The sequence below is a fragment of the Rhizobium sp. FKY42 genome (genome assembly GCF_005222835.1).
GTDB lineage: Bacteria > Pseudomonadota > Alphaproteobacteria > Rhizobiales > Rhizobiaceae > Neorhizobium.
On the sequence record NZ_STGA01000011.1, the window covers coordinates 1 to 57,671 of the forward strand.

A 57,671-nucleotide genomic window follows, 5' to 3' on the forward strand; every position below is an offset into this window, starting at 1 on the left:
GGTCTCTCCACTACGATGTAGAACTCGTCCAGTCCTCCACCGTAGGTGGAGGTTTACTTTGATTGCAATGCATGTCGCGCTCAACCGAATTCGGTTGAGCGGAACGAACATGCATCAATTTAAAGTCTTACAGCGTCGTTCGCGCGTTCAATCGAACGCGCCGCGCTGTAGGCAACAGCACTTCAATGATCCGCCATTCCATATTCGTCAGGTCGCCGCGAGCCAAAACCTAGAAGTGAGCGCAAACCAACCGGCTTCAAATTAAGTCAAGGGAAAACCGCTCCGTAACTCAACAATTAATTGCATCTGGAAGAAAAATACTTTCCCTTCGAGATGTAGTGCGGCGGAGCGTACATCTCATGGAAAACCCAATTCCTTGGGGTAAAATCAACGAAGGATCTAGTCACCATCTAGCAAATCATTGCGCAGATGTTGCAGCTTGTTTCGAAGCCATTGCGAAACAGCCAGTCATACACGAGCGCCTCGAAAGATCGGCGGGGCGACCTCTCAACGAGATCGATTTTTCTCGTCTGGCGACGATAGTCTTTCTGCATGATTGCGGCAAGCTTCATCCCGGCTTTCAGGCAAAAGGGACTATAGACGGGATTATCTGGCCACGACTTGCCCTGCATGGACATGTTCAGGAGGGGGCTGCGATCTTTTCCGGTGTTCAAAATGGTGCCTTGGCCGAAGCGCTACACTTCGCTGAGTTGCGATCATGGGGCGTCAGTCAGGGTCTTTTGTTTGCGGCAATCGCGCATCACGGTCGCCCGTTTTCCTTAGAGCCGAAAGCCAAAAATGATTGGGAACAGGTATTGCGGCCTGCCTACGCCCCCCTTGCCGCGGCGCATCAACTGGGCGGCTTGATGCGCGCATGGTTCCCGCTTGCCTTTTCGGAAGGGGGCGCCGCGCTTCCAGTTCGGCCGGACTTCCAGCATCTGTTTTGCGGGCTGGTGTCGTTGGCGGATTGGCTGGGGTCTACTCAATCCCTCTTTCCATTCGTGGCGGAATGCGATCCCAGCTACATGGAGCGTGCCAAACAACAGGCCGTCCGTGCGGTGACCGGTATCGGGCTGGATGTCCGGCACTGGCGAGACGCAATTCAAGGCAAGGCAAGTTTCGGCGTGCTTTCCGACGGGAAACCTTCGCGCCGAGCCCAACAGGTAACCGGCGAGTGGTCACTGGATGATCCGCTCATCATTCTGGAAGCGGAAACAGGCTCCGGCAAAACAGAAGCCGCGCTTTGGCGGTTTGCGCAACTCTTCGAAGCCGGAAAGGTGGATAGTCTCTATTTCGCGCTGCCGACACGCGCCGCGGCGCGCCAGATCCATCAGCGGGTGAATGATGTTTTGAAGCGTTTGATGGGCGAAGATGCGCCAGAGGCGGTGCAGGCAGTGCCCGGCTATCTTCGCTCGGGCGAAATATCGGGCAGAAAACTTCCAGCCTTCGAGGTCCTGTGGGACGACGACCCCGATGAAGCAAGACGCATTGCTCGATGGGCGGCAGAAGGCGGGCGCCGCTATCTGGCGGCAACTGTTGCCGTGGGCACGGTGGATCAGGCCATGCTGGCGGCACTTCAGGTGAAACATGCCCACCTACGCGCAGCCGCTCTTTCCCGTTCGTTGCTTGTCATCGACGAAATCCATTCGTCCGATCGCTATATGAGCAATATCCAGACCCATCTGCTGAAGATGCATCTGGAGCGCGGCGGTCATGCCATGCTGATGTCGGCCACGCTTGGCGCCGAGGCCCGAGTGGCATGGCTGGAAACCGATCGAACAAGCAGGAAACTACCAACGTTTCAGGATGCGATTGCCGCCCCCTATCCCGCAGTTTGGGGCCGCCACGATGGCGTGCGCGATGCCAGGCAGGCAGGGCAGCCCGGCAAAGAGGTTGCGATGACGCTGATGGACGGATGGGCGGCGGAAATCGCCGCAAGCCGCGCCATAGAGGCGGCCCGTCAGGGGGCAAAGGTTCTGGTTATCCGCAATACGGTGCGGGCGGCGCAGGATACATTCGAAGCGGTGCGCACAATGGGGGACGAAGCTCTGCTCATGCAGGTGGCGGGTGGGCCGGCGCTGCACCATTCACGCTTTGCCGCCGAAGACAGGACGCTTCTCGACACGCATGTGGAACGCCTGCTGAGCCCTGACGAAAGTGTTCGCGACAGAGAGGGAGCGATCATCGTCGGTTCGCAGACGCTCGAACAGTCTCTGGATATTGATGCCGATCTGCTGATCACCGATCTCTGCCCGGTGGATGTGCTTCTTCAGCGCATTGGCCGGCTGCACCGTCACAGGCTGGTCCGTCCGGCAGGTTTCGAGGTGCCGCAATGTCTGGTGCTGTCGCCACAGGATGGGTTGGACCGGCTGGCAAAGCCCGCCTTCGAAAACGGTCTCGGACAGTTCCGCGATGGCGGCGGTGTTTATCGCAACCTGCATGCCTGTGAACTGACGCGAAGGCTGGTGCTCGACCACCCCTCCTGGAAGATTCCGGAGATGAACCGCTTTCTCGTGGAAAGCGCCACGCATCCGGAACGCATTGAAGCGCTGAGTGCAGAACTCGGCCCATCGTGGCAGACCTATTGGAACGGCGTCTACGGCAAGGATGTCGCCGATGCCCAATCGGCCAAGCATCTGCGGCTGCCATTCGAATGCGATTTCACGAACCTCATGCCCTTTGCGGATGTGGAGGAAAAGATTCGCACCCGGCTGGGCGCAGAAGGCGCGCGCGTGGAATTTGCCACGCCCGTCACCAGCCCGTTCGGGCAGCAGATCACGGGCATCAACCTGCCCTCGCACTGGCAGGGCGTGTTTTCCGAAGAGCCGGTCGAGCCACGACTGGATGTTGGGTCAATCACATTCAGGATCAACGACGCGACCTTCCGCTACGGGCGGATAGGTCTGAGGCGGGAGGATTAAATTTGCTCACAACGAATCTTCTTCAGGAGCCCCTCATCACCGTCTCACCTTCTGCCAACCTCACGCTTCCCGGTGTTCTCGCCGCGCTGGCGCGAGACGAACTCGAGAGCTTTACAGCCCTTCGTCCCCATCAAGGGCCAGCCTGGCATATGTTTCTGGTGCAACTGGCTGCACTTGCGCTTCACAAGGCGGGGCGCGAGGATATTCCTGAGCAGGAGGACGAATGGCTGACGCTGTTGCGGGGCCTGACACCGGCTTACCCGGACGATGAACCCTGGTGCCTGAGTGTCGATGACTGGTCGAAGCCCGCCTTTCTGCAACCCCCCGTGCCTGAAGGTGTGAAGCTTGGAAATGATGTCGCGACCGCCGATGGGCTGGATCTTCTGATCACCTCACGCAATCATGATTTGAAGCAGATGATTGCACGCGAGGGATCGGCAGAGGACTGGCTGTTTGCGCTCGTTTCGCTGCAAACAGGCGAAGGTTACGGTGGTGCTGGCAATCAGGGCATTGTCCGCATGAATGGCGGCTCCTCGTCCCGCGCCATGCTGACCTTGGCGCCTCTGGCGACGGCCAAGGCAATAGACGTGCAGCCCGGTGCGTGGTTTCGCCGGGATCTGCGGGTTCTTCTGGAAACGCGCAAAGATGTGCTGGGTGCTACCGGCCTGCCCTATGCGGATGACGCGATTGGCCTGACCTGGCTGGAACCCTGGGCAGAGGGCGATCAACTGCAACTGAAGGATCTCGATATCTGGTTTATCGAGGTATGCCGCCGGGTGCGGTTGTCAAACCGTGGCGGGCGCATCACGGCAGTCAAAGGCACATCGCGTGAAACCCGCATTGCGGCCAAATCGGCCAAAGGCAGTTTGGAAGATCCTTGGGCGCCCATCCACAAGGCGGAAAACAAGAGCCTGACGATTGGAGACGAGGGCGAGTTCGACTATCGAACACTGACCAAACTGCTGTTTTCCGGGGAATGGGTGCTTCCGCTTCTTGCTGCTCGCGCCTCCTTTGAGGGGCCGGATACGCCGCTTGCCATTGTTGCCCAGGCCTTGGCACGTGGCAATTCTAAGACTGGTGGCTTTCGCTCCCGCATTATTCCCCTCGAAAGCCGGCAAATCATACGCGGGTGGGGGGCTCCCCAGTCACAGGAAATCCTGCGATTGTTGGCACAAGAGCAAACAAAGGCCATCGACCGCTTCGGCAAGGCCTTGACCTATTCGCTGGTGCTTGCCGCTGCATCCGGGGAAAGCGAACGCATCAACCGCGACAGCTATCAGCTGACAACATCAGCCCGCGCCGCGCTCGACCGCTTTGCCGATACGATTTTCTTCGAACATCTTTGGCGGCGCTTTGAGGTCGAAACATTGGACGAGGCTGCCAGAAAGGCGGAAGCGCTTGCCTTCGCCTCCTGCCTTTGGGAGCGCACGCAAGCCATTTTTGAGCAGTTCCTGCCGGATATGCCCTGCCATTCCCTCTATCGCTTCAGAGCCGAGGTCAGGGCACGGCGGGCGCTTCGATCAAAAGATTTGCGGGAAAATTACCCCGAATTGTTCACGGCTCAAAATGCGAGAGAGGTGACGGAAGATGCTTGAACCCGTCCAGACACAAGATGACGATCTGAAATCCACCATCGCCGCTCTCGTCGGCAAGATGATGAAATTCGATCCCGGCGAGCTGGCCCGTTTGCGCCGCATGGATGTGGATGGCCCCGGCGAGCTGGAATTTTGGCGTCTCGCGCACGATACCGGTTTACGGGGCGATACCTCCGGTATGCAACTGGTGAAAATCCTCGCACTGCTGGCACCGCGTGGCGACGTTGGCTCACGCGCTCCGTTTCACCGGCTCGGCGAACCGCTCGGCAAGGTGTTGGCCGAAGCTGGTTTCTCCGAAAAGCGGCTGGCAAGCTTCATGGCCCTGCCCTTTGCCCGGCGCGCAGAGGCGCTGGAAGGCATTGCACGCTTCATCACGCGCAAAATGAAACTGGGCGTGAACTGTGTCGATATCGCCCAGCTTCTCTTCGTGAACGATGTCTGGCCGCTGCGCCAGCTCGCAAGACATTATTACACCGCATCTGACCGCATTGCCGCCGCTGAGGCCAAGGGAGAAGACAAATGACCAAGCCCCGTTTTCTACAAATTCATACACTCCATACCTATACGGCAGCCCTGCTGAACCGTGACGATACCGGTCAGGCCAAGCGCCTCGTCTATGGTGGCACCACGCGCACCCGCATTTCCTCCCAAAGCCTGAAACGCCACTGGCGCAAGGCAGAAAACGACCCGCACGCGCTGAAACAGCTTGTTGGCTACGTGGATTCCTTCCGCTCCCGCGAACTGGTAACGGAAAAGGTCATAAAGCCGCTGCGGGGCCGCTTTGCCGATGAGGTGGTGAATGCGCTGGAACCGGCTTTCCAGCAGCTTGTCTATGGCAAAAGTGCCGACAAGGGGAAGAAGAGCCGCCAGACATTGCTGCTCGGTGAGCCGGAAATTACCTGGCTTGCCGCGCGCGCGGAAGAGATTGCTGCATCGTCCGCAGATGCCAAAGCCGCAGAAAAGGCCGTCGCGGATTGGGCGAAGGACAAGAACTTCAAGACGATGACCGAGGGTGCAAGCCTGCCGGGCGGACTGACCGCCGCTCTCTTCGGCCGCATGGTGACATCTGATCCCGCCGCAAACATAGACGCACCAGTGCATGTGGCCCATGCCTTCACAATTCATCCGGCAGAAAGCGAGGACGATTATTTCACCGCTGTGGACGATCTGAAGCGGGATGATGACGATAGCGGCGCCGATACGATCCAGGAAACCGAACTCACCTCCGGGCTCTACTATGGTTATGTGGTGATCGATCTGCCGGGACTGATCAAAAACTGCGGTGAAGATCGCGAACTGGCTGCCCGCGTCGTTCACAATCTTCTCTATCTGATTGCGGAAGTCTCTCCGGGCGCCAAGCTTGGCTCCACAGCACCTTATGGCCGCGCCGAACTAATGCTGGTGGAAGCGGGAGATCGCCAGCCGCGTTCGCTGTCGACTGCCTTTCGTAAGGCCGTTGGTCACAGCTTTACCGATGGCCGCGATGCATTGGCGCGGCAACTGGCCGCCTTCGACGAAGCCTATGCCACGGGTGAAGCGCGCCGCCATCTGAGCGTTGAGGGGCAGTTACCCGGCATTGACAAGACGCCGCTTTCGGATCTGGCAGCCTGGGCCGCCGAACAGGTGAAGGATGCGGTCGATGCCAATGACTGACAAGCAGTGGCTGATCCTCGATCTTGAGGCACCGCTGCTTGCCTTTGGCGGTGTCGTGATCGACCAGATCGGCGTTACGCGAGACTTTCCGGCAGCCTCCATGCTGACCGGGCTGTTTGCCAATGCGCTGGGGTGGAAACGCACCGAGACGGAAAAGCATCAGGCGCTGCAGGATCGGCTGGTCTTTGCCGCCCGCATTGATCGCGAGCTTCCCGGCGGCACCTTAACCGATATGCAGAACGCACAGCTGGAAAAAAACGATCGTGGCTGGACCAGCTGGGGCATTGTGGAAGGGCGCGATGGCGCAAGCTATGGCGCACCGCACCGCCGCAAGCGGGATTACCATATGGATGCACGCATGGTGATTGCCGTTCGGCTCGAACCTCTCAATGGCGAACCTGATCTGGAAAGGCTGGCGAAAGCTCTGCATTTCCCGGCGCGACCACTCTTTATCGGTCGCAAGCCTTGCCTTCCATCCCGGCCGATCCTTCCCGCCCGACGCGAGCATTGGTTCGTTGACGCTCCGACAGCTTATGCCGCGCTAACCCGCCTGCCTGCTGCCGACAGACAGAGCCCAAAAAGCAGGCTGCGCGCCTTTTGGCCGCCGGGAGAGGGCCCTGAAGAGGGCGAAGACGTAACCCGCATCTACGATCTGCCGGACTTGAGGAACTGGAAAAGCGGCCTGCACGGTGGTCATCGCAGGGTGATAGAGGGCTTCGTAATGCCAGAAGAGGTCGCCCCATGAGCGTGCTACACCTTGTGAGCCTTCCCATTGACCTGCGCGAATTTCGCCGGTTGGCCGTCTTTCGAGGCTTTAGAGCCGATGAAGGCCGCGCCTTGCACCACCTGCTTAGTGAAGCGTTCGGCAAGGGCCTGTTGCAACCCTTCCGGCTTATGCCTGCGCCCAAGGAAACCCACGGCGGACACGGGGCTACGCTCTATGCCTATACGGGAACGCCGGAAGAGGTGTTGCGGGAAAATCTGGAACTCGCAGCCCCGGAACTGTTGAGCGCCTTGGGAACCGCGCATCTGGCACTGCGGGAAATGCCCAAGGTCTGGCGTGAAGGCAGACGTCTGGCCTTTGATGTGCGGGTGCGTCCGGTTCGGCGACTTCTGAAACCCCTGGAGGAGTGGAGCCGCGAGGAAAACCGACGGCACCTGAAGGGCGAGGATCTGCGTGGCCCTATGAAGAAAGGCAGCGAAGTGGATGCCTACCTGATTGCGCGACTGCGGCAATTTCCCGAAGGTCTGCCGGAAGATGCGCAGACGGGCGAATTCTCTCGCGAGAGCGTCTATCTCGATTGGCTGGCCGAGCGCTTTGAAGGTGCTGCAGGACTTGACCGGCAAGCAACGAGAATGACGCGCTTTGCGCGCGACCGGGTTCAGCGCAGAGCCGGCAACGGGAAGGAAGCGATCTCAGAAGGGCCGGACGCGACCTTCCACGGCGAACTGACGGTGAAGGATGGGCAGGCTTTTCAAAAGCTTCTTATCTCGGGTGTCGGGCGTCACACCGCCTTTGGCTTTGGAATGCTGCTGCTGCGTCCCGGAGGCACACAAAATGCTGATCGGTAGATTAGGGCTGGAGAAGGCTCGCATTCCCCATTCGGATAGACACGGTCTCGTTTGGCTGGATCGTGGAAGGCTTGAGGTGGAAGACGGCTGCCTGCGCTTCGTGACGGCGGGAGGCGGTGAGCTTGCCGCTGGAGATTATCAGATACCGCATCAGGCGCTTTCTATCGTTCTGCTGGGTCCGGGTTCCAGTGTTACGCATGATGCACTTCGCCTGTTGGCACGCCATGGGTGCGCGCTGGCGGCGATTGGCGAGGGTGCGGTGCGCTTCTACACCGCCCCTCCCTTGATGCCGGATACATCTGCTCTTGCCCGCGAACAGGTGCGCCGCTGGGCAGACCCGAAGAAGCGCATGGAGGTGGCACGCGCGATGTACGCCATTCGCTTCGATGAGATTGTCCGCACGCGCGATATCGAAGTGCTGCGCGGGCAGGAAGGGGCGCGGATCAAACGCAGCTATCAACTGGCGGCGCAGCGTCACGGCGTTCCTTGGAAAGGGCGCAACTACGATCGCAACAACCCCAATGCCGGTGATGCGCCCAATCAGGCCATCAACCATGCCGCAAGTGCCATGCGGGCCGCCGCAGCGGTTGCCGTGGCCAGCGTCGGCGCCATTCCGCAACTGGGTTTCGTGCATGAGGATTCCGGCCAATCCTTCGTGCTCGATATCGCCGATCTCTACCGACACGATGTGACGCTGGACATCGCATTTGGAGCGGCCAAGGAGGCGCTGAAATCAGGAGAACCGGTGGAACGCTTGACCCGACAACGCGCGGCAAAGCTTTTCCGCCAGCGAGACGTTATTCCCACAATGATAGACCGGATCAAGCTTCTTGTCGGACCCGAAGCAGACCAGACCGGCGCCCCGAACGAGGACGACGACTAATGCCGATGGTGGTGATTATGACGCGTGATGTGGAAGCCCGCTATCGAGGCTTTCTTGGATCGATAATGCTGGAGCTATCGGCCGGCGTTTATGCGCACCCCCGCATGAGCGCCGGCGTTCGAAACCGCATATGGGATGTCATGATGGATTGGCATGGCCAGCTGCGGCAGGGCAGTATCGTCATGACCTGGGCCGATAGCGCCGCCCATGGTGGCCTTGGATTGTCCACCCTTGGCGAGCCACCCAAGCAGATTGTAGCGCATGATGCGATGCTGCTGGTGAGGCGTCCTCTTGCAAACGTCAACCCCTGATCGTTGACTGCTCTTTGACATTGTCCAGATAATCAGGCACTTAGAGGCAAGAGGTTCCTCCGCACTCGCGGAGATAGACCCCGGCTTGCTGGCTGGCAGCGCCTATGGCGCAAGGTTCCTCCGCACTCGCGGAGATAGACCCCACGCCTGAAGGCGGCGTCATAAGGTTGTCAAGGTTCCTCCGCACTCGCGGAGATAGACCCTGGGACGAAGCCGAGGCTCGCGAACAAGGCAAGGTTCCTCCGCACTCGCGGAGATAGACCCGCCTTGAACACCATGCGCAGCATCTCGCGATCGGTTCCTCCGCACTCGCGGAGATAGACCCTCGACCGGATCGACAGGGCTTTCGCCTTCGAAGGTTCCTCCGCACTCGCGGAGATAGACCCGATGGGAAGCTCATGCGTCCGGCTTCGACCGGAATACCCAAACCATGTCTGGTCTTACGACCTCGTCGAGGATCGTACATACAACGGCAGGAAAATCCGCATGCTCGATGTGATCGACGTGCTTTCTGACCTGTTTATCCTGCGCGGCATCCCCACCCATATTCGTTCCGACAACGGCCCGGAATGCATCGCCAAGGCGTTGCGTGAATGGATCGCGACGGTGGGAGCCAAGACCGCCTACATCATGCCGGCCAGCCCGCAAGTTCGGTCCCAGCTGATTGGCGTGCTTGGACGAACAGTCTATCTCGCTCTTTACTCCCTTGCCTCGACGCTTGTGCTCATCTGGCTTTTCGCCTTGGACCTGAAAATAGACTATGTCGAGCTATGGCCGCCTGCCGCGTGGCAGGCGGCAGTCAATTTTGTGCTTTCTACCATCGGTCTGTTTCTGGTGATTGCGGGCCTTCTCAGCCCCAACCGCTATTCAGTCACCTTGCGAAAGCCGACGGGCGGTCACGCGCTGCTGTTCGGCGTCGATCCACTCGTCATGCTGACCATTCACTAAGGCCTCAGCACGGATGATGAGGGGAGTTGCTGCAGCGCCTTATCAGCTTCAATCCGCAGCGGCATGCCGGTTCGTCCGCCAAAGACAGTGCATTTAAGCGCTGCGGTGACCGAACCCAGACGAACCGCGTCGGCAGTACCAAGCCCTTCAGCAACTGCGAGCGCATAGGCACCATGAAAAGCGTCGCCTGCCGCCAAGGTATCCACAGCCCTGACCTGGAGAGCAGGTTGATGGTGAAGCTGCGTCCCCTCCATCCAAAAGGCACCGGCTGGACCGAAGGTTACGCAGACCATTGCCTGCGGAAAACGCTCCGCCAGTTCCTGGACAAGATCAGCCTGCGCCCTCGCCTCCGTCAGCGAACGAGCAGCAGGTTCGGAGAAGATGATATGATCAGCTATCTCAGCCAGGGAGAGAAGCGTCTCGGATGGCGCTACGTCACCATCCAGAATGGCAGGAATACCGGCTCGACGCGCAGCCCGCAGCACCTCGCGGGCAAGCTTTGCCCAACGCACATCGACAAGAACCGCATCGAAGCCAGCAATCATCTCATCGGAGATTTGCGGAATGGTGTGATGAAGGCGCGTATCGTAAAACGGTACGATCAGCCGGTCGCCCCGATCATCGACGAGAATGGTAGACAGCGCGGAAGGCGCACCGGCCACAACACTCATGGCCGATGTATCGATCCCCGCTTGCGCGAGGTCATCGCAGATGCGTCTGCCCGTATCATCATCACCGACAGAGCCAAGAAGTGTGGCGCTGCCCCCCAGCCGCACTATGGCGTAGGCTGCACTGGAGGCCATGCCTTCGGCCACCTGCACCATCTCGTAGGGCAGGATCTTCCCCTCCCCGCTCGGAAGAGCGCGAACGCGGAAGATGGTGTCGAGCACGGCGGCACCGACGCACAGAATGCGCTTGCTCATTGCGCGTTAAATCCGGCGACCGGTCTGCTTGTCGAAAAGATGAACCTTCGACGGGTCGATTTCGATGAACACCGTATCGCCAAACCGGATATCGAAGCGTTCACGGAACAGACACGCGATGTCTTCACCATCGGCATCCAGACGCGTGAAGATTTCCGATCCTGTTCCTTCCACCAGCGTCACGCGGCCTTCGATACCGTGGGTCGACGCCCGAATATGTTCAGGGCGAATGCCGTAGACGAGATCCCGGCCACCCATCTTTTCCGCGACGGCTTGCGGCAGCGGCAGGATGAGCCCCCTTGTTGTGCGGAAGACGCCCTCTTCCACACGACCATCAATAAAGTTCATGGCAGGCGAACCGATGAAGCCTGCAACAAAGACATTGGCCGGGCGATCGTAGAGTTCGAGCGGCGCGCCGATCTGCTCGATGAAGCCGCCATGCAAGACAACGATCTTGTCGGCCATGGTCATGGCTTCCACCTGATCATGCGTGACATAGACCGTCGTGGTGCCAATGCGCTGATGCATGGTCTTGATTTCGCCGCGCATCTGCACGCGCAGCTTCGCATCGAGGTTGGACAAGGGTTCATCAAACAGAAACACCTGCGGATCGCGCACGATGGCGCGGCCCATGGCAACACGCTGGCGCTGACCGCCGGACAATTGCTTGGGGTAGCGATCCAGCAGGGCCTCAAGCCCAAGAATGGAGGCAGCCCGTTTGACCTTCGTCTGGATTTCCGCAGCCGGAACTTTCTTGAGCTTGAGCGCAAAGCCCATATTGTCCGCAACGGTCATATGAGGATAGAGCGCATAGTTCTGGAAGACCATGGCGATATCCCGATCGCGCGCCGGCATATTGGAGACTTCGCGCGAGCCGATGTGAATTTCGCCGCCGCTTACCTCTTCAAGGCCAGCGATCATGCGCAAGAGTGTGGACTTGCCGCAGCCGGACGGACCGACCAGCACGACGAATTCCCCATCAGCGATATCGATATCGATTCCATGGATGACCTTCACCGCGCCGTAGTTCTTCTGGATGTTTTGAATATTGACGGTTGCCATTTGCGTTTCCTGAATTTGAGACTTGAGGGAGGGTGTCAAGCCCTCAACCTCCCTTGACGGCACCGGCGGTGAGACCGGCCACAATCTGTTTCTGGGCAAACATCGTCAGCAGCAGCACCGGCAAGGTTACGATGAGCGCGGCAGCGGCAAGCGGACCCCAGCTGACCTGTTCGAAGGACAGCATGTTGTAGACCGCAACCGGCAGCGTGCGCGTTTCGCGGTTGGCCAGCACGATGCCGAAGACGAAGTTGTTCCACGAGAAGATCAGCGCCAGAATAAAAGAGACCACAATGCCGGGCTTGGCGATGGGCAGTGCCACCAGCCGGAAAACTTGCCACGGGGTGGCCCCATCGATGCTGGCTGCTTCTTCCAGCTCCATCGGCGTCGTTTCGAAATAACCAATCATGATCCAGACGACGATGGGCACCGTGACAACAAGGTGAATGATGATCTGCGGCCAGAGCGTGCCGATAAGTCCTGTCCACTGGAACAACAGGAACAGCGGAATGAGGAAGGAGAGCCCGGGCGTCATGCGGGCAATCATGATGACGACGGCGGATTTCTCAGCCTTCAGGCGGGCAATGCCATAACCGGAGGGGACACCAATCACCAGCGCCAGAAAGGTCGCGGTTCCGGTAACCAGTACTGAGTTCCAGAAGTAGAGGAGGAAATTGTTTTCCTCGAACACTTTCAGATAGTTCGACCAGGCCACATTCTCGGGAAACAGAATGGGCGGATAGGCACCGTTATCGATCTCATATTTCAGCGAAAGCGAAATCATCCAGAGAAAGAACAGGATGACCGGCGACACCATGATGAAGGCCACGAACAGAAGGCCCAGACTATCAAGCGTCTTACGTCGAATGAAGCGCTTTGCCATCACTTCGTCTCCATGTCGGACCAGTTTGCACGTTGCCTGACCATCAGCAGGACGAAGGAAAGCGCAATGATGATGAAGAAGAATACGACCGCCATGGCTGAGCCGTAGCCAATGTCGTAATAGGCAAAGGCGGTGTTGTAGAGATAGATATTGATCGTCTCAGATGCCGTACCTGGTCCGCCTTGCGTCATCGCATAGATGATGTCGAAGCTTTTGATTGCATCGATCGAACGGATGATGACGGCAATCATCAGGAAGGGCGCAATCATCGGCATGGTCAGATAGCGGAACTTCTGCCAGGCATTTGCGCCATCGATTTCAGCGCTTTCATAGGGCTCACGCGGAACAGCAGCAAGACCACCCAGAACAATGAGCATGACCAGGGGTGTCCACTGCCATGTCTCGACGAGCACCAGCGATGGGATGACCGTGAACTGATTGTAGATCCACTCCTGCGGTCCAATACCCAGGAAGGAGAGAAGATAGTTCAGAACGCCGAGCTGCGGGTGGAACATCATGGTCCAGACCAGCGCGACGGCGACCGGTGTCGCCATCATCGGCATGACGAAGACACCACGAAGAAGCCCGCGGAACGGAAACTTGGCATCGAAAATCAGCGCGGCCAGTGTTCCGAAGAAGAGCGGCAGCACAACCGAGAGCGCCGTATAGGTAGCGGTGTGCCATAGCGATTCCCAGAAGCGCATGTCCTGCGCCAACCGCACATAATTGGCAAACCCGATGAATGTTCTCGGTTGGCCAAGCGTCCAGCTATTGACGCTCATCCAGAGGGTGAAGACCCAAGGAAAGACGATGACGGCAGAAACGACAAGCAAGGCCGGCAGCACAAACGGCCAGTAGTTGGGAGCAAGCCGTGACGGCCTGCTCCTTTTCTGCTTGGCGTCAGCAACGCTGTTTTCGATACTCACGGATGCCATTATCCCTCGCTTCGCGCCAGAACCGGCTCGAACTGCGCTGTTGCATTCTTGAGTTCAGTGGCAGGATCAGCACCGCCAATCATATTGGTCAGCGCAACACCGTAGATGTCGCGGAACTCGGTGACCGGAATGACAACCGGCAGTGCAAGCTTGGAGATCTTGCCAGACCCTGCCACCGCATCCAGCCAGGCTCCAGGCATTTTCACACCTTCGCGGACCTTGGTATCGGCCAGAATGGACTGACGGAACGGAACTCCGGCACCGGCCTGCAACAAGCGTGCGCCCATGTCATGCGAGATCGCCCACTGGCAGAAGAGATAAGCCGCTTCCTTCTTCGTGGAAGCCTCTACAACGCCGAGACCATCCCCGAACGTACCTGCCGCCTGCGCGGCCGGCCCCTTCGGCATGACGCCATAGCCGGTTTTGCCTACAACACGAGACTTCTGCGGGTCTTCGATCGGTGGCGCAAAGCCTACACCGTCGAACCACATGCCGATCTTGCCCTGAAGGAAAGCAGACTGCGCTTCCGCCCAGTTGAAGCCAGAAACGCCGGGAGGCGCTGCCTTGGTCATCAGACGCTGATAGAGCTTGGCCGCTTCCACAGCTTCCTTGGAGAGCGTATCGACCTTGCCTTGCGCATTGATCGGTGCCGCACCATAGCCCAGCATAAGGGAGGTCCAGACCGGCGTGTTGGCGTTCTTCAGGCCGCGGGCAACGAAGCCATAGGTGTTGGTGGACGGATCGGTGATCTTCTCGGCTGCAGTGACCAGCTCTTCGAACGTGGTGGGATAGGAAAGGCCTTTCTTCTCGAAGAGTTCCTTGTTCCAGTAGACAATCCAGTAATCCACCGAGAAAGGCAGTGAGCGAAGCACGCCTTTAGAATCCTTGGCGAACAGCAGGCCTGCCTCGGCGAAGTCCTTTTCCGTCAAGGACGCATCGGTCAGCGATGGATCCTTGAGGAAGCCGCTGATGTCTGCCAGCCAGTTGCCCTTTTCGAACTGGCGCTTCTGCACGTGATAGCTGAGGTGCACAACGTCGAAGCTCGGCTTGCCCGTGCTGAGTTCGATCACTGTCTTCTGGCGCTGTTGCTGCTCAGGTGTGGCTTCGGCATTGACCTTGATGCCGGTCAGAGTTTCAAACTCGGATAGATACTTGATGAGCGTTTCGCTGCGCGGGCTCTTCACAAGGTTGACGTTGATCGTCTGGCCGGAGAATTTCTTCCAGTCCACCGCCGCCGAAGCAGGACGCCCGCCCAGCATGGCGGCACCACCCAAGGCAGCGCCAGCCGCCAGAAAGCCACGGCGCGTTGGCTTCAAGATTGAAGTCGTCATTGATTCCTCCCTTTTTGAAAGTCGCATCTCCTCAGAGCGACCGATGAAAACTGCTAGATTGCCAGGGCTCGATCCCTTGCATTTCCGATATGCGCGACAAGGCGCTGAACGGCGTCATCCACGGATCGGCTTTCGATAGCTTCGAGAACCGCCAAATGCTCCCGCATAACGGGACCGACGCGACCCTCGATGCGGACGCGTTCCTGATTGATCAACCGCATCTTGATGGCATTGACCCGATAGGCATTCGAAATGATCGAATTGCCCATGGCGTCGATGAAGGCGTTATGCATGCCCCAGTCGGTCGCCTGCGCCCTTTGCTCGAGTTCAGGTGACGGACCGCTTTCCGCGATCTTCTCAGCGATTTCGCGATGCGCGCTCAGAAGACGATGAACCTCCTGATCGCTTGCATTGCGGGTGAACAGCGCAACCGCCTCTTTCTCCAGCAGTATGCGAAACTGAAAGGCCTCCCGGATCAAGCTGAGATCTATGTGGGCAATCTGCAGCCCACGTTGAGGAACAGTCTTGATCAGGCCTTCCGTTTCGAGCCGAGGGATCAACTCGCGGATCGCACCAAGCGTCAGCCCGGTCAGTTCCACCAACTGCCTTTGGGAAATGAACTGGCCGGGACGAACATCACGCGCCAGCAGGTGGCGCGTGAAACTCTCATACGCCTTTTCTCGCAGTGGCACCTGTTCGCTTGTCTCGTCCATCACGTCTCCCCTCTCCAGCCGCTTGATATCAGGCAGCCTTTTCGGAGAAAGCCTGATCGAGCACGCCGCAAATCCTGTCGCGATCCTGAGCCGCAATCGTTATTAGCGGAGGCCGCACATTCAGCCATATCCCGTTGCCGCTCGTGTGAGCAACCAGGACTTTCACGGCAGGCGTGACCGGATAGTTGAGCAGGACTTCGACAAGACCGGTCACCCGATCGTCGTCACGGCCATCCACCGCCATGGCCCGCACGTCCGCGCCCAAGAGGTTGGCCATGCCGGAAATGGCCCCCTGTCCACCCAGACGGGTGCCTTGGGCCAGGTGCCGCTCGTCACCGATCATGATGGCAAGATCGCCGTGCTCCTTCAAAAGGCGCTCCGTGTGCGCCCAATCGCCACCGGAATCCTTCACGCCCGTGACGATACCGGGAAACGCCGCGCGTAGTCTTGCCACCAGGTCGACGGAGATCTTGACCATCGTGACTGATGGAATGTTGTAGACGATGATATCCCGAGCCTTGGACCCCAGACCGGCGAATACCGCCGAAAACCAGGTGAACAGACCATCATCCGATACGTTTTTGAAATAGGATGGCGGCGCCAGCAGAATGTTGCGCGCTCCGAGATCAAGTGCCTGGGCGGACTGTTCCACAGCGTCGATGACGGAATCGACCAGGACGCCAGCGACAATATTCGCGCCAGCAATTCCTGAAGCCTGAAGAGCAGAGAGAACCTTCCCGCGCTCGCTGTGCCCAATGGAGCTACCCTCACCTGTCGTACCAAAAACAGTCACGCTGTCGCAGTGGTGGTCGAGACAGAAGCGAGCATGCTCGGTCAGCATCGGCAAAATAATGTTTCCGGCCTCATCGAACGGCGTGGTCAGGGCGGCCGACAGGCCAAACTTGCGAGACAATTCTGTGCTCCTCCAGCTAACATGGTGATCGTACTACGGTAACATGTTAGTGGTAAAGAGGTGATCTTGCACTTTTAACAATATTTTCGAAGAGACTGAATGTCTTTATGAGACGGTTCAGGCTGAGGGCAAAATGACACCGTAACGAGCGAAATCAGCCTTCGGCCCAAACCGGGCATCGGCCGTCGCATAAGTCGGTCGCGAACTTCTGAAATTTGCACCTGTGTTTCGCGACGGAAATTCCCTCTGATATTCAGGCAGGGTCGATCTGTGCCAGATCTCGCGAATTTTGCGACAAGACGCCTCGCCGCGATGAACGCTCCCCGATACCCTCGACGACAATACGGATGATGTGTGTGATTTCGTCATCGGTGAACTGCCCGCCGGCGAGGACTGAAAGCATCGCCTGCCCGTAGATTCCAAGAAGAACCAGCGCCATGAAATTGGGATCGTCATCCTTGCGAATGACGCCCTGCCGTTGGCCGAGTATCAGAATATCCCTGACAAGCCGCTGGAACGATGGTCGATCGGGGGGCGGCTCAAGGGATGGCCGTTCGACCGGGGCAAGGGCCAGCTTCGCAAGCGAAGGGTTCGCCAAGCACCAGCGTGCGCTGTCGAGAAAGACGCTTTCTAGCAAGGGGAGCACATCGCCACCGGCCTCTATTCGGTCGCGATAGGGCACGTCGTTTGCTTCCGCGCGAGCTATGAGCTGCGAGGCGATTTCGTCTTTTGAGGCGAAAAGGTTGTAGACCGTCTTGCGAGTCAAGCCCGCCCTCATCGCGATTTCCTCAACGGAAGTGGCAGCAAATCCTTTCTCCCGAAACGCCGCGTCGGCAGCATCGAGGATTAGGATTCGGGACCGTTCCGTTCGCTTCGGGATTGCCATATCTACACAATGGTATAAATTTACGCTCATGTAAACATTAATGGGGCAGCCGCCATGCTAAAAGAGTTCGGCCCGAATATCTGGATCACGGACGGGCCAACGGTCACGGCGGCGGCCGGATTTCGCTATCCCACCCGCATGGCCATCATCAGGTTGAGCAATGGCGATCTGGTCCTTTGGTCGCCAACGGCGCTTACGGACGATCTTCGCGCCGAGGTTGAGACATTGGGGGCGATCCGCTATCTAGTCCCTCCCAACTCGCTCCATCACACCTTCCTTGCTGATTGGCAGCGGGCATATCCTGACGCCACGGTCTATGCACCGCCCGGCCTGCGGGAGAAGCGCAAGGATATTAGGTTCGACGCTGATCTCAGCGATGGCCCTATCGCAGCATGGGCAGGGGAGATTGACCACGCGATCATGTGGGGTAACCGGATCACAACGGAAGTCGTTTTCTTTCATCGCCAGAGCGCAACCGCGATTTTCACCGATCTGATTCAGCAATTCCCGCGCGGATGGTTCAAGGGTTGGCGGGCGCTTGTTGCCCGACTAGACTTGATGACGGCCGCCGAACCTTCGGTGCCGCGAAAATTTCGGGTCGCCTTCACCGACCGACACACCGCGCGTGAATCTCTCCGGCGTATTCTGGCATGGCCTACGGAGAAGGTGATTGTAGCGCACGGGTTGCCGATCACCGATGAGGGGCAAGCGTTCCTGTGCCGCGCGTTTCGCTGGTTAGATGACTAGGGACATATTCCATGGTCCGTCTGAAATCTCCCGAGTAAAACGATCCCTGTTCTCCTGACTTTTGCCACGTCCGAAGAATAGGGAGTTTTGCGACAGTCGCAATGTTTGCCCTTTGCGCGAACCGGCTAGATGCGGGTTGTCCCAGAAGAACTACAGCCTGTTTGCGACGGTAACAAGGCTATGCAAACCAAAGCTTTCCAGCATTGAGATCCGCTAAAGCGCGGCGCAGAGTATTGGATTCAACAGAGCCGCGCTTGCGATCTTTTCTTGCCGCAGGGTCGTTGTCATTCAATCGAGGACGATTGAATGGGACATGCTTTAGGGTTCGATTGGGACAGTGGAGCGAAGGCTTACAGTGTCATTTGGCCCTCAACCTGAACCGACCGCTTGTTATGGAGACGTGGCGAAGGTCCAGCTAAGTGACCGCAATTTATAGGGTGATTGTTTGTGCACTTGCTAACAATCCGCATGGAAAGAGTGCAATCGCAGAGCTCACTTTGACTGCTTCAAAACCGGAGAATCATACAAAATTCTGATTTATATATGAAATTTCAGTTTCATCTCGTCTGGCATGAAATCTGCTTTGCCTTTGTGGACTGGGCAAAAGTCCGGCATCCACAACGAAAAGAGGGAACGGCATGACGAAGACACGATCCACGCCCGAGGGCTCGCAGATATTTTCCAAGCTGTTGCAGGTGAGCACGATCTTCGGCGCAGCCACTTTTGCAATGCTTGCGACGACGGTCCAGGCTGATGCTGCCGGCACGTTGCGGATCGGAATGACGGCGTCAGATATCCCCCTCACGACCGGTCAGACGGACCAAGGCGGCGAGGGTCAACGCTTCATGGGCTATACGGTCTACAATGCTCTGGTCGAATGGGATTTGACGAAGGCTGACAAACCGTCGGGCCTCGTTCCAAGCCTTTCGACATCCTGGCAGGTCGATGCGAACGACAAGACGAAATGGATCTTCAAACTCCGGGATGGCGTGAAATTTCATGATGGCAGCGCCTTCACGGCCGAAGCAGTTGTCTGGAATCTCGACAAGCTTCTGAAGCAGGATGCGCCGCAGTTCGACAAGCGTCAGTCTGCGCAGGGCAAATCCCGCATTCCCGCTGTCGCCTCATACAAGGTCATCGATCCGCTGACTGTCGAGATCACCACCAAATCCCCGGATGCGACCCTCCCCTATCAGTTGAGCTGGATCCTGATCTCCTCGCCCGCGAACTGGGAAGCGCAAGGCAAGAACTGGGACAATGTCGCGCAGAAGCCATCGGGAACAGGCCCCTGGAAGATGGAAAGCGGCTTTGTTCCGCGCGAGCGGGCCGAACTCACGCCCAACAAGGATTACTGGGACAAGACCCGCGTGCCGAAGCTGGACAAGCTCGTGCTGATCCCGCTGCCCGAGCCGAACACGCGCGTTGCAGCCCTTCGCTCCGGCCAGGTGGATTGGGTAGAGGCCCCTGCCCCGGATTCGGTCAAATCATTGAAGGATGCCGGTTTCAAGATCGTGACGAACTCCTATCCGCACAATTGGACATGGCATCTTTCCCGCGTCGAGGGCTCGCCATGGAATGACATCCGCGTTCGCAAGGCTGCCAATCTGGCTGTTGACCGTCAGGGCCTCAACGAGTTGCTGGGCGGACTATCGGTTCCAGCGCAGGGCTACATGCCGCCCGGCCACCAGTGGTTCGGCAAGCCAAGCTTCAAGCTCGACTACAACATCGAAGAAGCCAAGAAGCTGATGAAAGAGGCCGGCTTCGGTCCTGACAATCCAATCAAGACCAAGGTCGTCATCTCCTCATCCGGCTCCGGCCAGATGCTGCCGTTGCAAATGAACGAGTATATTCAGCAGACGCTTGGCGAAATCGGCATCAATGTCGAATACGAAGTGATGGATTGGAATACCGTCATCAACGTGTGGCGCGCAGGGGCCAAGGATGCGAGCGCCAAGGGCGCGACCGCCGTCAACTACAGCTATTTCATTCAGGATCCCTTCACTGCCATGATCCGCCAATCGCAGTGTAATCTGGCCCCGCCTGCCGGCACCAACTGGGGCTATTATTGCGACAAGGATATGGATGCCCTGTTCGACAAAGTGCGCAACACCTTTGATGCGGCGGAACAGGACAAGGTGATGCAGCAGATCCATGAGAAATACGTCAACGACGCGCTTTTCCTCATGGTGACGCATGATGTGGCCCCACGCGCCATGACGGGCAAGGTCAAGGGCTTCGTCCAGGCACAGAACTGGTTTCAGGACTTCTCGACCATCTCGATAGACTGAGTGACACACGGGCGCGCCGATCTTCAGGTTTCGGCATTCTGCCTCAGCCATCCGGCGCGCCCGACTTGTCTATGCCAATTCAACCGTGCGAGTGAGCCCTATGCTGCTTTATGCGCTCAAACGAATTTTGCATGTCATTCCGGTCACGATTGGCGTCAGCATTGTCTGCTTCATGCTGATTCATATTGCGCCGGGAGATCCTCTCGCAGCGATCCTTCCATCGGATGCGTCCGCCGAGATGCAGGCGCAAATGCGCAGTTTCTACGGTCTTGATCAGCCGTTGCCGGTTCAATACCTTCTGTGGGCATGGCATGCCTTGAAAGGTGACCTTGGCACGTCAATCGCAAGCGGTCGTCCAGTCCTCGGCGAAATTCTCGATGCCTCGGTAAACTCCATCATCCTGGCTGTCGCTGCTGCTTGCATCGGCTTCATCACCGGTTCGGTGCTGGGGTTTTTGGCAGGCGTCTTTCGCGGAACATGGATAGATCGCGCGGCATCCGCTGTTTCGATGCTTGGCGTCAGCGTGCCCCACTACTGGTTGGGCATGGTTCTTGTCATCGCCTTCTCGGTTACGCTTGGCTGGCTACCTGCCATGGGCGGCGGCCCGGAAGGATCTACGGGACGAGGATTCAGCTGGGCCTATCTCCAGTTTTTGATCCTGCCTGCCATTACCATGTCAGTCATTCCTATGGGCATCATCGCCCGCACGATCCGTTCGCTCGTTGCGGACATTCTTTCGCAGGATTTCACACAGGCGCTCGCAGCGAAGGGGCTTATGAGCAGACAGATCATGCGCCACGTCATTCGCAATGTCGCGCCGACGGCGCTTTCGGTCATGGGCCTGCAGCTTGGATATCTTCTCGGCGGCTCGATCCTCATCGAAACCGTCTTCTCCTGGCCGGGCACCGGTTTTCTTCTGAACGGCGCCATCTTCACCCGTGATCTGCCGGTATTGCAGGGGACGATCCTCGTCCTCGCAATGTTCTTCGTCCTGCTGAACCTTGCAGTCGACGTGCTCCAGAGCGCTATCGACCCCCGTATCCAGAGGAGCTGACCATGAGCGCAGTCACCGCAGAAATCGGCGCGTCTGTCGTTGTCCCCGTTGCAAAATCCCCTGGCTTCTGGCGCAATGTCCTGCGTCGGCTCTCGCGTGATCCGGTGGCCATGATCGCTCTGGCAATCATTGTCATACTGGTTCTTGTCGCGATTTTCGCGCCCTACATCGCACCCTACGATCCATCCAAAGGCAGCGTGATCCGCCGCCTGAAACCGATGGGAACGCCCGGATATCCTCTCGGAACCGATGAGTTGGGCCGCGACATGCTCTCCCGCCTGATCCACGGCGCTCGCCTGTCCTTGATCATGGGCGTTATCCCGGTGCCGATCGCTTTCATCATCGGCTCCACCATCGGCATCATCGCCGGGTATTCTGGCGGCATCGTCAACACGCTCATCATGCGAACAATTGACGTATTCTATGCCTTTCCATCCGTCCTTCTCGCGGTGGCACTATCGGGTGCACTGGGATCGGGTCTGACCAATGCGCTCGTCTCCCTCACAGTCGTATTCATCCCCCAGATCGCCCGTGTTGCAGAAAGCGTCACCACCCAGGTGCGTAAACTCGATTACGTGGATGCCGCCCGCGCGTCTGGAGCTTCTGCTGCAACCATCATTCGTGTCCATATCCTCGGCAACGTGCTCGGGCCGATCTTTGTGTTCGCGACCAGCCTCATTTCCGTCTCCATGATCCTCGCCTCGGGCCTATCCTTTCTGGGCCTAGGCGTCAGACCACCGGATGCCGAATGGGGCCTGATGCTCAACACGCTTCGCACCGCCATCTACAGCAATCCGTTTGTGGCAGCCCTTCCCGGCGTGATGATCTTCATCACCTCCATCTGCTTCAACCTTTTCTCCGACGGGCTTCGCACGGCCATGGATGTGAAATCATGATCAACCTTGTCGGAGAACCCACACACCACCTTCCCGTCGGCGAAAGGGGCGGTCCGGCTCAGCCTCTCATATCCGTAAAAGGCTTGCTTAAGCATTTTCCGGTCAAGGGCAGCGGCTTCCTTAAGCCGAAAAAAGTCGTGCACGCAGTGGATGGCGTAGATTTTGACATCCTGAAAGGTGAAACGCTGGGGGTTGTGGGTGAGAGCGGCTGTGGAAAATCGACCACCGCCCGCCTGCTGATGCAGCTCATTGCGCCGGATCGAGGGGAGATCCTGTTCGATGGCGAGACGGTGGGTGAGACGCTACCGCTCTCGGAATACCGACGTCAGGTGCAGATGGTGTTTCAGGACAGCTATGCATCCCTCAACCCACGCTTGACGATCGAGGAATCCATCGCATTTGCGCCCCGCGTTCATGGCGTTCCGGCACCAAAAGCTATAGCAAGGGCTCACGATCTGTTGCACCGGGTGGGGCTTGAACCAGTCAGGTTCGCAGGACGCTACCCACACGAATTGTCCGGTGGTCAACGCCAGCGCGTGAATATTGCCCGCGCCCTTGCACTGGAGCCACGTCTCGTCATCCTCGACGAAGCCGTTTCTGCTCTGGACAAGAGCGTCGAAGCACAGGTTCTCAATCTTCTACTGGACCTCAAACGAGATTTTGGCCTGACCTATCTCTTCATCTCCCATGACCTCAACGTGGTCCGCTTCATGTGTGAGCGGGTCATGGTGATGTACTTGGGAAAGGTCGCGGAGATCGGCGAACGCGATGCCATATTCGAGGAAACCCGCCACCCTTATTCGTCCGCCCTGCTGGCCTCCATGCCGAAAATGGACCCTGGTGAGCGGACCCTCGAACCGCCTCTTTCCGGGGATCCGCCGAACCCTATCGATCCGCCTGCGGGCTGCCGCTTTCATACGCGCTGCTCCTTCGCGGAAGATGTCTGTCGCCAGACGCTTCCACCCCTCACCCGCATCTCTGGCGCCCAGTCGGCAGCCTGTCTAATGGCCACGCCGAATTCAGGCCATAGCCGTGCACCGGCACAACTGGAGGCATGACCTAATGACCGATCCTATGATCGATATCCGTAACCTCTCCGTGACATTCAATCGCGGACGAAAGCCGGTCAAAGCCGTCAACGGTGTCAGCCTTTCTGTAAACAGTGGCGAGGTCGTTGCTCTCCTAGGAGAGTCTGGATCGGGCAAGAGCGTGACCATGCGATCGCTTCTCCGGCTCCACCCAAAGGGAACCACAATAGAGGGGTCTATGCGTGTGGCAGGCAAGGACGTAACGGAGCTTTCCGCGCGCGAACTTGCAGACTACCGTGGCGCGACCGTTTCCATGGTGTTTCAGGAGCCACGCCTTGCGCTCGATCCCGTCTACACTCTCGGTCAACAGATCGAGGAAGCGATCATACGTCACAAAGGCGTCTCACGGCGCGAGGCTGCGTCTCGCGCTCTTGGGCTTTTCGAAAAGGTCCGCATCCCCTCCCCCGAGCGAAGACTGATGAACTACCCGCATGAAATGTCAGGCGGCATGCTACAGCGCTCGATGATCGCCATGGCAATTGCCTGCAACCCAAAGGTTCTGCTTGCAGATGAACCGACGACCGCGCTCGATGCGACTGTCCAGATCCAGATTTTGCTGCTGATCCGCGAACTCCAGAAGGAATATGGGCTGTCCGTTATCTTCGTGACCCACGATATTGGCGTTGCGGCAGAGGTCGCAGACCGGATCGCGGTCATGTATGCCGGACGAATTGTGGAGGAAGGAAAGGTGGCCGACGTCATCCAGAATCCGAAGCATCCCTATACCAAGGGTTTGCTTGGTGCGCGCGTCGAGCTCGCGCATGGGCGCGACCGGCTGATTACGATCCCCGGCGCGCCTCCGGACCTCGCTGCCCTGCCGCCAGGCTGTGCATTCGCGCCACGTTGTGGAGAGGCCGTCGCACAGTGCCTCACCGATGTGCCTCGCTTGACAGCGACCGACGGCACGGCAAGTGTCGCCTGCGTAAAATACGCCTAGACGACCTCACCATGCCCCATATCACCTTGATCAATCCGAACACATCGCAGGATACCACGGCGATGATGACGGAGATCGCACGCAACGAGCTTCCGCCGGGATTCAATGTCGAAGGAAAGACCGCTCGCCACGGCGTTGCCATGATCCTGAATGCGTACCAACTTGAGGATGCTGCCGAAGAGACAATCTCGATCGGGCTTCTGGCATCAGCGAAAAGCAATGGCCTCATCATTAGCGCCTTCGGAGATCCGGGACTGCAGAAACTGAGAGCCGGATGCAGCCTCCCGGTCGTTGGCATTTGCGAAGCGAGCATGCTGGAAGCCACGGTTGGAAAAAGGCGCTTTGGAATTGCCACAGTGACGCCGGAACTGGTTTCAAGTTTCGCGGCAAAGGCGCGAGCTCTGGGAGTAGCCAACTTCTACACCGGAACCCGACTGACATCTGGCAATCCTGTGGACCTAACCGGATCTCCCGAGCGGCTGTATGAAGCGCTGGAAAAGGCTGTGAGAGAGTGTGTTAACCTCGACGGCGCCGATGTCGTTATCATCGGCGGTGGTCCCCTGGGACAAGCCGCCCACGCGCTTCAGAAGGCTTTGGCTGTGCCCGTCATTGCACCTATCGGATCTGCTGTCCGGTCTATCGTTGCCCAGATCGAGAAGCGCACCACTCCCGTAAAGCCTTCAACATAGATCTTGTGGCTGCTTGAAATGAGCGGGAAGATCCTGAGCAACAGGAGTAGGGAGCGCGGATGCGAAAAGATCGATCTTTTCTCTTCAGAGTAAGGGAGGCCTTACCTGAACTGCGCCCTGCCGAACGACGCCTTGGGGAGTTCGTTTGCGACTTTCCGGGTGAGCTGGCCAGCTATTCTGCTCAGGAATTGGCATTGCTCGCCCATGTCTCGAAGGCGACCGTCACTCGTTTCATCCAACGGCTAGGCTATGCCAACTACGAAGAAGCCCGGCGACATGCCCGGATAGACAAGCAGAGCGGATCGCGGCTGTTCCTGAACAGGGCCGAGCAACCGGGGAGACCGCAAACGATAGAGGCGCATGTTGCGCAAGCCATTTCAAACCTTGAAGCGACATTCCTCACCATCTCCGAAAGCCAGATCGAGGCTGCGAGCCAGGCGATGATGGCAGCGCGCAAGGTCTGGGTTCTTGGGTTCCGCAGCAGCTTTCCCTTCGCCTCCTATCTGCAGTGGCAATTGACGCAAGTTCTTGAGGAGATCGTGGCAATCCCCGGCCCCGGACACACACTTGGGGAACACCTGGTGAGTATCGCCCCCGATGACTTGGTCGTATATTTTGCTTTGCGGCGCAGAGTGGCACAAGGAGAAAACATCCTCACACATATTCGGAAGACGAAGGCGAAGCTGCTCTACATTACCGATGAAAGTGCAAATTTCGAAAGCGGACCCACCTGGCATTTTCAATGCCAGACGCTGGCACCCGGCCCGTTGTTCAACCATACGGCCGTCATGACGCTCTGCCATCTGCTGATCACGCGCTGTCTGGAAAAGGCAGGCGTGGGGGGCAGGAAGCGCCTGCGGCAAATCGAGACGTTAAACGAAAAGCTTGATGAGCTTTGACCTCGCTGAACCATCAACTGGTCAGCTGGAATTGGCCTGTCGTATTGTCGAATTTGACGCTCTGTGTTGCATTGGATGCCGAAAAGCTCAACACAATGGGGGGCTGCACGGTCACCTGCCCCGTGAGGCGCTTGTCGTATATCGCAGAGAACTGTGGAAACGCATAGGTCGGCACTGCCATTCCAACTGCAGCACCGGACATAACCGTGACCATGATGTCGTTCGTCGGCCACAAAGTTGCCAGACCTTGAACCATCAACGAAGACGCTGTTGTTACCGCGGGTGATTGTGCCTGACTGTTAACGGTGAAGACATTTGCCAAGCCCGTTGTAACGGTATCTTGAGACTCATTCGTGAGCTGAACGATGCTTTGCGCTCCTGCCTGGCCAGCCGCAGAAATCATAGTCCCGTTAAACGCATAGGCCAATCCGAGATAGGCAGTTTCCGAAGAATTGATGGGAACGACTTGATCCGTCGAAAGCTGGGTGGAGGACGTGTACACTGTGAGAGCATCGGTCCAGCTTACCTGGATGCTATTGAGGGGAGAAATCAGAACCGCGACGACCTGATAATATGAGGACGCCTGCGGCACGAGAATTGCTATGGATCCGCCAGCCGCGTTGATTGTTTTGATACCATCGTTGTCGACGGAAATATTCAACAAGAAATTCATCACGCCTTCTCCTGAAGGTAGAGGCGGCCGACCCCTCCCCCGAGAGATCGACCACCAGCCCCGTAAACCCTCTGCGCGAACTGCCAGGTTGTCCGAGCAGAGAGTTCTAAAGCGTCAGAACGACGCCTTACCAGGACAGGGTCAGGTTATCGGGACCGGGCGCGGGTGTCGTATTTGTCACCCTAACGCTGCGGCCACCGACGTTATAGGTATGGATCTCACCCAACGGGATGACGTGCGGCTCAGGCTCTTCATCGCCAATCGCGACAGTGTAGGGCGTCATGACGCCTGTCACCTGGAGTGCTCCCCGAACCTGCCCTTCCCTCAGAAAGGCAGACTGCCTGCGCGGCACTGTTATGACCGTTAGCATGATCGATACCTCAAACCACTGATGCTTCGATTGACGCCTCAGCTCATGATGAACTGATTGTTCTGGTCGTTATAGGCGACGCTGGCGGTTGAGTTGGTCGTATAGGTGACCGTCAGCGCGTTGCCGGCAACCTGGGAGATGACGATACCGTTGTTCGAATAGCTGGACGTATAGATCTGGATCGTCTCGATCGGCGTGAAGATTGCCTGCTGGTTGAAGAGAATGCCAACAGCGCAAATCGGGGCGGAAAGAGCCGCGCCGTTGACCGTCGCACCCTGTACGAGACCGCCGGTCACCATCGCCACATTGTTGATCTTGAGGTTCGGATCGCCGTTGTTGATCTCATACTGCGTTGTGCCAACAGAACCGGGGACGCCGGAATCGAAATAACCAGCGGTGTTGAGGTTATAGCTGCTACCAGCGATTGCTGTCGCCTGTGAGCTGGTGATGATCTGGGCACCAGCCTGTGCATTGGTGGTCGATGCATAGACCGAATACTGCTCCGTCCAGGTGACAGTGTTATTGAGCTGTGGCTGGAAGGTAATCCAGGCTGTCTGGAGGCCACCCGCTGATTGCTTCGCAATCGTAACGCTCTGTCCAGCCTGGCTCAATGCCTGAAGGCCGGCCTGATCGAATGCAATATTCAGAGTATAATTTGGCATGTTAATATCCTATCAAGGCTTACGTTGACGCTATAGGAAGGTTTCACAGACGTCTCGTTGTGATACCCTCCCCGTTGTCGGCTGCATTCCGTCAGGCCAATCTTTTTAGCAACCTGAGCGTTTTTTATTTTGATATGCAACCTGAAAGAGAAGTTAGTGATCTTCTCCGAAGGTTTCTTCTTCGTCAGTCATCCTGACGTTTGCGCGCTTCATCTCTTCGGTACTGAAGGGGGGATTTGCCGAAATGACGCTTGAACGCCGTCGCGAAGTTGTTTGGCGATGGATAGCCAAATTCAGCTGCGATTTCAGTGATTGAATCCATGCTTCGCATCAGGCGGTAGGCTGCACCTTCCAGTCTGAGCTTCCGTTGCCAAGCGAGAGGCGGAAGTCCGAACTCCTGCTTGAAAAGGCGGTTTATAGTGTTGTGATTGCTATGGAAATTTCTGGCCAGCGACCGGACGGATACAGACCGCTGCGGATCTTCGCTCATAAAGTTGCAGATGCGTTCAACGAGTGGGATCGACGAAAACCGGTGATATCCTCCTTCATGAGACCAGATCCCGCAGCGACCCAGGATTCGAACACTCAGTTCGGCCGGCGTAAGGGGCCATGCGATGAAATCGGTAAAGCCGGACGAGTAGGTTGTTTCACGATTGTTCAGTCCGGGGGTTACGAGGGCTAGATTATGGACATTCAACGGAACCTTCGTGGGGAATTCGTTCCTGCAGTCGAAGATAGCAAAATCCCTGGAACTTGCCCGGTTCTGCGGTTCTGCGTGGTTCAGCTGAAATCCATTCAATGACTGGATTGCAGTGCTGACGATCCCTGCGAGGCTCTGGTCGGTTGAATGAATCTCGAGCGCGATGGAGGTTAGGCTAACTTTGTGGGTGAAGTGGATCAAGTGCATGCTACTACCAAATTGCTGTTTAAAACAATTTCTGGTAGCGGATTAACTGCACTACTCTCGATAGCTAAAAATGATAAAATTTACCACAGGTTGCAGACTTGCCGCTCTGCAGATATGGAATACCCGCTGCCACAGGATGACAGCGGATGGATAATTCCTATGAGAAAGGCTGGATACGTCTCTCGAATCTATTCGAAATCGGCTCAATCGTCTAACGCTTTGAAAAAGCCATAAAGTTTGCCGGGGTTGCCGCGCCAGATGGAATTCTTCTCCAGAATTTCACCCTTCATGATAAAGCAATCCAAATCCGCAGTTGAACCTTCCTGCATGACAACGCCGTAGTGAATGAACGCGCCTGTGGCCAAGGTACATCCGTTACCGATGCGGATATGGTCTGATTTGAAGGCCCCCTCCTCCAGAGAGTGAGCCTGGATGACGCAACCTTCGTTCAACGTTACATCGTCACCGATTTCGACCAGCGAACGTTCAGTCAGGTTCGCGCCGCCATCGTAGACGCGCTTGCCCATCTTGACCCCAAGCGCTCTCAAGATCATTGGCCTAAATGGTGTTCCCGTAAACAGGTTGGTCACGGGAGAATCGGCCAGTTTCCAGTGGCGTTCGTGACGCCAGAACGAGATGTCGTAGATCGTGGTCATGTTGGGCTTCAGCGGACGGAAGCGAAGGCTGGTCCATTCGATCAAGATGTGAAGTACGATGGTAACACTCGCCGTCAGGACGACTGCGCCGAACAAGGCAAGGTGACCCCACTCTGTGTAATAGTTCAGCGCGCGATCCCAGATTGCGAGTGTTGAAAACAGCATGATCCATTGAACCGCGAAGAATGTCAGGCCAGTTGCTGCATTGTGCCTGTTCTTCCGCGGCAACTGCGCACGTCGTTCGTCCTCAGTGACCCCTTGAATAAGGTCGACATCCCGTTGAACGATACGGGGGATCTCGAATGGCGGGGAACCCAACAGTCCTACATTCTCGCGCATCGGGCCATCGACCGGAATCATGACCTTGGTTCCGAGAAGAACATTCTCTCCCGTGCGGCCGTTCGGAGGATAGAAGATGTTGTTTCCGAGGTAATTCCGTTCACCAATCTTGGTTTTTTCCAGGCGGAACGCGGTCGCAGACTTGTTGACGTTGATCATGTACAGACCGTCCGAAACCATTGTCCCGGAGCCAATCTCGCAAAAAAGCGGATTATCCTGCTGTTGATTGCTGCCAAAGTTGGAACCGGTCTGAACCACCTTGTTCAATTTCCATCCGAGAGCTCGAATGTAGTGGACGATGGCGGAACTGTCGCCAAACAGAAGGTTCAGCAATCGCGCATTGGTGACAACTTCCACGATGGACTGAAGCCAGAAATGGAAACCATAGAGCTTGTATGTCCGGTTCGGTCGCAAGATGAAGCTGAATAGTCGAGGCAGAATGAGCGCGGCAGCCAACAGACCCGCAAACAAGGCAACCAGCGTTACGGTCGTGCCGATCGCCACCACGCCAATGGATTCCTGGTAGTCGTCGGAAACATTCTGCCAATAGCTGTGGAACCATAAAGGAATGGGAGTCACAAAGACGAACAGTGTAATGACCTGGACAATTTCGTAAAGAATTCGGCGGGTCGTCGAAATCTGGACCGGAGGAACAGGACAGTAATTGGCAGTCGTCTGACTTGCGGGAGAGCCATGCCAATGCTGGTCGTCGGGTATCCTCTGCCCCCTCAGGAGCGAGGAGGCATGGCCGAGCTGCGACCGATTGCCAATACTCGTGTCGATGTCGATCATGCAGCCCATCCCCACAAAGGCATTGTCGCCAATCGAGATTGGGCCTGTATGAATGTATCCCGACTGCGCGCGATACCCCATAAGCATGGACTCTTTACGCAGAATGGAATTGTCACCAATCGAAATGAGGTCTGTACAGACAGGAATCGAGCGGCATTCGATCGTCGTATTGTCACCCAGGCGGGCGCCTAGCAAACGAAGGTAGAGGCTGTAGAGCGGACTTCCTCGGAAAAGTACGACGGGCGCGGTTTGTATCAGCGTCTTGACGACCCAGAAGCGGTAATAGCGCAGACTCCAGATGGGAATGCTTTCCGGTTTCCACCGTCCGATCAGCAGCCACTTCATCAAGATTGCAAAGCCGGACATGCCAAAGAAGATAGCAAGCGATAGAAGTGCGCATCTTGCATAGAGCTGGGCGGGATCATCCAGCTTGTCATAGACCCAATTCAGTCCCCGGTTAAGCAACCATAGATCTGCATAGGCGTAAACGCAATAGAACAGGAGTTGCGCAGAACCACAGGCCCAATAGGCGATATTGCTGGCTCGGTGACGGGGATACGTTTCCTCAACGGCGACCACCTCTTCCTCTGGCCCCTTGAGGTATTGCGCCAAACTCGCAACAGAAGGGTGCATGTAGATGTCACGCATCGAAGTGGTGGCCCACTCTTTACGCATTCTCAGCTTCGCACAGAACCGCGCCAGGAGTAGGGAGTTCGCACCCAAATCGTCGAAGAAATGATCTTCGATCGAATTGACCTTCATGTTCAGCGCCTCAGAAAGCGCGTTGGTGATGAACTGTTCTTCATCGTTTGATGGCGGAACATGTGGTCGTTCCTTGCTAACTCTCAAGCTCACGGGCCGTGGCAACTTGCGCGTATCAACCTTGTCGGAAACCGTCATTGGCAATGACGGCAACTCCTCAAGGAACGATGGTACCATATAGTCTGGCAGACGCTTTCGCAGTTCTGCGGCAATGGCGCTCCGAGACATCGCATCAACGCCGGACTTATATGCATAGTATCCGACAAGCTCGACTCGGCCTGGTTCAATCTCCCAAGTGGTAACGGCAGCCTGCGCGATGGACGGTTGCTCCAGAAGCACCGATTCAATTTCGCTCAGTTCAATCCGATAGCCTCGGATCTTCACCTGGGTGTCGATGCGGCCGTGATATTCGATATCGCCTTGCTCGTTGATCCGGCCGAGATCACCTGTCCGGTAGATTCGATGGGAGGGATTGTTAGGCAGCCCGATAAAGTCGGGGATGAACTTTTGTTCGGTCAGGTCAGGACGGTTGAGGTAACCAACTGCAAGCCCGATACCAGCGATACCAATCTCACCCAGATCTCCGGGAGAAGCAAGCTCCGGAGATTCAGGGTCAAGCAGAACGATTGAGTATGTGGGCAAGGGCATTCCGATTGTGACCGGATCATCGGGTGTCAAATAGCACATCGTCGCCGTGACGGTTGCTTCCGTGGGCCCATAGGTGTTTAGGATCTGCCGATCTGGACGCCACCATCTCTGCACCAGATTCTGCGGACAATGCTCTCCCCCAACCAGAATCGCGCGAAGTGAAGGAACATCGCTCTCGACAGACGACAGGAGGGTAGGCGAACACGCCATGCAGGTTATTTCGTTGGCGCGGAGGAATTCGGCAAGCTCCTCACCGACAAGCGTCATACGGCCCGGTGCCGGAACAATGGTCGCACCAGCGGCGAAAGGAACCCAGATCTCCTCGGTGGAGAAATCAAAGGCAATCGTCATGCCCTGATAGACTCGGTCTTCTGGCCGGTAGCCATAAGCATCCGCTGCGACGCGTACGAAATTGCAAATGCTTCGATGCGCAACAGCCACCCCCTTGGGTCGGCCTGTCGTGCCTGAGGTATAAAGAATGTAGCACAGATCATCGGAAGCCGGACCGACCTGAACCGCCGAAGACGCGAACTTGGACAAATGCTCGCGGTCGAGCGTTACCACGAGATGGGGGACGGATAAGCCCCTTGCGCGATCAGCATAGGCCTTGATTGTAACGAGGAGAGTGACATTGGCATCCTCCAAAATGAGCGCCATGCGTTCATCCGGAAAGGCCGTCGCAAGCGGAACGAAAACCGCACCAGCCTTTAGAATGGCGAGAATGATGATGTAGGTTTCAGCTGAGCGATCAACCAGAAGCGCAACGCGGTCACCCGGCTTCACACTCTGATCGATCAACATGCGCGCAACCTGATTGGCGCACGCATCGATCTCGGCATAGGTCCACTGTCGGCAAGCATCGATAACAGCCACTGCGCCGCCGCCTGATGCTGCGCGCTCTGCAAAGATATGCTCCAGCCTTTCACCTTGCCTGGAAGCAGTGGCAGATACCGGACCAAGAAGGATCGGGGCATTCTCTCCGATGTCGGAAAGGTCACGTCCGCGCAAATGTGTCCCAATCAAATTCATTATGTCCACCTGCCTACGCTGCACCACCGCTGATCATATGTGAGGAGACGGTATTACCGGTTCAGGGCTCATTATGATTGCAATGAATTCTTGCAGTCTCCCGCCTATTCTGGAACTGCGCCACACCTATGTTTCGGTGCGCCCGGTTCGGTCAAGACTTCTGTTTGCTTCGCCACTTTTTTTTGCACGGTGTGCTAATTCTTCAGCAGATTGAGCAGGGCCTGACTTGCAAATATTTCGATCCTGGTCGAGCGCAGTACGCAACAACCAAACTTCAGCGGAACGCGGTATCCCTAGATTACATCATCACATCGGGACCTGGGCTGCGGCGCGGGCAATTGGCCAGCGGCCATGTTCCCCGCGGGGAACTACGGACGCTGGCAAAGCATAGCGAGTTCCCCGCGGGGAACTATTGCCCATTCACCCCCACTCCGAATCGATATAGGTTTGTAGTTGCGCATAATCGCCGTAGTTCCGGTTTTTTGCGAAACATCACCCTCGTTAGAGACATATTAACCAAGGCTGCTTCTATCTATCGCAATGCAATTGAGGACCCGAATCGTGAACCGCCATCTAAGTAGCCTTGACTTCATGCAAAGCTTTTCGAGCAAACTTGACAGCGCGCTTCAGAGCTTGACGCTTGCCCAGTATCCACCGGACTCGCGTCGCGAAATGCGACTTTTCCCGGCAGCGGAAGTAGCAACGCTACTGGATGTATCGGAAGCCTATATTCGACAGATCGTCCAGAAGGAGAAGGGGCCCGCTCCGGAAATTAGCGGCAATGGACGTCGCATGTATACCCTTGAGCAAATTCTCGAGCTGAGAATGATGCTTGCAGAAAACGGGCGCAAGAAGTGGATGAACCCTCGCCGCATTACCGGCGAAGCCTGCCAGATCATTTCAGTCACGAATTTCAAGGGCGGTTCCAGCAAGACCTCCACGACGGTCCATCTGGCGCATTACCTTGCCTTGCGGGGTTACCGCGTGCTGCTGCTGGATCTCGATCCGCAGGCTTCGCTCACCAGTCTTCATGGAGCACTGCCGACCTTTGATCCACGGACCGACGATACCTTTTATGCAGCCATCCGCTTCGATCAACCGCGTCCGACACACGATCTCATTCACAAGACACATATCACCGGCCTCGACGTTATATGTGCCGGACTTGAACTGACGGAATTTGAAACCGCGGTCGCACTTGAGATGCGCAAAAGCGGCACAAGCTTCTTGCTACGTGTATCTCAAGCTCTGGAGCAGGTAACGGACGATTACGACATCATCCTGATGGATTCAGCGCCTTCGCTAAACTTCCTCACACTCTCCTCGCTAACAGCAGCGACCGGCGTTATCATTCCTGTGCCAGCCCATATGCTAGACGTGGACGCAACCGGCAAATTTCTCGAACTGGCATCGTCCTACATGCAGATCCTCAATGATGTGGGCGCATCCGTCTCCTGGGATTTTGCGAGGTTCCTGATTACCAAGTATGAACCAAACGACCATCCGCAGGCCAATATGGCTGCTCTCATGCGTCAGGTCTTCGGCGAGAACCTGCTGCTGAACATGATTATCAAATCAACAGCGGTTGCCGACGCACTGACCTGGAAGCAAAGTCTCTACGAGGTGCAGCGCTCGAGATTTTCGTCACCGAAAACCTACGACAGAGCGATTGAGTCGCTAAACGCGTCCAATGAAGAAATCGAAAAACTCATCTGGACTGCATGGGGTCGCCAATGAGCCGTAAAGATTCGAAGGGAATGTTCGCCAACGTGCTGGGACAAATGCAGGCACCGGCTGGGCCCATCATCCCCACGCCGGCGCCAAATTCCCAGTCCCCACATCTGAAGAAGGTCGCCGACGGTATTCGCCAGATGCAGGAGAGGGGAGAAATCCTCGATCGCCTGCTGAAGGAAGGCGATCGCATTGCTGAAATCGATGTCGACGATATTGCGCAGTCCGCAATTCAGGATCGCTTCGAAGGAGCCTATGACGATAGTGCCATGGCCGAGATGCTGGAGTCGATCCGGCAGCAGGGCCAGATTGTGCCCGGTCTGGTTCGACCGACATCGGACGGGGTAAAGCCTTTTCAAATCGTCTACGGTCGTCGCCGTCTGGCTGCGGCCAAGGCTCTGGGTCTGAAGTTTCGCGCGATCGTCAAGGACCTGACGGATGAACAGGCGATCATCTATCAAGGCGAAGAAAACACCAATCGAGATGATCTTACCTTCATTGAAAAATGCAGTTTCGCTCTGGCCCAACAAGAGGCCGGTTTCAACCGCGATGTTATCTGCGCCTCGCTTTCTACGGGCAAATCGCACATCTCCGAAATGATCCGCATCGCAACAACGGTGCCGGGAGATGTACTGCGCCTTATTGGTCGTAGTCCGGATACCGGTCGGCGGCGCTGGATGGAGTTCGTCGAACACTGGCATCAGGCTGACAATGCCGATGGACAGGTGAGGGCGGCTCTTGCCTATGTCAAAGATGGTGCGGACCGTTTCGCGCTTGCGCTCAACGCGCTGAAAACCCAACAGGTCAGGCAGAGTACCTCTTCAGTTTACACGATCGAAGCGAGTGGGTTGATGATCGGAACCCTTGCACATTCGAAATCGGGCTCGAAAATCAATTTCAACAAGTCTGTCTCGACCGACTTCGCGGAATTCATTGCTGAGCAGCTGCCTCTGCTGCATGCACAGTATCTAAAGAGAAACAGGAAGGAATAGTCCGCAAAAGAAAAAGGCCCCCGAGACGTCGCCGTCGTGGAAGCCCTTCTCATATCCTTAAGCAAGACAGAGAATCGCACTTTCACGAATCGCAGTCAAGAGTTTTTGGCACCGTTTTGGTGAGCGGATTTCTTTTGCCTATTGAAAGGCAAAGAAGATGCATCTCGAATCTATAACGACGCCCTTCGGGCGGCGGCGGTTGACGCATGCTCAGTTGAAACATCAAGCGACGGCAAGTTCCGTCGCAGGGTCTCACATTGTCGATAAGTGGAAAGTTTTCCGACACATCGCAGAAGCCCGCTCCAGGCTTGGCCTTCAGGACCGGGCACTTGCTGTGCTGAACGCACTTCTGTCATTTCTTCCGGGAACCGACATGGATCCCAAAGCGCCATTGGTGGTATTCCCTTCAAATGAACAACTCTCGCTTCGCGCGCACGGCGTATGCGCCAGAACGCTGAGGCGAAGCATAGCCTCGCTCGTTGAAGCAGGACTGATCTGCCGAAACGATAGCCCAAACGGTAAACGCTACGCCCACCGTTCTCGCAGTGGTGAGATCGAATATGCCTATGGCTTCGACCTGCGCCCCATGGCCTTACGCGCCGCAGAATTTGCCGAACTCGCAGCCGAAATCGTAGAAGAAGCGATACGCTTGAAGCGAACCAGGGAAGCGATAACAATCTGCCGCCGGGACCTGAGAAAACTGCTGCAGTTCTACATCGAGGAAACACGCTCGGAAGAACTCATTTCGATTTCCTTGCGCCTCGATGAGATCTTGGCTCATCTTCCGCGCAAAGCTGCAGCCCAAAATTTGGAAGCATCGTTGCGCGCGCTCAAAGCCTTGCGTTCTCAACTGCTCAACGTTCTGAATAACATTGAAAAATCGAATAATTCGTCCGCCAATGAGGGACAGAGTGACCGCCACAAAGAGGAGTCAGAATCCGAATCCCATATTGAAAAAAAGATCGGAAAACTTTGCGGAGAAAAGACGCAAGCACAGCACCGCACTCATACGTTTGAGCCGACCGTCGCAAAAGGAAGCCGTATCTCACTGGACGTGATTTTGAAAACATGCCCCAAAATTCTTGAATGCAGTCCTGCAATGCCCATAAGAGACTTGATGTCTTTGTCGCATATCTCTGAAATTGCACGTGTGGTCCTCGGCATAGACAAGGAACAGTACCTGCGCTGTGTTCAGCTGGGCGGCGAACTGACAGCAAACATTCTTGTGTGCATCGTTTACCAGCGTCAGGAACAGATCAGATCACCGGGCGCTTATTTCTGCGAATTGCTCAAGCTCCTAACCTGCAATCGCCTCGATGCCGAAAAGCTTGTGCTGTCGATGCTGAAGCGGAGCTATGACAGAAGTCAGGAGAGGCCAGTCGCCACCGAACAGCCAATCACCGTCTCTCACCAGCTTCTAAAGCTTTGTAGCCGACCAGCAGCGCGTGCTCAGAGCGCGGAGGAGAAAAGAATGGTTCGAATCACGTCGACAAACTAGAATGATCAGGCTCGGACGGTTCGAAGTGCTTGTGACGATAGTTTAGCTTCGATACCAAATACAGCAGAATCCCAGTAGCGGACATTAAATGGCATTTCATGTCTGTTTAACGAGTTATTCACTATGGCATCAACGGCTTGTCATTCTTGCAAATTCGACGTCGATGGCTTGTTGAATCATCTGATATCCGCAGATGCCGCGCTCGTCCGACTTGACGAACGCCTCTGGAAATCACCGATCCAGGAAGGATTTCTTGAACGGTTTCATTTTCTCGACGCCTGTGCCTCTTTATGGATCGATGGTGAACTGGTTCATCTGGAAGACCTCGTTTTGCATGATGTCTCCCAAGACAGCCGGACACCCAGCCACGAGTTGACGATTGCAAGCGACGTTCTTCGGCAACGCAGACGAATTGCAGGCAATAAGATCGACTGGGCGCTGACAGCCTCTGGTATCACATCCCTGCGTGGGAAAAGCCTCGCGGAGGACACACCCCGTCTGGAACTGAAATCATTGGTTCTTGATGATGACCGCGAACAGGATGATCTGGACAGCAGCATCGCTGCCATAGATGCTTTGCTTACAAAGAGTGAATCAGTGCTACATGATATCAGGTTCGCCAAGCCACCAGCCAAAGAGAACCTTATCTATGACGAAGATTGGGACGAGGAAGAGCGTCTCAGTGAATGGCTCCAGATTGTTTCCAAGAATGCGCACTATCCTGCGCTGCTGCAATGTGTCATCGCCCTGGATAGCTGGGGCACGCTACAGGTTTTCCAGCATGGAGGCTGGCTTGGGCGTTTGCTTGCCGCTTCGTTGCTACGGCAGCGACAACTCGTCACGGGCCCGCATCTTCCTGCGCTGAACCTCAGTTTGAAATTCGTGAGCCGAGAAGACCGCACCGCACGCGATACAAATGTCCGACTTCGGAATCTGTTGGGTGGCATTCGTGCGATGGCAGAATTCGGGTTGAAAGAGCACGATAGACTGTCTCTTGCGCATCAGATGATGTCCCGCCATCTGGTTGGACGACGATCATCTTCAAGACTTCCGCAATTGATCAATCTTGTTTTGTCCAAACCGATCGTTTCGACGGACATGGTCGCACGTCAATTAAGGATCACACAGCGTGCGGCATTGCGCCTGATCGAAGAACTCAACCTTCGAGAAGTCACGGGTCGAGGCCGTTTTCGCGCCTGGGGTATTCTGTAGTGTGGCTGGGTTGAGACACTCGGGTTTCTGAGCGAAGCTCCCGCTTTACGCTTTCTACACGGTCCACAGGCTAGGAATGGCGCAATGGCCCTTATGTTCCCGGGCCTTGCGAGAGGCTATGTCGAAGGTCAGGACATTCGAAGCAGCAGATTTGGATGACGTTGCGAACTTGTTCCAGCGGCTTCTTCGAAAGACGTCCACACCTGCAAACGATGACCTGAAATCCTATTTCCGACAGATCTTTCTCGATAACGCGCGGCCTGAACCGGCTTTCAGATCGCGGGTTCATCTGCGAGACGATGGCAGCGTATCGGGGTTTATCGGGGTTCTCCCGGTTTCGATGCAGTTCAAGGACAGGCAGATCCTTGCACTTGATTGCGGAAGCTTTGTCTCCGATGATCGGGACGTGGATCCATTTGCAGGCGCCCGCCTGTTGCGGGACGTCTTATCCGGACCCCAGGATCTATCCTTTACAGAGACTGCCAATGATATCTCGACAGAAATGTGGAAATCCATGCGGGCTACGGTCCTGGGGTCATACAGTCTCGGTTGGCTGAGAATCCTGCGCCCGGCGTCATTCGCCATAGAGGCTGCAGCGAACCACATGCGTGCTCTAAAGTTGATGAGGCCCCTCGGCTATGCATTTGATGGTGTCCTGTCTCGCGCAGTTGGCCCTTCAAGCTGGCTCGGCTACGAGCAGACACCGGGTAAGGCAGACGCCTTTTTGACCGAGCCGATTTCAGATGCGGAATTTGCCGCCCTGCTGCCAAGACTACTGACCCAGTTCGAAATCCGACCCGTTTGGAGCAACGGACAACTGGAGGTGATGCTTCAGCATGCGGCTCGCAAACGCAACTATGGCGAACGCCACCAGCGCGCCGTGAAAAACCGTAGCGGGAAGATCATCGGACTTTATCTCTTTTATGGCAGCAAGGGTGATATTGGCAGAACGGTTCAAGTCGTTTCGGAACCGGGCCTCGAATCCATCGTCATCGACTGTCTGTTGAGAGATGCATCCGCCTGCGGGCTTGTGGCCGTTCGAGGCGCCAGCCAACCGAACATCATTCAGGCGATGATCGGCAAGAAATGCGCATTCGTTCCTGCGGCAGCAACGATTGTTCATACGCATGATAGGGAACTTCTGGAGGCGCTGAAGAGCGGACAGGCGTTTATCAACGGTCTGGTGGGCGAGGGCTGGACCCGGTTCATCGGCGACCGGTTCGAGTGATCCGTCATGTGTGCTATCGCAGGCTACTTTGGCGGAAACTTTTCAGGTGAAACAGGCGCTTCCTATCTGCGTCTCATGCTTGACCATCTGAACCATCGCGGACCCGATGGAAATGGCATATTGGTCAATGGCGACGTCGGGTTGGCCCATGCGCGGCTCTCCATTGTTGGACTGGCAGATGGCTCTCAGCCCATGGTCAGCACGGATGGAAATCTTTCCATTTCTTACAATGGAGAAGTGTTCAATTACGTTGAATTATGCCAAGAATTGAACAGGAAAGGACATAACCTCAAATCGGGCTCCGATACGCAGGTTCTCCTCACGGCCTTCGGCGACAAGGGACTGGATTGCCTCCCGGATCTCAATGGTGATTTTGCTTTCGCAATTCATGACAGAACCCGGCAACGACTGGTCCTTGCTCGAGACAGGGTGGGGGTCAGACCCCTGTTCTATACGCATTGTAACGGTGCGGTTTTCTTTGCTTCCGAGGTCCAGGCCTTGCTCGCACTGCCAGGCGTGTCCCATGAGCTCGATCCGATAGCACTGGATCAAACCTTCACCCTGTGGTGCCCCATATCGCCCCGCACGGCCTATGCCGCGATCAAGGAATTGCCGCCGGGCCATGTCATGGTTCTGGAGGCGGGCATGCAACGGATCCATGCATGGTGGAAGCCCGAATTCCCTGATCGATCCGATGTCGCAACCGACGCGCTCCCTGAAAACCAGATCGAAGAGCTTGAAGCTCTGCTGGTGGACGCCACCCGCCTTCGGCTCCGTGCGGATGTTCCGGTGGGTGCCTATCTGTCCGGGGGGCTGGATTCCTCCCTACTGTCGGCATTGGCTGCCAAAATCCATGGTCATGAACTGCGGACCTATTCGCTGCGTTTCGACAGTGTCGAGCATGACGAAGGACGATGGCAAGGGATGATGGCGGAATCGATCGGCTCTCATCATGTCAGCGTAACGTCTTCGCATGACCAGATCCGCGATGAGCTGCCGACGGCCATGAGTTCGATACGTCAGCCGATTTTACGCACCGCTCCGGTACCCCTTCAGAGTCTTGCCCGGTCGGTGAGGGACGATGGCAGGAAGGTTGTCCTCACAGGGGAGGGAGCCGACGAAATCTTTGCCGGTTACGACCTGTTTCGAGAGGCGAAGGCAAGGCGGTTCTGTGGCCGTCAACCTTCCTCGGCGAGGCGACCAAGAATTTTCCAGCGTCTATACCCCTACCTTCCTGGTATTCAGCAGCAGACACCGGAGTATCTGGCTCGCTTCTTCGGTATCGGAGCGGAAGATCTTCAGGATCCGCTCTATTCTCATCGACCGCGGTTCAGGTCGACAGCATCGGCAAAGCTGTTCTTTTCTTCCGAACTTCGCGGCATCCTTGGCAACTACGATGCAGCGGAAGAACTGGTAAGCCAACTGCCGGATGATTTCAGGCGTTGGCATCCGCTCAATCAGGCGCAGTACCTGGAGACTCGTTATCTCTTGCCGGGTTATATCCTATCGGCGCAGGGCGACCGGCCGATGATGGCGAATGCGGTGGAGGGGCGTTTTCCGTTTCTCGATCATCGCGTCGTCGCGTTCGCCTCTCGTTTGCACCCGGATCGCAAATTGAAGGGGTTGCGCGAGAAGCATATCCTGAAGGAAGTTGCCCGTCGGCATATACCCGGCGAAATCATCGATAGACCCAAACAGCCCTATCGCGCTCCCGATGCTGCCAGTTTTGCCAAGCCACGAGGTCCTGATTATCTGAGGACCGTCCTCTCGCCAGAGAAACTGAAAGCTTCTGCATTCTTCAATCCTGTTGCCGTCGGCAAACTTGCCGACAAGGCGATGCTAGGTGAAATTGCAAGCTTCAGAGATAACTCCGCATTCATCGGAGTCTTGTCCACGCAAATCTTGGCCATCGGAATGAGCGACAGCCTCTCCAATTGTGAAAACGGGATCAGCCCTAACCATGTCAGATGATACCAAAGCCATACTTCGCGCCTTCATTGTCGAAAACTTTCTCTTCGGCGACGAGTCACAGCCGCTAACGGCGGACACATCTCTCATCGACAATGATTACGTGGACTCGACCGGTATTCTGGAGCTTGTGAGCTATCTGGAGGAGACGTTCGGCATCAAGGTTGCAGATACCGACATCATTCCGGCAAATCTGGATAGCCTCGCCCGGATTGCAGCATTCGTCGACCGAAAGCAGGCAGGTTGACCATCACATGACGCGGATCGAGCAGTATCTGGTTCACAGTGCAGATCTGCATGCAGACAAGAACGCAATCGTCTCAGATGGAATGCGGCTGAGTTATGCTGATTTGTTGGATCGGTCCGCTCGAATGGCCCAGTCGCTCGCCGAACACGGCGTCGGCGAAGGTGAGCGCGTTATCCTGTTTCTTGATAACGGCTGGGAGTTCGGCGTGGCCGTGTTTGCAGTCTGGATGGCGGGCGCTATCATCTGTCCTGTCAATCCGTCGACAAAGCCATCTCGTCTGCAACAGATCGTGCAGGATTGCCAACCATGTCTCATTATCACCGAGACCAGGCTTGTCGGGCACCTGGAAGCGATGGACGGCGACATTCCTTGTATTGTCGCCGGGGAAGGCGGCAGCCTGAGGCAGACGTTCGAGTCGGATCCATTCCCTTTCCTGTCGCGTTCGACTGATGCCCTGGCAGCCATCATTTATACGTCCGGCTCTACGGGATTGCCGAAAGGCGTGATGCTGTCCCATGCCAATCTCGACGCTGCGGTAACCTCCATCACATCCTATCTCGGAAACACCTTCAGTGACGTTATTCTGGTGGTGCTACCGATGTCGTTCGGCTACGGGCTCAACCAGTTGATGAGTTCGGTGAAGGTCGGCGCGACGCTGGTTATCGAAAGGTCATTCGCCTATCCCGAACAGGTCTACCAGACGATCGAGACGGAAAGTGTAACGGGCTGGCCCATTGTTCCCTCGATCGCCGCTATCATGATGCAGGCGCGAGAGCTTGACCCCGGACGGTTTGCCAGTCTGCGCTATGTGACATGTGCGGCAGCGCCATTGCCGCTTGCCCACCAGGATTGGTTGCGCGCTTTCCTGCCGCACGCGGACCTTTTCGTTATGTATGGCCAGACGGAATGCACGCGTGCGACGTGGTTGCCGCCTGTTGAACTTGATCGTCACCGGGGCTCGGTTGGAATTGCAATGGCCGGCGTGAAGTTGAGGATCGTCGACGACGAGGGGAGATCCTTAGCCCCGGGTCAGGTGGGTGAACTTCTGGTTTGTGGCCCGAACGTCATGCAGGGTTATTGGCGAAACGAAGAGGCCACTCGCCGGGCGCTTTCCATCGATCCATTCACCGGAGAATGCTGGCTGCGGACAGGTGATCTCTTCAGCGCCGATGAGGACGGTTTCATCAGTTTCGTATCGCGCATGGACGACATCATCAAATGCCGCGGCGAGAAGGTTGCGCCGCATATGGTGGAAGAGGTGCTTTGCCAGATGCCTGGTATCTCCGATGCCGTCGCAATCGGTGTACCTCACGATCTTCTCGGCCAGGCTATCAAGGCCGTCATCGTCAGCCAGGAGGCTCAGATGACGGCCCGCGATGTTCAGCGGTTTTGTGCTAGGCATCTTGAAGAGCATATGGTGCCAAAGATCGTCGAGTTCAGAAACTCGCTACCAAAAACGCCTTCGGGCAAGGTCAGCCGCAGGCTCCTTATCGAGCCGGAACAGCCCATGGAGTAAGCTGAATGGGACATCAATCCAACCATATCCCTCCATTTGCTCCGTTGGTTCTGGATGCAAAGGCTGAAATTGAGGCGACTGCAAACTGGTTGCGCGAGCGACTTCGCACGGACCTGCGTAAACGCGGTCTGGTGCTCGGTCTGTCCGGTGGTATCGATTCCAGCCTTTGCGCTGCTTTGGCTGTCGAGGCGGTTGGCGCAAAGAACGTTTTCGGAATCTTCATGCCGGAGAATGACTCCGATCCGGAAAGTCTGCGTCTTGGTCAAAAACTTGCCGCCCGGTTTGGTATAGAGACGATCATAGAGGATATTGGCCCCGCGCTTTCTGCAGCCGGATGCTATGAGCGGCGCGATGGCTTCATTCGCGAAGCGGTGCCGGAATATGGCGCCGGATGGAGCTCCAAGATTGTCTTCGACAATCCGTTGACCAGTGGCGGCTACAATATCTCTTCGCTTGTCGTTCAGGCACCGGACGGAGAGATGCAAAAGGTTCGGTTGAGCGCGAAGGCCTATCTCGGCATCGTGGCGGCGACAAACATGAAGCAGCGCACGCGCAAGCAGATCGAATACTACCATGCCGATCGTCTGAATTATGCTGTGCTGGGAACCCCCAACCGGCTCGAATACGATCAGGGTTTCTTCGTCAAGAACGGAGACGGAGCTGCTGACATCAAGCCGATCGCGCATCTCTACAAAAGTCAGGTGTTTCAACTGGCAGCCGAACTCGGCGTACCGGAAGAAATTCTATCCAGACCGCCGACAACCGACACTTACTCCCTGCCACAGACGCAGGAAGAGTTCTACTTCGCGCTGCCGTACCAGAAGATGGATATCTGCCTCTTCGGTCTGGAGAACGGTTTGTCTTCGCATGAGATCGCTGGCCCGGTCGGCCTGTCTCCCGAGCAGGTTAACCTTGTCTGGCAAGATATAAAGGCGAAGCGCAAGGTCGCCCGATACCTCCACGCATCACCACTGACGCGGCTTTAATCGATATGATGAAAATTAAGGCATAATATGTCATGCCTTAATTTTCATCTATCTCATCTTGTCAACTATGCTGCGTTGCGGCATGGTTGTGGCCATGAACCATCTCGACCTAACCATCCTCGTCATCGATGAAAACGCCGTACGCGCGGCGATCATTGATGAAGGTTTGCGCGAGGCTGGGCATCACCGTGTCACTGTCGTTCATGAAGTTCACGGCATCGCGCGCCTGATCGAGAATCTGAAGCCCGACGTCATCATCATCGATATCGAAAATCCCAACCGCGACATGATGGAGCATCTGTTCCAGCTGACGCGCTCGATAAGCCGACCGATTGCCATGTTTGTCGATCGCTCGGATACGGCATCCATTGAAGCCGCCGTCGATGCGGGCGTGTCTGCCTACATTGTCGATGGACTGCGAAAGGAACGGGTGAAGCCCATTCTCGATATGGCAGTGTCGCGCTTCAACGTCTTCAACCGTTTGCAGCGGGAACTGGCAGAGGCGAGATCGGCGCTGGAAGAGCGCAAGGTCATCGAGCGAGCGAAGGGCATACTGATGAGGATGCGTAATCTCTCCGAAGAGGAAGCCTTCACGCTTCTGCGTCAGACCGCGATGAATGAAAAGAAGCGATTGGCAGACATTGCCCAGTCGGTCGTGACCGCGGCCGGGATGTTGCTGTGATGACAGGTGATCGCGGCACGTCAGAACCGGAGGGCGCGCAATGTACAGGATGACGAACGTGCCGGACAGCAGTAGCAATCTCGCGGCCCCAGCTTTGGGTGGAGAGCCTCAGCAGAAGATCTTGCGGGCCGGCTTTATCCCCTTGATGGATGCCTCTATCCTCATTGCCGCGGTGGAAATGGGCTTTGCCTGGCGCGAGGGCCTTTCCATCGAATTGGTTCGGGATGTCTCCTGGGCAAATGTACGCGATCGTCTTGCTTTCCGGCAATTTGATATGGCCCATATGCTCTCTCCTATGCCGGTCGCGGCAAGCCTCGGGCTGGGCTCCAATCCATCGCCGACGATGACACCTTTCTCGCTTGGGAGAGGCGGCAATGCCATAACGCTTTCCACGCGTCTGTTCGAGCGGATGCAAGCCGTTGCTGGGCTGGGAGAAGACGCATCTGCCTTGGAAAACGCCCGGGCGCTTGCGGCGGTTCTCGCCGATATGCGTGATAGAGGCGAGAGCCCGCCGACACTGGGAATGACCTATCCGTTCTCGTCGCACAATTACGAGTTCCGCTACTGGCTGGCAGCAGGGGGCATCAATCCGGATCGTGACGTCAAAATGGTGGTCGTGCCGCCGCCGCTGACGTCAGACGCTCTGGAGGCTGGCGCGATCGATGGGTTCTGTGTTGGCGCACCCTGGAACATGGTCGCTTCCGAACGCGGGGTCGGGCGTATCGTTGCCGCCAAGCAGGATATCTGGCCTTCGGCACCGGAAAAGGTGATTGGTATGCGCCCGGAATGGGCAGAAGCCAACACAGACACTGTTTTGCGGCTGATCGTTGCACTGGATGCTGCTGCGCGATGGTGCGACGAGGCGGCAAACCACGCGCATCTCGCGGAAATCCTGGCGGCTGACCGCTATATCGCGGCGCCCGTCGAAATCATCCGTCAGGTTCTGGCAGGCCGCTTCTCGCTGGATGCCAAGGGAAATCGCCGCGTTATTCGAAACTATTTTACCTTCCACCAGCATGGCGCCAACATTCCGCAGCCGCGTCAGGCCCTCTGGATCTTCAGCCAGATGGTGCGTTGGGGCCAAACGCGGTTCTCCCAACAGGCCGCGGATGCTGCTGCATCGGCATTCCGGCCAGATCTCTACCGAGCCGCTTTGGGGCAGTTGGGCGGGCATGACGGTGACTTGGCGCCTGCAGGAAGCGAGCCCGACGATGTTTTTATGGACGGCAAAATTTTCGATCCGGCTGCCATCGAGGCTTACGTCAACAGCTTTGCAGTTCGGGCAGAGGAAAACGGTACGCTGCCGTCGGCGTTGGAAACCTGAGCCCCGTACTTGCTGCGCCTGCTCAGAATGGCAGCAGCTGACCAAAGTCGACGCTTCCAAATTAGGCATACCACAGCGAGCCTAGTTTTAGATCGTCCATTCGAAACCAAAATTATTCCAACCTTTACAGCACTTTGCACTTCACCGCCAAAACTGGCACGCAGCTTGCAAAGCTAATATCGCACCGGTCAATGGCGATCGGCAGGCAGATGAGCGTCCCACCGGACATCATACAGATCATCAGACAACGACGTCGCAGGCTTCCTTGCCGTCCGGCTCCTCCCGCCCGGATGCTGCATTCAAGCACGCGGCGTTTTTTCGTTTTGGCACTCCGTCACAGAGGGGAATGAAAAAAATGACGAAGGCATCCGATACCGGCATCAGCCGCCGTACGATTTTGAAGACGTCTGCCACAGCCGCCTTGATTGGCGCAATCAAGACGGCATTCCCCTCCGGTGCTTTTGCCCAAGGGGCAGGCCCTGAAACAACCAAGGCGGTACTCGGCTTTATCGCATTGACCGATTCCGCGCCGCTGATCATCGCAAAGGAAAAGGGACTTTTCGCCAAGTACGGAATGCCGGATGTCGAGGTCGTCAAACAGGCCTCTTGGGGCACGACGCGAGATAATCTCGTTCTTGGGTCTGCAGGAAGCGGTATCGATGGGGCTCATATTCTGACGCCGATGCCCTATCTCATTTCTACCGGCAAAGTGACGCAGAACAACCAGCCCTTGCCCATGGTTATCCTGTCGCGTCTCAACCTTGATGCTCAGGCTATTTCCGTCGGTTCCGCCTATGCGGACCTCAAGGTCGGTCTCGATTCAGGAGCGCTTAAGGAAGCCTTCGCCAAGAAGAAGGCGGCAGGCACGCCTGCCAAGGTCGCCATGACCTTCCCCGGTGGCACGCATGACCTCTGGATCCGTTACTGGCTGGCCGCCGGCGGTATCGATCCGGACAAGGATGTGGAGACGATCGTCGTGCCGCCGCCGCAGATGGTGGCAAACATGAAGGTTGGCACCATGGACTGTTTCTGCGTGGGCGAGCCGTGGAACGAGCAGCTGGTCAATCAGGGCATCGGCTACACGGCGGTCAACACCGCAGAGATCTGGAACAAGCATCCGGAAAAATCCTTCGCCATGCGCGCCGACTGGGTGGAGAAGAATCCGCGCGCCACAAAAGCCCTGCTGATGGCTGTTCTGGAAGCCGCGCAGTGGTGCGATGACATGAAGAACAAGGAAGAACTGGCCGAAATCGTTGGCAAGCGTAGCTGGTTCAACGTGCCGCCGAAGGACATTACAGACCGTATCAAGGGAAAATACAATTACGGCAATGGCAAACTGGTCGAAAACAGCCCGCACTTCATGAAGTTCTGGCGCGACCACGCCTCCTATCCCTACCAGAGCCATGATGCCTGGTTCCTGACGGAAGATATCCGCTGGGGCAAGTTCGAGCCGACGCTCGATATCAAGGCGCTCGTTTCCAAGGTGAACCGTGAAGATCTGTGGCGCGATGCCGCCAAGGCGCTTGGTGTGACGGATATTCCTGCCTCGACGTCTCGAGGCAAGGAAACCTTCTTCGACGGCAAGGTCTTCGATCCGGAAAACCCGGCTGCCTACCTGAAGAGCCTCAGCATTTCCCGCATGGCTTGAGCCAACCCGCTTCGAGGGCGCTGACTGCAAGCGCCCTCGCACCCGGAATTCAACAAAGGAAAGCGGCCATGTCCGTTACGCAACTGAACATCAAGGAAAGCAAGCAGGTGAGCCCGAAAGCACAGGTGGTTGCCTTCTCTCCTGCAAAGCCAAGGCGGTCGATTGTCTTAATGGCGACTGAGAAGGCTCGTCGTCTGACTGCGACTGTCCTGCCACCGCTTTTGACGCTTGCGCTTCTGGTGCTGGCCTGGGAGATCCTCTGTTCTTCGCCCACCTCAAGCCTGCCCGCACCCAGCCGTGTGTTGAGTGAAAGCTGGGAGTTGATCATTCATCCCTTCCATGTAGGGCAGGGGGTAGATCAGGGCATGTTCTGGCACATCGCCGCCAGCCTTCAGCGTGTCGCACTGGGCTATGCGCTGGCCGCCATCGCTGGCATCGCGCTCGGAGTTCTCGTCGGTCAGAGCCAGTGGGCCATGCGCGGTCTGGACCCGATTTTCCAGATCCTGCGTACGGTGCCGCCGCTTGCCTGGCTGCCACTGTCGCTTGCCGCCTTCCGTGATGGCAATCCCTCGGCCATCTTCGTGATCTTCATCACGGCAATCTGGCCGGTCATCATCAATACGGCTGTGGGCATCCGCAACATCCCGCAGGATTACCAGAACGTCGCCAAGGTGCTGCGCCTCAACGGCTTCGAGTATTTCGGCAAGATCATGCTGCCTGCCGCAGCCCCCTACATCTTCACCGGCCTGCGTATCGGCATCGGCCTCTCCTGGCTTGCTATCGTTGCGGCGGAAATGCTGATCGGCGGCGTCGGCATCGGCTTCTTCATCTGGGATGCTTGGAACTCGTCGCTCATCAGCGACATCATCGTGGCGCTTGTCTATGTCGGCGTCGTCGGTTTCCTGCTCGACCGCCTCATTGCTTTCGTCGGGCGCCTCGTCACCCGTGGCACTGCCAACGCCTGAAGGATCACGACCATGGCACAATCCTATCTTTCGCTGGAATTCATCGACAAGACCTTCGAGCGCAACGGTACCAAAAGCGAAGTGCTGAAGCAGGTCTCGCTCGGCGTCGACAAGGGTGAGTTCGTTTCCATCATTGGCCATTCCGGCTGCGGCAAGTCCACGGTGCTCAACATCATCGCCGGACTGATCGACGCCACATCCGGTGCCGTTTTCCTGGATGGAAAGCACGTTGACGCCCCCGGTCCGGAGCGCGCGGTTGTGTTCCAGAACCATTCGCTTCTGCCTTGGCTCACCGTCTACGAGAACATCAACCTTGCTGTCTCCAAGGTCTTTCGCGGCAAGAAGAATAAAGCCGAGCAGCACGACTGGGTGATGCACAATCTCGATCTGGTGCAGATGGCGCATGCGAAGGACAAGCGTCCGGCGGAAATTTCCGGCGGCATGAAGCAGCGCGTTGGCATTGCCCGCGCCCTTGCGATGGAACCCAAGGTCTTGCTGCTCGATGAGCCTTTCGGTGCGCTCGATGCGCTGACCCGCGCCCATTTGCAGGATGCGGTGATGGAGATCCATGCGCGCCTCGGCAACACCATGATCATGATCACACACGATGTGGACGAGGCGGTTCTTCTGTCCGACCGCATCGTCATGATGACCAATGGTCCGGCAGCAAAAATTGGCGAGGTGCTGGAGGTTCCGATTGCCAGACCCCGAAACCGCATCGAGCTTGCCTCAGACCGCACCTATCTCAAGTGCCGCGAGGCCGTGTTGAAATTCCTCTACGAGCGTCATCGCTTCGTGGAAGCGGCGGAGTAAGCGAGATGGTCCAGAAACTCGTCATCATTGGCAATGGCATGGCGCCGGGCCGCATGCTGGAGCATCTCTTCGAGCAGGCACCGGTGGCCTACGAGGTCACCATCTTCAACGCCGAACCCCGCGTCAATTATGACCGGATCATGCTTTCCCCGGTTTTGTCCGGTGAAAAGACCTACGAAGACATCATCATTCACGGTGATGCCTGGTACGAAATGCATGGAGTGACGCTGCATCGTGGCGACAGGATCGTGGAGATCGACCGCGTAAAGCGCACCGTGACCTCGGAAAAGGGCGTCGTCGCAGAATATGACCGGCTGATCATCGCAACCGGCTCAAATCCTTTCATCATTCCGGTGCCGGGCAAGGATCTGAAGGGTGTGGTTGCCTATCGCGATCTGGATGATGTGGGTTCCATGCTTGCTGCTGCCGAGGCGGGAGGAGACGCCATCGTGATTGGCGGCGGGCTGCTGGGCCTTGAGGCCGCGGCGGGCCTCAAGGCTCGCGGCATGAACGTAACCGTTTTGCATGTGATGCCGAGCCTGATGGAGCGGCAGCTTGACCCGGCTGCCGGATATCTTCTGCAGAAGGCGCTAGAGGATCGCGGTATTCATATTGTCTGCAAGGCAAATACCAGGGCGATCCTCGGGGAGGACAAGGTAGAGGCCGTAGAACTCGAGGATGGCCGGATTATTCCCGCTTCCATCGTGGTGATGGCGGTCGGCATCCGTCCCAATGTTCAGCTGGCGAAGGATGCAGGCCTCGCGGTCAATCGCGGCATTGTTGTCGATGACGGCATGATGACCTCTGATGGACACATTATGGCGCTTGGTGAATGTGCGGAAGTTGGCGGCCAGGTCTACGGTCTCGTTGCTCCTCTCTATGAAATGGCCCGCATTGCCGCCTCGCATCTGGCAGGCGATAGAACGCCGGCTTTCGTTCATTCCGACACCCCGACGAAGCTCAAGGTCACCGGCATTGATCTCTATTCACTGGGGGACTTTGCCGAAGGGCCGGACCGCGAGGAAATCGTCCTGCGTGATGCCGCGACTGGCATCTACAAGCGGCTGGTCATCAAGGAAAACCGCATCATCGGCACCGTGCTTTACGGTGAAACGGCGGATGGCGCCTGGTTCAATGATCTCAAGAAGAAGCAGACCGACATTTCCGAGATGCGCGATACCCTTATTTTCGGCCAGGCCTATCAGGGAGGGTCTCCGCTGGACCCTATGGCGGCCGTTGCAGCCTTGCCGGATGATGCGGAAATCTGCGGCTGCAACGGCGTTTGCAAGGGTAAAATCACCTCGACGATTACGGGTAAAGGGCTGACCTCACTGGATGAGGTGCGCGCCCACACTAAGGCTTCCGCCTCTTGCGGTTCCTGTACCGGGCTGGTCGAACAACTGATGACCCTGACGCTGGGCGACAAGTACAATCCTGCAGCCGTTACGCCGATGTGTACCTGTACGGACCTTGGCCATGACGATGTGCGCCGTTTGATCAAGGCGAAGGGCCTGAAGAGTATTCCTGCCGTCATGCAGGAACTGGAATGGAAGACCTCCTGCGGCTGCGCCAAATGCCGTCCAGCGCTGAACTACTATCTCGTCTGCGATTGGCCGGATGAATATGCGGACGACTATCAGTCCCGTTTCATCAATGAGCGGGTTCACGCCAATATCCAAAAGGATGGCACTTACTCCGTCGTTCCCCGCATGTGGGGGGGCGTCACGAACGCGAAGGAATTGCGCGCCATCGCCGACGTGGTCGACAAGTTCCAGATCCCCATGGTGAAAGTGACTGGCGGCCAGCGTATCGATCTGCTTGGGGTCGAAAAGGAAGACCTGCCCGCCGTCTGGGCCGATCTCGGTCAGGCCGGTTTCATATCCGGTCAGGCCTATGCCAAAGGTTTGCGCACCGTCAAAACCTGCGTCGGGTCTGACTGGTGCCGCTTCGGCACGCAGGATTCCACCGGCCTCGGTATCCGCATCGAGAAGTTCATGTGGGGCTCGTGGACACCGGCCAAGCTGAAGCTTGCAGTCTCGGGCTGTCCGAGAAACTGCGCCGAAGCCACATGCAAGGATATCGGCGTGATCTGCGTCGATTCCGGCTTCGAGATCCATTTTGCCGGCGCCGCCGGTCTCGACATCAAAGGCACGGATGTTCTGGGTCTGGTAAAGACCGAGGACGAGGCGCTGGAAGTGATCGTGGCGTTGACCCAGATGTATCGCGAACAGGGTCGATATCTGGAGCGCATCTATAAATGGGCGAAACGGGTCGGCCATGACGAGATCAGGCAGCAGATTCTGCACGATACCGAACGGCGCAAGGCCTATTACGACCGCTTTGTCTTCAGCCAGCAATTCGCGCAGGTCGATCCATGGTCGGAGCGTGTTTCCGGTAAGGACAAACACGAGTTCAAACCCATGGCAAGCGTCGGTTATGGCGAAGCTGCCGAGTGATCTGGTTTATGAAAGGACCCATTCCATGAACTGGAAAACGATAGGCCATATCGACGATATTCCACTGCGGGGCGCGCGTTGCATCAAGACGCCAGGCATGAACATCGCCGTATTTCGCACAAGCGAGAACGAGGTTTTTGCCATTGAAAACCGCTGCCCTCACAAGGCAGGCCCCCTGTCGGAGGGCATCGTGCACGGAAAAGCCGTTACCTGCCCGCTGCATAACTGGGTCATCTCGCTGGAAAACGGCATGGCGCAAGGTGCGGATGAGGGCGAAGTGCGCACCTTCGAACTTCGCAACGAAAATGGCGTTCTATCGATCCTTCTCGATCACCCCATGATGGTCGCGGCAGAGTAGGGGAATGCTCATGGGCACTGAAACGCGGACCGCCTGTCCCTATTGCGGCGTCGGCTGCGGCGTCATCGCCAAGGTCGAGGATGACGGTCGGGTGAGCGTGAAGGGCGATCCCGATCATCCTGCAAACTTTGGTAGGCTCTGTTCCAAGGGCTCGGCACTGGCGGAAACGCTGGATCTTGACGGGCGCGCTTTGGTGCCAAGGGTCAATGGCAAGCGCGCCAGCTGGGATGATGCACTGGATCTGGTGGCGGAAAGGTTCTCTTCCGCCATTCGCGACCATGGCCCGGATTCGGTGGCCTTCTATCTCTCCGGTCAGCTTCTGACCGAGGATTACTACGTTGCCAACAAGCTGATGAAGGGGTTCATCGGCTCTGCCAATATCGATACCAATTCTCGCCTGTGCATGGCCTCCTCCGTGGCAGGCCATAAGCGTGCGTTCGGGTCCGATACAGTTCCTGGAACTTATGAAGATCTGGAGCTTGCCGACCTCGTGGTACTGGTCGGGTCGAACACGGCCTGGTGCCATCCGGTGCTTTATCAGCGCCTTGCGGCTGCAAAGGCAAACCGCCCGCATATGAAGGTGGTGGTCATCGATCCGCGCAGAACCGCCACCTGTGACATTGCGGATCTTCACCTGGCAGTGCGTGGCCAGGCGGATGTGGCCCTGTTTAACGGTCTGCTTCATCATCTGGCGCAGGAGGGCCATGTGGATGAAGCCTATGTGGCGCAACACACAACCGGCTTTGCCGACGCACTGATGGCGTGTCAGCACACCAGCATGGCCGAGCTTGCGGAATCAACAGGCATATCCACCCTGCAATTGCGACTGTTCTTCCAGTGGTTTGCAAGCACGGAACGGGTCGTCACTTGCTACAGCCAAGGCGTGAACCAATCCGCTAGCGGCACCGATAAGGTCAATGCCATCATCAATTGCCATCTTGCCACAGGCAGGATCGGCAAGCCGGGATCGGGCCCATTTTCCCTGACCGGGCAGCCCAATGCGATGGGTGGACGCGAAGTCGGCGGTCTTTCCAATATGCTCGCCGCGCATATGGACATCGCAAGTGATGCAGATCGTGATCGTGTCCAGCGGTTCTGGGCATCGCCGGCCATCGCTTCAAAACCGGGCCTGAAGGCCGTCGACATGTTCGAGGCCGTAGCAGCGGGCAAGATCAAGGCGCTGTGGATCATGTCCACCAATCCTGTCGTCTCCATGCCGAATGCCGATTTCGTCAAAGCGGCCATCGAAGCCTGCCCGTTTGTGGTGGTGTCGGACATGCAGGAAAATACAGATACAGCAAGACTTGCCCACGTTCTGCTTCCTTCCGCCGGATGGGGTGAGAAAAGCGGAACGGTTACCAATTCGGAGCGTCGCATCTCGCGCCAGCGCCCGTTTCTGGCCTCCCCCGGTGAAGCGAGAGCCGACTGGTGGCAGATGGCGCAAGTGGCCCGGCGGATGGGGTTCGGTGCCGGATTTGCCTATCAGAACGCCAGCGACATCTTCCGGGAACATGCAGAGCTTTCAGCCTTTGAAAACAACGGCGATCGCGATTTCGATATCGGTGCTTACGCAACGCTGGAGTGGCAGGATTACGACGCACTCGAGCCTTTCCAGTGGCCCCAGGCAGCAGGCTCCGAACCTGACGTGACCCGCTTCTTCGCGAATGGGCGGTTCTACCACCCGGATGGCCGGGCACGCTTTGTGCCGGTGCAGGCAAAGCTCGACCATCGTCCTCCGGCGGGCTTTCCACTCATCTTGAATACCGGGCGTATTCGGGATCAGTGGCATACCATGACACGTACCGGCAAAAGTGCGCGGCTTTCATCCCATATGGCGGAGCCATTTGCGGAAATCAGCCCCTCCGATGCCCGGCAATTTGGTCTGGAGGATGCAGATCTGGTGGAACTGACAGGGACCACGGGTGCCAGATGCATCGTCCGTGCGCTGATTACGGACAGACAGGTTCCGGGCTCGGTCTTCGTCCCCATGCACTGGAACGACAATAATGCAGCTCGTGCGCGCGTCGATGCCTTGGTCTCCAATGAGCGCGATCCGATTTCCGGCCAGCCCGCACTGAAGAACGCTGCCATTACACTGAAAAGGGTCGAGGCATCCTGTCATGCCTTCCTGATCTGCCGTGAAAAGCCTCTCGAGCTCGATTTCGACTACTGGACTATCGCGCCGTGTGATGGCGGGTATCGATTGGAACTTGCTGGTCATCCCCCAAGGGAAGGCTGGCAGTCATGGTTCGTAAGATCACTTCGGCTTCCCGAAAGCGTAGACATCGTCGGACTGTCTGACGAGCCGACCGGCGCCGTGCGCATGGCCGCGTTCGCCGGAGAGCAGTTGCTGGCCGCGCTCTTCGTGGCGTCTTGTCCGGTTGCTGTGTCACGTCAATGGGCAATCAGCCAGTTGATGGAGACACATGACAGGAAATCGCGCATTGCCATAATCGCTGGTCGACCGCCTGTCGACCAGCCGGACAAGGGCGCCATCATCTGCTCCTGCTTCAATGTCGGGCTCAACGAAATTGCGACAGCAGCACGAACCGGTTGCGACACCGTTGCTGCTATTGGCGAACTGCTGAAAGCGGGAACGAATTGCGGTTCCTGCCGCCCCGATATCCGGCGGATCATCACGGAGCGTCAGGTCATCGCCGCCGAGTGATGGCCATTCGATCCAGTTCGCTCTGAAACAAGGCGGTTAGCAGGTTTGACTGGCTGACGATACTGGCAAGCTTGCGGTCTGCATCTACGACCGGCAGATGCCGTTCCTTGTCGAGAGGGCTGGCGGGTGCTGCGAAAAGCAACACGGCGGACTCGGTGCGACCAGCAATGGAACGCTTGCATCGGACTGGAGGGCGATTGTGCTGACCAATCCGGTCGCAAGGATGCCGGTCATCGCACCCAGCGATGCGCGAAGCTTTTCACGAGGACTGGTCGGCACGATGGCCGGATTGAGTTTGTGAAAAAGCGACATGCCTGGAATTTCTGCGCAACCGGGAACGATGCGCTGCGATAGCATGTTGCCCATCGCTTAGGCAGAAGAGATTTTTTAAACTTCAGAGATTGCTGAAATGTTTGCTTCGGAGCGGGGCAGGTGGCATCAGGTGCGCGTTGCTGTGCTGGAAGCAAAAGTCCTGCTCGCATCACCAACAATCGACACATGGGAATAGGCCGCGCAAGAAGCAGCTGCGCCATCGCGGTTCAGGATAGCTCTGACGATCCCGTCATGCTCATCCCAGGAGTGCTGCAGTCTGCCCTCCAGGCGAAACTGTGCGCGACGAAAGGGTGCAAGACGTGCCCTGGTCTGGAGCACTGTTTCCTGAATATGCGCATTGTGAGCGCCGGAGTACAGCCTGTTATGAAACTCGGTGTTAAAGGCCGCGTAGTCCTCCGATGCTCCAGCTTTGACGATGTCGAAGCTTTCGCGATGGAGACGTTCCAACTCTTCGCGCTCCTGTGCCGTCATTCTTTCTGCGGAAAGTCTGGCGCAGATTGCCTCCAGTTCAGCCATGGCCTCGAACATTGAGCTCAGAAAATCACCGGAAACATTGGTCACGACAGCGCTGCGGTTGGGCGGGCGCTCCACTAACCCCATGGCGCAGAGCTGCCTAAGTGCTTCCCGAACGGGCGTTCGAGAGACCTGGAAGCGTCCGGCTAGCCCACCTTCGTCAAGCTTCGCGCCGGGCTGAAGATCACCACTGATAATGAGGTCGGAGATCGCGCGCACCAACTGCTCGACCGTGTCACCTGTTCTGACCAGTTCCCTCACGATATCGATGACCTTATCCAAGCTGCATGCACTTATCTGAGCTTAGCGGAGATTCGGCAAAAGTGGAACGCCACTATGTGTAACGGGCCAAGCAAGTGCAGAATTTTTGTTCAAATCTAGTCTCTGCCTCAAAACGCAGCAAAACAAACAGAAGTGCATACAGTTTGCGCATTGATCCCGAGGCATTGACTGAATTGATCACGCCTTAGCGGCTGTTTCAGGCTGGCATAGGGATTGCATACACTTTCTCAGAGCCGGCAGAAGCCGGATTGAAAAAGGGGAACGACCAATGACCAAGTTGCCTTCAATATCTCGCAGACATTTTCTCCAGACGACATTGGCGGGTGCCGCAGCAGCAGCCACGCCGGGTCTGCTTTCCTCCTCTGCTTTTGCCGCGACGCCGTTGACAATCGGATTCATCTACGTCGGACCTAAGGATGATTACGGCTATAACCAGGCGCATGCTGAAGGTGCAGCCGCCCTGAAATCCATCGAAGGCGTCACGCTCGTTGAAGAGGAAAACGTGCCGGAAACCGTGGATGTCCAGAAGACCATGGAATCGATGATAAACCTTGATGGCGCGAAACTGCTGTTCCCGACTTCGTTCGGTTACTTTGATCCCCATGTTCTGGCGATGGCGAAGAAGTATCCCGATGCGCAGTTTCGCCATTGCGGCGGTCTCTGGACGAAGGAAAAGCATCCGGCGAATGTCGGCTCCTATTTCGGCTACATCCACCAGGGTCAATATTTGAACGGCATCACCGCCGGTTACGCCTCGAAGAGCAAAAAGATCGGCTTTGTGGCGGCCAAGCCGATTCCGCAGGTTCTCCAGAACATCAACGCCTTCCTGCTCGGTGCCCGCTCTGTCGATCCGTCCATCACCTGCCAGGTGATCTTTACGGGCGAGTGGTCGCTTGCCGTGAAGGAAGCGGAAGCCACCAACGCTCTCATCGATCAGGGCGCCGACGTCATTACCTGCCACGTCGATAGCCCGAAGGTCGTCGCCCAGACTGCCGCCGGCCGCGGCGCTTTCGTCTGCGGCTATCACGCCAATCAGTCGGCTCTGGCCGGTGACAAATACCTGACCGGTGCCGAATGGGCCTGGGGAAATGTCTATACCGACTTCATCAAGACAATGCAGGCAGGCAAGCCAATCGGCAATTTCGTGCGCGGTGGCCTGAAAGACGGCTTCGTCAAGATGAGCCCGCTCGGCAAGGCAGTCTCCGCCGATGCTCGAACAAAGTTCGAAGCGACGCAGAAAACCATGCTGGGCGGTAACTTTGCCGTCTTCAAGGGTGGCCTGAAGGATA

At 56.9% G+C, this 57,671-nt stretch carries 48 protein-coding genes, 1 pseudogene and 1 CRISPR repeat array (1 of these 50 running past the window's edge); of the genes and pseudogenes, 35 read left to right on the forward strand and 14 right to left on the reverse strand.

What is annotated here, in order from left to right:
* Positions 1-359 precede the first annotated feature (359 nt).
* The 9 genes and pseudogenes from cas3 to E8M78_RS24030 form a co-directional block, all read left to right on the forward strand.
* The gene (cas3, locus tag E8M78_RS06065; RefSeq protein ID WP_137134220.1) at positions 360-2,921 is read left to right on the forward strand and encodes a CRISPR-associated helicase Cas3'; all 2,562 of its coding nucleotides are present in this window, start codon (positions 360-362) and stop codon (positions 2,919-2,921) included.
* 2 nt (positions 2,922-2,923) lie between these two features.
* Positions 2,924-4,516: a CRISPR-associated protein Cse1 gene (locus E8M78_RS06070; protein WP_137134221.1), complete on the forward strand. Its 1,593-nt coding sequence runs from the start codon at positions 2,924-2,926 to the stop codon at positions 4,514-4,516.
* Positions 4,509-5,039: a hypothetical protein gene (locus E8M78_RS06075; RefSeq protein WP_137134222.1), complete on the forward strand. Its 531-nt coding sequence runs from the start codon at positions 4,509-4,511 to the stop codon at positions 5,037-5,039. Before E8M78_RS06070 ends, E8M78_RS06075 begins: the two co-directional genes overlap by 8 nt.
* Positions 5,036-6,169 carry a type I-E CRISPR-associated protein Cas7/Cse4/CasC gene (gene cas7e / locus E8M78_RS06080; protein ID WP_137134223.1) on the forward strand — a complete coding sequence of 378 codons (1,134 nt, stop codon included), beginning with the start codon at positions 5,036-5,038 and terminating at the stop codon, positions 6,167-6,169. Before E8M78_RS06075 ends, cas7e begins: the two co-directional genes overlap by 4 nt.
* Positions 6,156-6,914 carry a type I-E CRISPR-associated protein Cas5/CasD gene (cas5e, locus tag E8M78_RS06085; protein ID WP_205910226.1) on the forward strand — a complete coding sequence of 253 codons (759 nt, stop codon included), beginning with the start codon at positions 6,156-6,158 and terminating at the stop codon, positions 6,912-6,914. Before cas7e ends, cas5e begins: the two co-directional genes overlap by 14 nt.
* Entirely contained in the window at positions 6,911-7,741 is an 831-nt protein-coding gene (locus tag E8M78_RS06090) for a type I-E CRISPR-associated protein Cas6/Cse3/CasE (RefSeq protein WP_137134224.1), read from the forward strand. Before cas5e ends, E8M78_RS06090 begins: the two co-directional genes overlap by 4 nt.
* Positions 7,728-8,624 carry a type I-E CRISPR-associated endonuclease Cas1e gene (gene cas1e / locus E8M78_RS06095; protein ID WP_137134225.1) on the forward strand — a complete coding sequence of 299 codons (897 nt, stop codon included), beginning with the start codon at positions 7,728-7,730 and terminating at the stop codon, positions 8,622-8,624. The genes E8M78_RS06090 and cas1e overlap by 14 nt, the downstream gene beginning before the upstream one ends.
* The gene (cas2e, locus tag E8M78_RS06100; RefSeq protein WP_137134226.1) at positions 8,624-8,935 is read left to right on the forward strand and encodes a type I-E CRISPR-associated endoribonuclease Cas2e; all 312 of its coding nucleotides are present in this window, start codon (positions 8,624-8,626) and stop codon (positions 8,933-8,935) included. Before cas1e ends, cas2e begins: the two co-directional genes overlap by 1 nt.
* 51 nt (positions 8,936-8,986) lie before the next feature.
* Positions 8,987-9,321: a CRISPR direct-repeat array (repeat unit 30 nt; unit sequence AGGTTCCTCCGCACTCGCGGAGATAGACCC).
* A 10-nt stretch (positions 9,322-9,331) separates the two neighbouring features.
* Positions 9,332-9,883 (forward strand): annotated as a pseudogene (locus E8M78_RS24030) (NnrU family protein); the annotation flags it as partial.
* On the opposite strand, the gene E8M78_RS06110 reads toward E8M78_RS24030, so the two are convergent.
* From E8M78_RS06110 to E8M78_RS06145, 8 genes are all read right to left on the reverse strand, one after another.
* Complete coding sequence (locus tag E8M78_RS06110; RefSeq protein ID WP_137134227.1) at positions 9,880-10,806, reverse strand: sugar kinase; 927 nt, start codon at positions 10,804-10,806, stop codon at positions 9,880-9,882. The pseudogene E8M78_RS24030 and the gene E8M78_RS06110 sit on opposite strands and share 4 nt — an antisense overlap.
* Before the next feature lie 6 nt (positions 10,807-10,812).
* The gene (gene ugpC / locus E8M78_RS06115) at positions 10,813-11,868 is read right to left on the reverse strand and encodes a sn-glycerol-3-phosphate ABC transporter ATP-binding protein UgpC (RefSeq protein WP_137134228.1); all 1,056 of its coding nucleotides are present in this window, start codon (positions 11,866-11,868) and stop codon (positions 10,813-10,815) included.
* Between the two features lie 43 nt (positions 11,869-11,911).
* Positions 11,912-12,733 carry a carbohydrate ABC transporter permease gene (locus E8M78_RS06120; RefSeq protein ID WP_170973342.1) on the reverse strand — a complete coding sequence of 274 codons (822 nt, stop codon included), beginning with the start codon at positions 12,731-12,733 and terminating at the stop codon, positions 11,912-11,914.
* A gap of 14 nt (positions 12,734-12,747) precedes the next feature.
* On the reverse strand, positions 12,748-13,683 hold the full coding sequence (locus E8M78_RS06125) for a sugar ABC transporter permease (RefSeq protein ID WP_137134230.1): 936 nt from the start codon (positions 13,681-13,683) through the stop codon (positions 12,748-12,750).
* Positions 13,683-15,014, reverse strand: a complete 1,332-nt coding sequence (locus tag E8M78_RS06130; RefSeq protein WP_137134231.1) for a sugar ABC transporter substrate-binding protein — start codon at positions 15,012-15,014, stop codon at positions 13,683-13,685. Before E8M78_RS06130 ends, E8M78_RS06125 begins: the two co-directional genes overlap by 1 nt.
* A 53-nt stretch (positions 15,015-15,067) precedes the next feature.
* Complete coding sequence (locus E8M78_RS06135; RefSeq protein ID WP_137134232.1) at positions 15,068-15,727, reverse strand: GntR family transcriptional regulator; 660 nt, start codon at positions 15,725-15,727, stop codon at positions 15,068-15,070.
* Between the two features lie 28 nt (positions 15,728-15,755).
* Complete coding sequence (locus tag E8M78_RS06140; protein WP_137134233.1) at positions 15,756-16,640, reverse strand: dihydrodipicolinate synthase family protein; 885 nt, start codon at positions 16,638-16,640, stop codon at positions 15,756-15,758.
* A 253-nt stretch (positions 16,641-16,893) separates the two neighbouring features.
* The gene (locus E8M78_RS06145) at positions 16,894-17,556 is read right to left on the reverse strand and encodes a TetR/AcrR family transcriptional regulator (protein ID WP_348640108.1); all 663 of its coding nucleotides are present in this window, start codon (positions 17,554-17,556) and stop codon (positions 16,894-16,896) included.
* Between the two features lie 24 nt (positions 17,557-17,580).
* Here E8M78_RS06145 and E8M78_RS06150 point away from each other — a divergent pair, with 24 nt between their 5' ends.
* The 8 genes from E8M78_RS06150 (at position 17,581) to E8M78_RS06185 (ending at position 26,124) form a co-directional block, all read left to right on the forward strand.
* Positions 17,581-18,273 (forward strand): DUF4336 domain-containing protein, encoded by a 693-nt coding sequence (locus E8M78_RS06150; protein ID WP_137134235.1) that lies wholly within the window; start codon positions 17,581-17,583, stop codon positions 18,271-18,273.
* Between the two features lie 728 nt (positions 18,274-19,001).
* Positions 19,002-20,561: an ABC transporter substrate-binding protein gene (locus E8M78_RS06155; protein ID WP_246658243.1), complete on the forward strand. Its 1,560-nt coding sequence runs from the start codon at positions 19,002-19,004 to the stop codon at positions 20,559-20,561.
* A 100-nt stretch (positions 20,562-20,661) separates the two neighbouring features.
* On the forward strand, positions 20,662-21,615 hold the full coding sequence (locus tag E8M78_RS06160; protein WP_137134237.1) for an ABC transporter permease: 954 nt from the start codon (positions 20,662-20,664) through the stop codon (positions 21,613-21,615).
* Positions 21,616-21,617: 2 nt separating this feature from the next.
* Positions 21,618-22,511 (forward strand): ABC transporter permease, encoded by an 894-nt coding sequence (locus tag E8M78_RS06165; protein ID WP_137134238.1) that lies wholly within the window; start codon positions 21,618-21,620, stop codon positions 22,509-22,511.
* The gene (locus E8M78_RS06170) at positions 22,508-23,569 is read left to right on the forward strand and encodes an ABC transporter ATP-binding protein (RefSeq protein ID WP_137134239.1); all 1,062 of its coding nucleotides are present in this window, start codon (positions 22,508-22,510) and stop codon (positions 23,567-23,569) included. Before E8M78_RS06165 ends, E8M78_RS06170 begins: the two co-directional genes overlap by 4 nt.
* 4 nt (positions 23,570-23,573) lie before the next feature.
* A complete protein-coding gene (locus E8M78_RS06175) occupies positions 23,574-24,536 on the forward strand; it encodes an ABC transporter ATP-binding protein (RefSeq protein ID WP_137134240.1) in 963 nt (320 codons plus the stop codon).
* 11 nt (positions 24,537-24,547) lie between these two features.
* The gene (locus tag E8M78_RS06180; protein WP_137134241.1) at positions 24,548-25,225 is read left to right on the forward strand and encodes an aspartate/glutamate racemase family protein; all 678 of its coding nucleotides are present in this window, start codon (positions 24,548-24,550) and stop codon (positions 25,223-25,225) included.
* A gap of 59 nt (positions 25,226-25,284) precedes the next feature.
* Complete coding sequence (locus tag E8M78_RS06185; RefSeq protein ID WP_137134242.1) at positions 25,285-26,124, forward strand: MurR/RpiR family transcriptional regulator; 840 nt, start codon at positions 25,285-25,287, stop codon at positions 26,122-26,124.
* 13 nt (positions 26,125-26,137) lie between these two features.
* On the opposite strand, the gene E8M78_RS06190 is transcribed toward E8M78_RS06185, so the two are convergent.
* The 4 genes from E8M78_RS06190 to E8M78_RS06210 all read right to left on the reverse strand — a co-directional run bounded on the left by E8M78_RS06190 (position 26,138) and on the right by E8M78_RS06210 (position 32,962).
* A complete protein-coding gene (locus E8M78_RS06190; protein ID WP_137134243.1) occupies positions 26,138-26,797 on the reverse strand; it encodes a hypothetical protein in 660 nt (219 codons plus the stop codon).
* Between the two features lie 127 nt (positions 26,798-26,924).
* The gene (locus tag E8M78_RS06195; RefSeq protein ID WP_137134244.1) at positions 26,925-27,167 is read right to left on the reverse strand and encodes a hypothetical protein; all 243 of its coding nucleotides are present in this window, start codon (positions 27,165-27,167) and stop codon (positions 26,925-26,927) included.
* A 38-nt stretch (positions 27,168-27,205) separates the two neighbouring features.
* Positions 27,206-27,829 (reverse strand): hypothetical protein, encoded by a 624-nt coding sequence (locus E8M78_RS06200; protein ID WP_137134245.1) that lies wholly within the window; start codon positions 27,827-27,829, stop codon positions 27,206-27,208.
* Between the two features lie 1,110 nt (positions 27,830-28,939).
* Positions 28,940-32,962: a Pls/PosA family non-ribosomal peptide synthetase gene (locus E8M78_RS06210; protein WP_137134247.1), complete on the reverse strand. Its 4,023-nt coding sequence runs from the start codon at positions 32,960-32,962 to the stop codon at positions 28,940-28,942.
* Positions 32,963-33,523: 561 nt separating this feature from the next.
* Between E8M78_RS06210 and repA the strand changes: the two genes are divergently transcribed.
* The 17 genes from repA to E8M78_RS06295 all read left to right on the forward strand — a co-directional run bounded on the left by repA (position 33,524) and on the right by E8M78_RS06295 (position 55,254).
* The gene (repA, locus tag E8M78_RS06215; RefSeq protein ID WP_137134248.1) at positions 33,524-34,699 is read left to right on the forward strand and encodes a plasmid partitioning protein RepA; all 1,176 of its coding nucleotides are present in this window, start codon (positions 33,524-33,526) and stop codon (positions 34,697-34,699) included.
* Positions 34,696-35,685, forward strand: coding sequence for a plasmid partitioning protein RepB (repB, locus tag E8M78_RS06220; RefSeq protein ID WP_137134249.1), 990 nt, complete (start codon positions 34,696-34,698; stop codon positions 35,683-35,685). The genes repA and repB overlap by 4 nt, the downstream gene beginning before the upstream one ends.
* A 157-nt stretch (positions 35,686-35,842) precedes the next feature.
* On the forward strand, positions 35,843-37,183 hold the full coding sequence (repC, locus tag E8M78_RS06225) for a plasmid replication protein RepC (RefSeq protein WP_137134250.1): 1,341 nt from the start codon (positions 35,843-35,845) through the stop codon (positions 37,181-37,183).
* A 171-nt stretch (positions 37,184-37,354) separates the two neighbouring features.
* The gene (locus tag E8M78_RS06230; RefSeq protein ID WP_246658240.1) at positions 37,355-38,395 is read left to right on the forward strand and encodes an RHE_PE00001 family protein; all 1,041 of its coding nucleotides are present in this window, start codon (positions 37,355-37,357) and stop codon (positions 38,393-38,395) included.
* Between the two features lie 118 nt (positions 38,396-38,513).
* The gene (locus tag E8M78_RS06235; protein WP_137134252.1) at positions 38,514-39,623 is read left to right on the forward strand and encodes a hypothetical protein; all 1,110 of its coding nucleotides are present in this window, start codon (positions 38,514-38,516) and stop codon (positions 39,621-39,623) included.
* A 6-nt stretch (positions 39,624-39,629) separates the two neighbouring features.
* Positions 39,630-41,594 (forward strand): asparagine synthase (glutamine-hydrolyzing), encoded by a 1,965-nt coding sequence (asnB, locus tag E8M78_RS06240; protein WP_137134253.1) that lies wholly within the window; start codon positions 39,630-39,632, stop codon positions 41,592-41,594.
* Positions 41,584-41,838, forward strand: a complete 255-nt coding sequence (locus E8M78_RS06245) for an acyl carrier protein (RefSeq protein WP_137134254.1) — start codon at positions 41,584-41,586, stop codon at positions 41,836-41,838. The genes asnB and E8M78_RS06245 overlap by 11 nt, the downstream gene beginning before the upstream one ends.
* Before the next feature lie 7 nt (positions 41,839-41,845).
* A complete protein-coding gene (locus E8M78_RS06250; RefSeq protein WP_137134255.1) occupies positions 41,846-43,354 on the forward strand; it encodes a class I adenylate-forming enzyme family protein in 1,509 nt (502 codons plus the stop codon).
* 5 nt (positions 43,355-43,359) lie between these two features.
* Positions 43,360-44,340 (forward strand): NAD(+) synthase, encoded by a 981-nt coding sequence (gene nadE, locus E8M78_RS06255; protein WP_137134256.1) that lies wholly within the window; start codon positions 43,360-43,362, stop codon positions 44,338-44,340.
* A gap of 82 nt (positions 44,341-44,422) precedes the next feature.
* Positions 44,423-45,022: an ANTAR domain-containing response regulator gene (locus E8M78_RS06260; protein WP_170973339.1), complete on the forward strand. Its 600-nt coding sequence runs from the start codon at positions 44,423-44,425 to the stop codon at positions 45,020-45,022.
* A gap of 49 nt (positions 45,023-45,071) precedes the next feature.
* Complete coding sequence (locus tag E8M78_RS06265) at positions 45,072-46,346, forward strand: CmpA/NrtA family ABC transporter substrate-binding protein (RefSeq protein ID WP_137134277.1); 1,275 nt, start codon at positions 45,072-45,074, stop codon at positions 46,344-46,346.
* Between the two features lie 355 nt (positions 46,347-46,701).
* Complete coding sequence (locus E8M78_RS06270; protein ID WP_170973340.1) at positions 46,702-47,994, forward strand: CmpA/NrtA family ABC transporter substrate-binding protein; 1,293 nt, start codon at positions 46,702-46,704, stop codon at positions 47,992-47,994.
* 68 nt (positions 47,995-48,062) lie between these two features.
* Positions 48,063-48,959, forward strand: a complete 897-nt coding sequence (gene ntrB / locus E8M78_RS06275) for a nitrate ABC transporter permease (RefSeq protein ID WP_137134259.1) — start codon at positions 48,063-48,065, stop codon at positions 48,957-48,959.
* Between the two features lie 12 nt (positions 48,960-48,971).
* Positions 48,972-49,772: an ABC transporter ATP-binding protein gene (locus E8M78_RS06280; protein WP_137134260.1), complete on the forward strand. Its 801-nt coding sequence runs from the start codon at positions 48,972-48,974 to the stop codon at positions 49,770-49,772.
* A gap of 5 nt (positions 49,773-49,777) precedes the next feature.
* Complete coding sequence (gene nirB / locus E8M78_RS06285) at positions 49,778-52,228, forward strand: nitrite reductase large subunit NirB (RefSeq protein WP_137134261.1); 2,451 nt, start codon at positions 49,778-49,780, stop codon at positions 52,226-52,228.
* Positions 52,229-52,253: 25 nt separating this feature from the next.
* Complete coding sequence (gene nirD, locus E8M78_RS06290; protein WP_137134262.1) at positions 52,254-52,586, forward strand: nitrite reductase small subunit NirD; 333 nt, start codon at positions 52,254-52,256, stop codon at positions 52,584-52,586.
* 10 nt (positions 52,587-52,596) lie between these two features.
* Positions 52,597-55,254 carry a nitrate reductase gene (locus E8M78_RS06295; protein WP_137134263.1) on the forward strand — a complete coding sequence of 886 codons (2,658 nt, stop codon included), beginning with the start codon at positions 52,597-52,599 and terminating at the stop codon, positions 55,252-55,254.
* Here E8M78_RS06295 and E8M78_RS23245 read toward each other — a convergent pair.
* Positions 55,238-55,399, reverse strand: coding sequence for a hypothetical protein (locus tag E8M78_RS23245; RefSeq protein WP_170973341.1), 162 nt, complete (start codon positions 55,397-55,399; stop codon positions 55,238-55,240). The two genes, E8M78_RS06295 and E8M78_RS23245, sit on opposite strands and share 17 nt — an antisense overlap.
* A 293-nt stretch (positions 55,400-55,692) precedes the next feature.
* Positions 55,693-56,382 (reverse strand): GntR family transcriptional regulator, encoded by a 690-nt coding sequence (locus E8M78_RS06300; RefSeq protein WP_246658241.1) that lies wholly within the window; start codon positions 56,380-56,382, stop codon positions 55,693-55,695.
* Positions 56,383-56,650: 268 nt separating this feature from the next.
* Between E8M78_RS06300 and E8M78_RS06305 the strand changes: the two genes are divergently transcribed.
* Positions 56,651-57,671, forward strand: partial view of a BMP family ABC transporter substrate-binding protein gene (locus E8M78_RS06305; RefSeq protein WP_137134264.1) — the 5' portion only. The gene runs 107 nt beyond the window's last position; the window shows 1,021 of its 1,128 coding nt (coding positions 1-1,021); the start codon lies at positions 56,651-56,653; its stop codon lies beyond the right edge, outside the window.

What these genes read in the sequence shown, in the direction of transcription:
- E8M78_RS06235 (WP_137134252.1), top strand. Translation starts at nt 38,514, where the DNA reads ATGTCGAAGGTCAGGACATTCGAAGCAGCAGATTTGGATGACGTTGCG.
- repC (WP_137134250.1), top strand. Translation starts at nt 35,843, where the DNA reads ATGCATCTCGAATCTATAACGACGCCCTTCGGGCGGCGGCGGTTGACG.
- E8M78_RS06245 (WP_137134254.1), top strand. Translation starts at nt 41,584, where the DNA reads ATGTCAGATGATACCAAAGCCATACTTCGCGCCTTCATTGTCGAAAAC.
- cas5e (WP_205910226.1), top strand. Translation starts at nt 6,156, where the DNA reads ATGCCAATGACTGACAAGCAGTGGCTGATCCTCGATCTTGAGGCACCG.
- E8M78_RS06160 (WP_137134237.1), top strand. Translation starts at nt 20,662, where the DNA reads ATGCTGCTTTATGCGCTCAAACGAATTTTGCATGTCATTCCGGTCACG.
- ugpC (WP_137134228.1), bottom strand. Translation starts at nt 11,868, where the DNA reads ATGGCAACCGTCAATATTCAAAACATCCAGAAGAACTACGGCGCGGTG.
- E8M78_RS06280 (WP_137134260.1), top strand. Translation starts at nt 48,972, where the DNA reads ATGGCACAATCCTATCTTTCGCTGGAATTCATCGACAAGACCTTCGAG.
- asnB (WP_137134253.1), top strand. Translation starts at nt 39,630, where the DNA reads ATGTGTGCTATCGCAGGCTACTTTGGCGGAAACTTTTCAGGTGAAACA.
- E8M78_RS06130 (WP_137134231.1), bottom strand. Translation starts at nt 15,014, where the DNA reads ATGACGACTTCAATCTTGAAGCCAACGCGCCGTGGCTTTCTGGCGGCT.
- cas2e (WP_137134226.1), top strand. Translation starts at nt 8,624, where the DNA reads ATGCCGATGGTGGTGATTATGACGCGTGATGTGGAAGCCCGCTATCGA.
- E8M78_RS06125 (WP_137134230.1), bottom strand. Translation starts at nt 13,683, where the DNA reads ATGGCATCCGTGAGTATCGAAAACAGCGTTGCTGACGCCAAGCAGAAA.
- E8M78_RS06110 (WP_137134227.1), bottom strand. Translation starts at nt 10,806, where the DNA reads ATGAGCAAGCGCATTCTGTGCGTCGGTGCCGCCGTGCTCGACACCATC.
- E8M78_RS06150 (WP_137134235.1), top strand. Translation starts at nt 17,581, where the DNA reads ATGCTAAAAGAGTTCGGCCCGAATATCTGGATCACGGACGGGCCAACG.
- nadE (WP_137134256.1), top strand. Translation starts at nt 43,360, where the DNA reads ATGGGACATCAATCCAACCATATCCCTCCATTTGCTCCGTTGGTTCTG.
- E8M78_RS06175 (WP_137134240.1), top strand. Translation starts at nt 23,574, where the DNA reads ATGACCGATCCTATGATCGATATCCGTAACCTCTCCGTGACATTCAAT.
- E8M78_RS06155 (WP_246658243.1), top strand. Translation starts at nt 19,002, where the DNA reads ATGCTTGCGACGACGGTCCAGGCTGATGCTGCCGGCACGTTGCGGATC.
- E8M78_RS06180 (WP_137134241.1), top strand. Translation starts at nt 24,548, where the DNA reads ATGCCCCATATCACCTTGATCAATCCGAACACATCGCAGGATACCACG.
- cas3 (WP_137134220.1), top strand. Translation starts at nt 360, where the DNA reads ATGGAAAACCCAATTCCTTGGGGTAAAATCAACGAAGGATCTAGTCAC.
- nirD (WP_137134262.1), top strand. Translation starts at nt 52,254, where the DNA reads ATGAACTGGAAAACGATAGGCCATATCGACGATATTCCACTGCGGGGC.
- ntrB (WP_137134259.1), top strand. Translation starts at nt 48,063, where the DNA reads ATGTCCGTTACGCAACTGAACATCAAGGAAAGCAAGCAGGTGAGCCCG.
- E8M78_RS06145 (WP_348640108.1), bottom strand. Translation starts at nt 17,556, where the DNA reads ATGAGCGTAAATTTATACCATTGTGTAGATATGGCAATCCCGAAGCGA.
- nirB (WP_137134261.1), top strand. Translation starts at nt 49,778, where the DNA reads ATGGTCCAGAAACTCGTCATCATTGGCAATGGCATGGCGCCGGGCCGC.
- E8M78_RS06165 (WP_137134238.1), top strand. Translation starts at nt 21,618, where the DNA reads ATGAGCGCAGTCACCGCAGAAATCGGCGCGTCTGTCGTTGTCCCCGTT.
- E8M78_RS06295 (WP_137134263.1), top strand. Translation starts at nt 52,597, where the DNA reads ATGGGCACTGAAACGCGGACCGCCTGTCCCTATTGCGGCGTCGGCTGC.
- E8M78_RS06190 (WP_137134243.1), bottom strand. Translation starts at nt 26,797, where the DNA reads ATGAATTTCTTGTTGAATATTTCCGTCGACAACGATGGTATCAAAACA.
- E8M78_RS06200 (WP_137134245.1), bottom strand. Translation starts at nt 27,829, where the DNA reads ATGCCAAATTATACTCTGAATATTGCATTCGATCAGGCCGGCCTTCAG.
- E8M78_RS06250 (WP_137134255.1), top strand. Translation starts at nt 41,846, where the DNA reads ATGACGCGGATCGAGCAGTATCTGGTTCACAGTGCAGATCTGCATGCA.
- E8M78_RS06270 (WP_170973340.1), top strand. Translation starts at nt 46,702, where the DNA reads ATGACGAAGGCATCCGATACCGGCATCAGCCGCCGTACGATTTTGAAG.
- E8M78_RS06135 (WP_137134232.1), bottom strand. Translation starts at nt 15,727, where the DNA reads ATGGACGAGACAAGCGAACAGGTGCCACTGCGAGAAAAGGCGTATGAG.
- E8M78_RS06265 (WP_137134277.1), top strand. Translation starts at nt 45,072, where the DNA reads ATGACGAACGTGCCGGACAGCAGTAGCAATCTCGCGGCCCCAGCTTTG.
- cas7e (WP_137134223.1), top strand. Translation starts at nt 5,036, where the DNA reads ATGACCAAGCCCCGTTTTCTACAAATTCATACACTCCATACCTATACG.
- E8M78_RS06210 (WP_137134247.1), bottom strand. Translation starts at nt 32,962, where the DNA reads ATGAATTTGATTGGGACACATTTGCGCGGACGTGACCTTTCCGACATC.
- E8M78_RS06075 (WP_137134222.1), top strand. Translation starts at nt 4,509, where the DNA reads ATGCTTGAACCCGTCCAGACACAAGATGACGATCTGAAATCCACCATC.
- E8M78_RS06185 (WP_137134242.1), top strand. Translation starts at nt 25,285, where the DNA reads ATGCGAAAAGATCGATCTTTTCTCTTCAGAGTAAGGGAGGCCTTACCT.
- repB (WP_137134249.1), top strand. Translation starts at nt 34,696, where the DNA reads ATGAGCCGTAAAGATTCGAAGGGAATGTTCGCCAACGTGCTGGGACAA.
- E8M78_RS06260 (WP_170973339.1), top strand. Translation starts at nt 44,423, where the DNA reads ATGGTTGTGGCCATGAACCATCTCGACCTAACCATCCTCGTCATCGAT.
- E8M78_RS06195 (WP_137134244.1), bottom strand. Translation starts at nt 27,167, where the DNA reads ATGCTAACGGTCATAACAGTGCCGCGCAGGCAGTCTGCCTTTCTGAGG.
- E8M78_RS06170 (WP_137134239.1), top strand. Translation starts at nt 22,508, where the DNA reads ATGATCAACCTTGTCGGAGAACCCACACACCACCTTCCCGTCGGCGAA.
- E8M78_RS06090 (WP_137134224.1), top strand. Translation starts at nt 6,911, where the DNA reads ATGAGCGTGCTACACCTTGTGAGCCTTCCCATTGACCTGCGCGAATTT.
- cas1e (WP_137134225.1), top strand. Translation starts at nt 7,728, where the DNA reads ATGCTGATCGGTAGATTAGGGCTGGAGAAGGCTCGCATTCCCCATTCG.